This window comes from Marinobacter sp. (genome assembly GCF_041984545.1).
Classification (GTDB): domain Bacteria; phylum Pseudomonadota; class Gammaproteobacteria; order Pseudomonadales; family Oleiphilaceae; genus Marinobacter.
The window spans coordinates 57,486-109,636 of sequence record NZ_JBHIXV010000005.1 but is presented as its reverse complement, the minus strand read 5'-3'; the positions used below and the strand labels follow the sequence as shown (position 1 = coordinate 109,636).

Genomic DNA, 52,151 nt, shown 5'->3' with positions numbered 1-52,151 from the left:
CATCCCGCCTCCACGGTGGTGGTTGCCGGGGTCCGGTTCATGGGCGAAACAGCCAAGATCCTGAACCCGGAAAAGCGGGTGCTGATGCCAACCCTCGAGGCGACCTGTTCCCTCGACGTGGGGTGCCCGGAGGACGAGTTTGCCGCATTCTGCGACCAGCACCCAGATCGCACCGTGGTGGTGTATGCGAATACCTCCGCGGCGGTGAAGGCCCGGGCTGACTGGGTGGTAACCTCCAGCTGCGCCCAGGCGATCGTGGAGCATCTTGATGCCCGTGGTGAGAAGATTCTGTGGGCACCCGACAAACATCTTGGGCATTACGTGCAGAAGACGACCGGTGCCGACATGCTGCTGTGGGACGGCTCCTGCATCGTGCACGAAGAGTTCAAGTACCGTGGGCTTGAGGACCTGAAAGCAGTGTATCCGGAGGCCGCTGTGCTGGTGCACCCGGAGTCGCCGGACGCGGTGGTGGAAATGGCGGACGTGGTCGGCTCAACCTCGCAGCTCATCCACGCGGTGCAGACCCTTCCCAATGAGCAGTTCATCGTGGCAACCGATAACGGCATCTTCTACAAGATGCAGCAGTTGGCCCCCAACAAGACTCTCATTGAGGCGCCAACTGCGGGCAATGGGGCAACCTGTCGCAGCTGTGCCCACTGTCCGTGGATGGCGATGAATGGCCTCGCCAACCTGCTGCACGTGCTGGAGCACGGCAATCAGGAAGTACTGGTGGATGCGGCTTTGCGGGAAAGGGCATTGAAGCCGCTGCACCGTATGCTGGACTTTACCGCCCATATGAACCTGAAGGCCGCCGGTAACGCCTGAGGCGTTAACTGACTGCCTCAGCCGTTGTTTCTGGCATAGAGTCGGCTGGTGATCTCGGCCAGCCGCTCGGTCACTATCTGTCGCTGGGGCGCGCCGGCGGGCAGCTTTTCCTGGGCCTGCCTGAGTTGCCTCTGGGCTGACTCCAGGTCGCCCATGAGCACGTCGTATTCCGCCCGCGCGCGGTGAACGCCGACAATATTCCTTGCCATTCCCTCCGCTTCGGCAAGCTTCAGCCAGAGGTGCTCCTGGCCTGGCAGCCTTCTGGTCAGTTGTTTTAGATGTTCTGCTGCTGCCGCGCCGTTACCGTCGGCTATCTCGGTTTCCGCCAACTGGAAAGTGATCGGATAATTGCCCGGGTTGCGCGCAAGTGCGTCCTGAAGGATCGAACGGGCGTCATCCATCCGTTTCTGGGCCAGGCGTACTTCCGCCAGGGTTACCAGAAAGGTAATTCGACCGGGGTTCCTGGCCAGTAGATCGTTCAGAAGCTCGGCGGCTTTCTCGTGCTGTCGATTGGACAGGTAGGCGACGGCCAAACCGTAGCGAATGGCGTCGTTGCGCTTGGCGTCTTCACGATCCAGATAGGCCTCGAAGGTTTCCACCGCCACATCGGCCGAGGGCGCGTAGTGTACTTGCAGCCGGCTGCGCATCAGGTGGTACTCCTGGCCATCACGGATGCGTTCGTCAGGGTATTGCTCGGCCCGGTTTCGGGTGTCGGCAACACGGTTCTGGGTGAGCGGGTGGGTTGAGAGGTATTCCGGCAGCCGATTCCCCTGCATCCGGTTCTGCCGCATCATGATCTCGAACATCTCGGGCATGCCTCTGGGGTCCATCCCGGCGTTGGCCAATATCTCAAGGCCCACGCGGTCTGCTTCCTGCTCGTGGGCCCGGCTGTACGCCAACATGTTCTGTACCGCCAGTGCCTGGCTGCCTGCGATCGCCGCGATACCGATGTCAGACTGGGTAACCGCTGACAGCACGATACCGGCAATCATGCCGGCCATGGTGAGGGGAGCGCTGGTTTCCTGCTGTTCCATGCGCCGGGCAAAATGCCGCTGGCTGAGGTGTGCAAGTTCGTGGGCGAGTACCGAGGCGAACTGCTGTTCCGTTGCAGCGTTCAGGAACAGGCCGCCATTCACCCCAACAATGCCTCCTGGCACGGCAAAGGCGTTGATCGCCGGACTGTCGATCAGTGCCAGGGTCAGGTCGCGGTCCTGCAGGGGGGCGAAGGGAACCAGGCGATAGGTAATGGCATTCACGTAGTCGTAAACCAGAGGGTCGGTGATCCGTGGCGCCGAACGGCGGATGGATACCATCACCTGTTGGCCAATGTCCGACTCCTGCTGGCCAGCGATCAAACCGCCGCCACTGCCACCGATGCTGGGTAAGCGGCTATCCTGCTGCCCCTGTGCCGGCAGGGCAGTGCCTGCCAGAGCGAGGGCCAGCAGGGCGCTCCTCATCAGTGCGGGAAACGGACGGGTGCGGAAATGTCTTGCCATCATCTGATACAGAATGCCTTTGCCTGGAACTGCCGGTTGGACAGCAGTGCATTGTGAAAAGTTCGGGCCCCCGCTTGCAGAGGACTGTAATGCAGTACATTATCACTCCCGGCACAATGCCCGCTTGTTAAATTCCCTTACAGTTTGTCCGTATGGTGTGTAATCCCGATGGTTGATCGTGTTCTTGATGCGTCCGGGCTTCGCTGCCCGATGCCGTTGCTGAAGACCAAGCTGGAACTCAACAGTATGTCGCCTGGCGAAGAGCTCGAGGTGATCGCCACCGACGCCGGTTCTGCCCGGGATATTCCCGCTTTCCTCGAGTTGTCCGACCATAAGCTCATGAGCAGTTCGGAGTCCGCCGGCCAATACCGGTTTGTGATAAAGTGCGGCGGTTAATGATTCGGAGTTGTCGATGATCAGGACGTTACGGGGTCTTGCCCACAAATATTTCTCGGATGAAGAAGCGGTCATCCTTTTTCTGATACTGGTCACTGGCACTGTCTTTGTGATCTGGTTCGGGGCCATGCTCGCCCCGGCCATTGCCTCTCTGATCGTTGCCTTTATTCTGCAGGGGCTGGTAACCAAGCTCAACCGGCTGGGGGTCCCGGAAACCCTCTCAATCCTGACGGTATTCCTGGTATTTCTCGGGGTGCTGGTCGGCTTTCTGTTCGGGCTACTGCCACTTATCTGGACCCAGCTCAGCAACCTCGCCGGTGAGGCGCCGCGCATCATCCGTGAACTGCAGTCCTACCTGGAGCTGTTACCGGAGCAGTACCCCCATTTGATTTCGGGCCAAGCGGTTGCCCAGGTTTACAGCCAGGTGAGTACCGAAGTGGGGCACCTGACCCAATGGTTGGTGTCGTTTTCCCTGTCAAGTATTCCCGATCTGGTCGCGCTGCTGATCTACATGGTGCTGGTGCCGATCCTGGTGTTCTTCTTCCTGAAGGACCGCGAGGTGCTGCTGGGGTCCATTGCCCGTCTGCTGCCTCCGCAGCGGCCCATGATGCTGCAGATCTGGCACGAGGTGAACCTGCAGTGCGCCAACTATGTTCGCGGCAAGGCGCTGGAGATCCTCATTGTGGGCGGTGCCACCTACATTGCGTTCAAGCTGCTGGGCATGCCGTACGCGGCTCTGCTGGCGCTGCTGGTTGGCCTGAGCGTGGTGATTCCATACATCGGCGCTGCCGTGGTCACCATTCCGGTGGCGGTGATCGCCCTGTTCGCGTTCGGCTGGGGCAGCCACTTTATCTGGGTGATGGTGGTGTACGGTGTCATTCAGGCCCTGGACGGCAATGTTCTGGTGCCCATCCTCTTTTCCGAGGTCAACAACCTTCATCCGGTCGCCATTATCGTGGCGGTGCTGTTCTTCGGCGGTATCTGGGGTCTCTGGGGTGTGTTCTTTGCGATTCCCCTGGCTACCATGCTGAAGGCGGTCTTTGCGGCCTGGCCGGTCAAGGATTCCGCCTCTGCTCCGGTCGAGACCACGCAAGTAAAGTAGCCTTTCCCGACCAGACAGCTAGACGGGCGCTCGTCAGAGCGCCCTGACTGCCTCCAGCACCTCGTCGGCATGGCCCTTCACTTTCACGCCGCGCCACTCGCCCCTGAGAACACCCTCCTTGTCGATCAGGAATGTGCTTCGGTCCACGCCCATGTATTCCTTGCCGTACAGCTTTTTCAGTTTGATGACATCAAACAACTGACAGAGCGCTTCATCCTTGTCGGAAATCAGGTGGAACGGGAATTCGTGCTTGGCGCGGAAGTTCTCGTGGGCCTTCAGACCATCGCGGGATACCCCGAGGATCTCGGTGTCCAGCTCCTCGAACTGCTGCATGCGGTCCCGGAAATCCTGGCCTTCGGTAGTGCACCCCGGCGTGTTGTCTTTGGGGTAGAAGTAGATCACCACATTACGACCCTTCAGATCGTCCAGTCGGATGGTCTGGTTTCCCGTGGCCGGTGCTTCAAAATCCGGCACGGGTTTGTTTAACTCAACGGAGGGCATGACATCTCCTTTAATTCCCTTGTGTCAGTTCGTGCCCAACATTACCATATCGGTTTTATTCGGACGGAGCTTTTATGATTACGGGTAGCCTTGTCGCACTGGTCACGCCCATGCATCCAGACGGTGAAATTCACTGGGAAGATCTGGACAAGCTGGTGGACTTTCACCTGGATAACGGTACTCACGGCATTGTTGCCGTCGGAACCACCGGCGAGTCGGCAACGCTGGATCCGGAAGAGCACTGCCGGGTAATTGGCCACATCATCAAGCGGGTTAACGGTCGTATCCCGGTAATCGCCGGCACCGGGGGCAACAGCACCCGCGAAGCGATCGAGCTGACCACCGAAGCCCACAAACTGGGCGCTGATGCCTGTCTGCTGGTGGTGCCGTACTACAACAAGCCCACCCAGGAAGGCCTGTACCGCCATTTCAAAGCCATTGCCGAAGCCGTCCCGGGCATGAGCCAGATGCTGTACAACGTGCCTGGCCGTACCGCGTGCGACATGCTGAACGAGACCGTTCTGCGCCTGGCTGACATCCCGAATATTGTCGGTATCAAAGACGCCACCGGGAACATCCCCCGGGGTGCCGAGCTCATCCAGGCACTCGAGGGCCGACTTGCCGTGTACTCGGGTGACGACGCCACCGCCGCCGAGCTGATGCTGGCGGGTGCCAAGGGCAACGTGTCGGTGACCGCGAACGTGGCACCCAAAGGCATGTCACAGCTGTGTGAAGCCGCCATTGCCGGCAACCGGGAGGAGACTGAGCGCCTGAACGAGCTGCTTATGCCGCTGAACCGCAAGCTCTTCCTCGAAGCCAACCCGATTCCGGTAAAATGGGCCCTGCATCGGATGGGAATGATCGGCGAGGGCATTCGCCTGCCGCTCACTCCGTTGAGCGAGAAGTTCCACGGAGAAGTGGAAGATGCCCTCAAGGCCTCAGGTGTACTCTGAGATTGTCCAAACGTTTCCAAGCCCGGAGTCACCTGATGCAGGTTCCACAGAGAACCGGTAGTACCCTCATGTCAAAGAAATTGCCCCTGTTCCAGCGTGCTGCGGCCGTGTCCGGCGTTCTGCTGCTTACGTCAGTTGCCGGCTGCAGCCTCGTTGAAGACCGCTCGGAGCGGTATGTGAATGCGCCGGAGGGGCAGCCGCTTGAGCTGCCCGAATCCGCTGACAAATCCCGCTTCAGCCAGACCATGCCGATTCGCGATGTCAAGCCCGCGGACGCCAGCAAGATGTACCCGTCCGACATCCCTCGGCCCCCGGACATGACCTCCGATATCCTCGACGAGAATTACGCGATTGAAGAGCTCGACGGGCGTGTCTGGCTTTTGGTGAACGACGTGCCCGGCCGGCTCTGGCCAGCGGTCAACAGCTACCTGAGCGATCGTGGGCTGGGTGTCAGTTTTGATAGCCCGCAGCTCGGGCTGTTGCAGACCGAACTGGTGAATTTCAGCAAGCGTGCGCGGCAACTGGCGGAGCTACCCGACAATCCGTCTGCCGGTGAACAGAAAGTGCTGGTGCAGGTCCGGATGGCGCCGGGCGTTCGTCGCAAGACCACCGAGATACAGGTTCGCCGGGTGAACGTTGAGGACCAGCCCGATGAACTGATCCCCTGGAGCACCACCGCCGAACCCACAGAAGAGGCACTGGCGTTCCAGAAACGGCTGCTGGCAGACATGGGTGACTTCCTGCGTGCCCAGGAAGAAACCAAGGCATTCTCCCGGGCGGCCTCAGGAATGGTGAGCGATCCCCTGGTGAGGCTGATCTCCGAGAACGACGAAGCCGTGGCCATCCGCATGGAACTGGATTACGGTCGCTCCTGGGCCGAGGTGAACCGGGCCCTGGGCGATTCTGGGATTCCGGTGGTTGACCTGAACCGCAGCGAAGGCTGGTTCCAGGTGGACTTCCGTAACGAGGATGAGCGCGACCCTGGCTGGTTCAGCTGGTTCAGTTCAGAGTCCTCACCAGAGCATACCCACACTGTCATGCTTCGCCAGGAGGCAGAGGCCGTCGTGATCTCGGCGCAGCTACTACCGGGTACCGAGGCCAGCCGATCGCCGGCCGAGTTGCTGGAACAGCTGTTCGATTACCTATACTGATTGAGAAGGTGGCCGCCCGTGGCGGCCGTTTTTCGGAGATTTATAATGGAAAAGCGCGAAGAACTCTACGCCGGCAAGGCAAAATCCGTCTACCGTACCGACGATCCCGAGCGGTTCGTCATGGTGTTCCGGGACGATACCTCGGCCTTCGACGGAGAAAAGAAAGAACAGCTGAACCGCAAGGGCATGGTGAACAACAAGTTCAACGCCTTCATCATGGAAAAGCTGGAAGCCGCCGGCGTGCCGACGCATTTCGAGGGTCTGCTGTCGTCTACCGAATCTCTGGTCAAGAAGCTCGACATGATTCCGGTGGAGTGCGTCGTTCGCAACGTGTCTGCGGGCAGTCTGTGCCGCCGGCTGGGTGTTGAGGAGGGCAAGGCCCTCAATCCGCCCACCTATGAACTGTTTCTCAAGAACGATGCGTTGCACGACCCCATGGTGAATGAGTCACTGGCGGTCAGCTTTGGCTGGGCCACCGAGCAGGAACTCGGCCAGATGAAGACACTCACCTACAAGGTGAATGATGTGCTCAAGGCACTGTTCGATGATGCCGGAATGATGCTGGTCGACTACAAGCTGGAATTTGGTCGCAGCGGTGGCCAGATTGTTCTGGGCGACGAATTCAGCCCGGATGGCTGTCGGATCTGGGACAAGGAGACCCGTAAGAAAATGGACAAGGACCGTTTCCGCCAGGGATTGGGCGAGGTTATTGAAACCTATGAGGAAGTCGGTCGCCGGCTGGGCATCCAGTTCGACTGATTACCACTCACTACAATTCCAAAAGGTGCGTTATGCGTAAACTGATGCTAGCTGTAGGCGGTTCACTGATTCTGGTGGCGCCGATGTCCCAGGCCGATGTGGTTGGGCTGGGTGCCAGCGTAAGTTACTGGGATTCTGATCTTTCCGGTAAGGCTGCTACAAACAACGATGTAGTGGATGTTGAGAACGATCTGAACCTGGACAACGACACCAACGCCAATGCCTCGCTCTACGTTGAGCATCCGGTGCCGGTGTTGCCGAACGTTCGCCTGAACTACACACTGGTCCAGCAAAGTGGCCAGGGTGAGCTGGGTGCGGATTTCGGCGATATCACCACGGTAGGTACCGGTGTGGACGTGCGCTCGGACCTGGATCTGGAACAGCTCGACTTTACCTTCTATTACGAAGTGCTCGACAACTGGGTCAACCTCGACCTGGGCGTGACGGCGCGTGACCTGAGCGGTGAGCTGGTAGTTCAAGAGATCCAAGGTGCTCGTGTAAATCGCACGGAAGTGGATGCCGTGATCCCCATGGGCTATCTCGCCGCGCGCTTTGATCTGCCTTTTACCGGTGTTTCCGTGGGCGCCGAAGGCAACCTGATCAGCTATGACGGCGATTCCCTGCACGATGTCAACGCCTTTGGTCAGTTTGAAATCGCGCTGGTTCAGTTGCGGGCGGGTTACCGCCAGATGTCGATCGATTACGAAGACGGAGACGATCGGCTGGACGTTGAGATTGGCGGGCCGTTCGTTAGTGCGGGCGTAACCTTCTGATCCCGACACAGACTCCAGGGAGAGACACTTGAAGATTCTTGTCACCGGTACTGCCGGCTTTATCGGATCGCACCTTGCCCATCGCCTGCTTGATCGCGGCGATGAGGTGATTGGCGTGGATAACGTCAACGACTACTACGACGTAAACCTAAAGGAGGCCCGGCTGGCGCGTCTGACCGGCAAGAAGGGTTTCCTTGAAGTACGTCAGGATGTCGCCGACCGTGCGTCCATGGCGTCGCTGTTTGCCAAGCACCGGCCCGACCGGGTGGTGCACCTGGCGGCCCAGGCCGGTGTCCGATACTCCCTGGAGAACCCCCACGCTTATGTGGACGCCAATCTGGTGGGGTTCATGAATATTCTGGAGGGCTGTCGCCATAATGGTGTGCAACACCTGGTGTACGCTTCCAGCAGCTCCGTCTACGGTGCCAACGAGACCATGCCGTTCTCGGTGCACGACAATGTGGACCACCCCCTCAGCCTCTACGCCGCCTCCAAGAAGGCCAATGAGCTGATGGCCCACACTTACAGCCATCTGTACAACCTGCCCACCACCGGTTTGCGGTTCTTTACCGTCTACGGCCCCTGGGGCCGGCCGGACATGGCGCTGTTTATCTTCACGAAGAAGATCCTCGCCGGGGAGCCCATCGACGTGTTCAACCACGGCCATCATCGCCGGGACTTCACCTACATCGACGACATCGTTGAGGGTGTCATCCGCACCCTCGATCATGTGGCGGAAGCCAACGATGACTGGAGCGGCGCAACGCCGGATGCTGGCACCAGCAAGGCCCCGTACCGGCTATACAACATCGGCAGCAACAATCCGGTGGAGCTGTCACGCTTCATTGAGATTATCGAGGCGAAGGTCGGCAAGAAGGCTGAGAAAAACCTCCTGCCACTCCAGCCGGGCGATGTGCCGGCCACCTACGCCAATGTCGACGACCTGATAGCGGACGTCGGCTACAAGCCGGCAACGCCCGTGGAAGAGGGCATTGGCCGGTTTGTGGACTGGTATCGGGATTTCTACCAGGTATAACGTTCAGTCAGCAGCCACTGCCTCAAGGCAACGCCGGATGGGCGCAGGAATGCTGACCGAACGGTTCTCTTCGCGATCCACAAACACATGTACCACCTGGCCGACCGCTGAAGCTTCGCTGTCCGATTCCCTGAATATGCCGAGCTCGTAGGTCACCGAACTGTTGCCCAGTTTCAGGACCCGGAGGCCGACCGATAGCGCGTCGGGGTAGGCCACCGGCCGGCGGAACTGGCAGGACGAGCTCACCACAAAGCCCACTACCGGCGCTTTGTGTATATCCAGGCCACCTTCTTCAATCAGATACCGGTTGATGGTTGAGTCGAAATACGAGTAGTAGGTGACATTGTTCACGTGCCCGTAGACATCGTTATCCATCCAGCGGGTGGATACCGGGTAGAACACCCTGAATTCGTCTCGCTGCATTATTTTCGCCCCTTAATACGCGGCCTGGTAGATGGCCAGGGCGTCTGCTTCCGTCACCTCCCTGGGGTTGTTCACAAGCAGTCGGGTCTGCTTCATGGCGTCCGCGGCCAGAACGGGCAGATCCGGTTCGGTAACGCCAACCTCGCGAAGTGTCTGCTCCAGGCCCAGATCCGCACTCAGTGCCTCCATGCGATCGATAAACTCCCGGGTTCGCTGCTCCGCAGGCGCTGAGGCAAGATCCGGAAAGGCGTCGGTTGCCAGGACGGCATAGGATTCGTTACAGAGCTTGGCGTTGAAGCGCATCACATGGGGCAGCACCAGCGCGTTGGACAGGCCATGGGGTACATGGAAAATGCCACCAATCGGATAAGCCAGGGCATGGACAGCGGCGACCGGAGAGTTGGCAAAAGCCTGGCCCGCAAGCATGGCTCCCAACAGCATGTCGGAGCGCGCCCGGACATTCCGGCCGTCCTTCACCGCGGTTTCAATATTCGCGCCCAGCAACCGCAGGGCTTCACGAGCGAGCGCCCGGGAGACGGGATTGTTGTTGGCGGAGGCCGAGGTGTAGCTTTCAATGGCGTGCACCATGGCATCGATGCCGGTGGCGGCGGTGACATGGGCCGGGAGCCCTAGCGTCAGCTCGGCATCCAGCAGGGCGATGTCTGGCAGCAGCTGCGGTGCCACCACGCCTTTCTTCTCGGTGTCGCCGACCGTGATGATCGAGATGGGCGTTACCTCCGAGCCGGTTCCCGCCGTGGTTGGAATCTGGATCAACGGTAAACGCTGCCCCTTGGCCTGGCCAACCCCATACACGTCATCGAGCTTTTCGCCACTGCCAATGAGCAGTGCGATCAGTTTGGCCACATCCATGGAGGAGCCACCGCCAAAGCCGATTACGCCATCGATGCTGGAAGCGCGTGCCTGCGCCAGGGCTGCCTCCACCACCGAGACGGGTGGGTCGGCGACCACGTCTCCGAATAGCTCGTAATGCACGCCGGCCTCGTTCAGGGAGTTGATAGCCGGGTCAATGATGCCTGCCTTCACGAGGCCGGGGTCGGTAACAAGCAATACCCTGGCGCCGATCTGCTCCCTCGCGAGAGTCCCGAGGCGCTTGATGGCACCAGGTTCGCAAATAACGCTTTTGGTGGTGTTGAAGGTGAATGCAGTCACAGGGTCCTCCAAAGTCAGCAAAGCCAGCGTAGTGGAATGTTGGAAGACTAACACGGTTAGGCGTTCGATGGTTTGCTTCGCAGACGGATGGGACAGGAGAAACGGTCAGCCGGGCGGCTAACCAGGGGAGCGTTAGTTTTCCGGGACACAAAGCAGGTATGATGAAGTGGTCTTACCGACCCTGCAGATGTTCACGGATGATTGGATAATGAAAACGATGGTTCTATGCCGGTCAAAGGCTACAGCAGTCAACCGACGGAGTCGCTTCAGAGATTGGCTCCCTGTGTGTCTGTGCGCCGGCATCAGCTGCTTTGCAACGGCAACGTCCGCAGATCCGGGAGGTGCGGTAGTCGAGCAAGACCATCAGGTAGCCTCTATCCATTATCCATCAACAGAGGGCGGCGAGGAGCGTGCTGTGGGTGGCTCTTCACTGCGGCCAACGATTCATCTGACAGCGCCTGAAGATGCCTTCGTGCAAGATGTTTCAATCAGGGTTTTGCGTAAAGCCTACGACAGGTTGGGTTACGAGCTCGTTGTCCACAAACTCCCCAACCTTCGTTCATTGATATCCGCGAACAACGGTACCTACGATGGTGAAGTGTCGCGGGTTGCAAATCTGGGATCGATCTATCCCAATTTGCATACGGTGCCGACAGCCATCAACGCCGTTAATGTGGTGGCAGTTGGACAGCAGGGCACTGCCGAGATCCGGAAAGTTGAGGATATTCGAGACGATCCGCTGTGTGTGAGAGGCGTTGTCATAGTAGAGCACCTGGTCAACGCCCATCGCATCAAGTGCATGTTTGTGGTCAACATCAATCAGGCGCTGGCAATGGTCAGTCTCGGAAGAGCGAAATACACGCTACTGCCCGATATCAACGCACGAATCTCCGTTTTGCATTCGCCCTTCACGAATGTGGAGGTAGTGAGCCCCGTACTTCATTCGGAAGCGTTGTATCATTATTTACACAAGAAAAATCTGAGACTTGTCGAACCACTCGATAAAGTATTGAGTGAGATGCGGTCGACGGGAGAGATAGACGAGATACGCTCGGATTATTTCAACAGCATCCCTGGTCGCAGGGGTACGGGCCTGGAGGACAATGACAGGTTCTAGGCGTCACTAATAGCGACACTCCATCCGGGGCTCACCAGACCATTGATCCGCATTTGCTTCAAGCAAACGTCCTTGTGCGACCTATCAAAAGGAGTGGGGTTACTGGAAACCTTACCAAATTCTTATCGGGGGCCACCCGGGGCTTTGTTCAGCACCAAGAAAACCCCGATTGTCATCACGCCTAAACCAGCCAGTCGCTTCAGGCTCATGGCGAATTTCTGAACGCCCATCAAGCCGAAATGATCAATGAGGCTCATTGCGATGAGCTGCCCCAGCAAAACAAAAGCAATTGAATTGGATATGCCAAAACGAGGAGCTACCCAAGTAATAGTTAGGATGTAGAAAAGGACAAAGAAACCCCCGAAGTAAAAGTGGAGGGGCACGTCGGCGGAGAAAACGGTCTCAGGAAAACCCTCGGTAGTTATTAAATAAGAAAATGCGAGAACCAGGGCAACGAAAAAAAGAATCGTTGCTGCGAGGGCGGGGCTCTGGAGTCTTGCACCGAGTCCACCGTTAAGCGTCGCCATCACGGGTATTCCTATCCCTGCGATCAGCATGAGAAGAGCATAGGTGAGTGAATTGTTCATTCTCTTTCCTTGGCTGTTTTGGAGTATCTCCCGCACAAACCGGAGGAGTGAGGCTTCCAGCCATACGAGGGCAGGTGCCCCGAAATTTGACGCCGGGGCACCGTGATTGTTTAAGGCTTTAGTTCATACCGCCCAGGCAAAGGTATTTAAGTTCCATATACTCGTCCAGACCATAGTGGGAGCCCTCACGACCAAGGCCGCTCTCTTTCACCCCACCAAACGGAGCCACCTCTGTAGAAATAATGCCTTCGTTTATGCCAATCATTCCTGATTCCAGTTCTTCCGCTACGCGCCATACCCGATGTATATCCCGGCTATAGAAATAAGCGGAGAGTCCGAATTCCGAATCATTCGCCATTGCGATTGCCTCGCTGTCCGTTTCAAATCGGAACAACGGTGCAACCGGGCCGAAGGTCTCCTCTCGAGCGATCAGCATTTCCTGTGTGGCATCAGTAAGGATTGTGGGTTCAAAGAAGGTACCGCCGAGTGCATGAGCCCTGCCTCCCAAAGCAATCTTGGCACCCTTCGAGGTAGCGTCCTCGATGTGTCGTTTTACCTTGGCAAGCGCGGCTTCGTTGATGAGCGGGCCCTGCTGGGTTTCGCCCTCCAGTCCGGGGCCCACTACCATTTTGCTGACAGCGGCCTTTAGCTTCTCTGCGAAGGCATCATAAACGCCTGCCTGAACATATACTCTGTTTGCGCAGACGCATGTCTGTCCCGTGTTGCGGTATTTCGAGGCCATGAGGCCTGCAACAGCCGCATCCAGGTCTGCATCATCGAAAACAATGAAGGGGGCATTGCCGCCAAGTTCCAGGCTGACCTTTTTGACGGTGTCGCTCGCTTGTCGCATGAGGAGCTTCCCGACAGGCGTAGAGCCGGTAAAGGACACTTTGCGAACTACAGGGTTGCCGGTCAGCTCGCTACCCACCGAGACTGCATTAGGTTTGGAGCAGGTAATGATGTTGATCAGACCTGCGGGTACACCAGCTTCTTCCGCCAGGGCGGTAATGGCCAGTGCGGAAAGAGGTGTATCCTCCGCAGGCTTTACCACGACAGGGCAGCCTGCCGCCAAAGCGGGCGCGACCTTCCGGGTAATCATCGCTATCGGGAAGTTCCAGGGAGTGATTGCAGCAACAACACCAACGGGCTGCTTGATCACGACGATGCGCTTATCCTTTCCGTGCCCCGGTATGACATCACCATAGGCCCGCTTGGCTTCCTCAGCGAACCACTCTATGAAGCTTGCACCGTAACCGACTTCGCCACGGGATTCTGCCAGAGGCTTTCCCTGCTCTGCCGTCATCAGGCGCGCAAGATCCTCCTGATTGGCGATCAGCAGATTGAACCATTTTCGCAGAATGTTTGCGCGCTCTTTGGCGGGAGTGGAGCGCCATGCTGGCCACGCGGCGGCAGCAGCCTCAATCGCCTCACGAGTGTCGCTGTCATCCATGTCTGGTACTGTTGCCAATTGCTCACCGTTGGCAGGGTTGGTGACGGCAAACGTCTTTCCCGACTTCGCCTGTGTCCATTGGCCGTTGATATAAGCCAGTTCGCGCAGAAGTTCGCGATTCTTCAGTTCAAGAGACATGAGTAACCTCAATCAAATAAGAGAATGGCCAAATTAAAAAGCGGCCTTGTAAATTGCCAGGGCGTCAGCTTCAGTCACTTCCCGGGGATTGTTTACAAGCAGACGGGTTTGCTTCATGGAATCCGACGCCAGGATGGCCAGATCGGCCTCGCCAATTCCGACCTCGCGCAGGGTTTGTTCAAGCCCCAGGTCAGCGCTCAGCGCCTCAAGACGGTCGATGAAGGCCGTGACTCTCTGATCGGCTTGCGTATCAGCGAGGTCAGGAAAAACGTCGGTGGCCAGAACTGAGTATGCTTCGCCGCAGATCTGAGCGTTAAAACGCATCACATGAGGCAGTACCAACGCGTTGGATAGGCCGTGAGGCACGTGGAAAATACCGCCGATTGGATAGGCGAGGGCGTGCACCGCCGCAACCGGAGAGTTGGCAAAAGCCTGGCCTGCGAGCATGGCGCCGAGCAGCATCTCCGAACGAGCTTTTACGTTACTGCCATCCTTTACGGCTGTCTCGATATTGGCTCCGAGCAAACGCAGGGCCTCGCGGGCGAGAGCTTTTGAAACCGGGTTGTTGTTGGCGGAGGCTGAGGTGTAGCTCTCGATTGCATGAACCATGGCATCGATTCCCGTGGCCGCGGTAACATGTGCAGGCAGCCCGAGAGTCAACTCGGCATCGAGCAATGCGATATCGGGAAGCAACTGAGGCGCGACAACGCCTTTCTTCTCCGTTTCGCCGACGGTAATGATTGAGATCGGCGTGACCTCAGAGCCTGTTCCTGCCGTTGTTGGAATCTGAATAAGGGGTAAGCGCTTCCCTTTGGCCTGGCCAACACCGTAAACGTCGTCGAGCTTTTCTCCACCGCCAATGAGAAGTGCGATCAGTTTGGCAACGTCCATGGATGAACCGCCACCAAATCCAACGACACCTTCCACCCCTGCTTGTCGCGCTTTGGCCAACGCCGCCTCTACAACCGAAACCGGCGGATCGGCAATGACGCCATCGAATAGTTTGAACTGGACGCCTGCTTCGTTTAGAGACTTTGTAGCTACCTCGAGTAATCCGGCCTTTATCAGCCCGGAATCTGTAACGAGCAGTACCTTTCTACCCATTTGTTCTTTGACGATTTGCCCGAGACGCTTAATGGCGCCGGGTTCGCAAATAACGCTTTTTGTTGTATTAAACGTAAATGAGGTCATTTATTCCTCCTAGCTCATCGACGCAATTGGTTCGACGCTTCCACGTTCGATCTGAAAGGCTTTGTCGACGAGGTCTGCGGAATGCGATTGGTCGGATTCAGACAGCAACACGGTCAGGCCTTCGTCTTTGAGTGTGCTCAAGACGCTGGCGAGTCGTCTGGAAAGCGCTGGTGCCACTCCCTCGAAGGGTTCGTCCAATAACAGTAAGTTGGTCCCAGTCATCATCGCCCTGGCTAATGCAACCAGCTTTTGTTGACCACCGGATAACTGGAGCGCTCTGCGATCGGAGAAAGCTTCAACCTCTGGCATCATTTCGTAGATCCAGGCGAGCCTGGCTTCTGCGTTGACGAGTTGGCAGGCCCATGCCGGCGCCATGATATTTTCTTCGACCGTCAAATCAGGCACGAGCCGACGATCCTCTGGCATGTAGCCAATCGACATTCCTGCACGCTCAAAAGAACCCTGATTGGTCATGTCCTCGCCATTGATGAGTATCTGGCCTGCTTTCGGCTTAATGAGACCCATGATTGATCGAAGAGAAGTTGTCTTACCGGCTCCATTTCGCCCAATCAGCCCAACCATAGAACCCTTGCTGACCGAAAAGCTGACGTCACGGAGAATCGTGGTGCCGGCTATCTCTGTCGTGACATTTTTAAGTTCTAACATGGGCAGACTCCTTGCTGTTGCTGGCCTGGCTTTCGCTCAGATCGAGGTGATGCCCAACCACCAATTCCTGGACTTTGGCATCTGACAAAACTGTTTGGGTCGGACCGTCTGCGAGTACCCGGCCGTCGTAAAAGGCGAGAACCCGTTCTGCGTACCGCAGAACCACTTCCATGTCGTGTTCAACGAACATCGTCGCAGCACCACTTTTCCGGACGGCGGCCATAACGGTATCCATCAGCACGAACTTGTCTTCGATCGCTACGCCTGAGGTGGGCTCGTCCAGTAGCATCAGCCCGGGCTCGGCGAGCATCGCCATGGCGATGTCCAGCAGCTTGCGAACCCCCTGAGGCAAAGTCGATACAATCTCCTCCGCATAACGCTCAATTTCATATTCGCGAAGTACAGCTCGGGCTTTTTCAACTTTTTCGGTGGATCTGAGAGGCTTCAGAAAGCTCAACTTCCGGTCGACGGAGAAGCCGAACGCGATCAGCATGTTCTCCAGAACCGTCAATTCCTGGAATAGTTGAGGCACCTGAAACGAGCGACCAACCCCAGCTAAAGACACGTCCCTGGGGGACTTTCCGACTATGGATTGGCCACGCACGAGGATGTCGCCGCTGGATGGCTGAATATAGCCGGTAACCATATTGATGAAAGTAGTCTTGCCAGCGCCGTTGGAGCCGATGACGCCAACCACTTCGCCTGAATTCAGTTCGACATTGATGTCGGTCGCTGCAGTTACGGCGCCAAAAGTTCTTTCCAGGTTTACAGTTTTCAGCAAAGCGCTCATCACGTTTTCCTCGCTTTCTTGTTCTGGAATCGTTCGACCAGTGACCACAGACCGGAGGGCATGAAAATTATGATTGCCAACAGCGCAAACCCGAGAATCATCTGCCAGGTGTATGGAGCAACGGCGAACGCATAGGTGCGCAAGGCCTCAAACAGAACGGCTGCAACCAGCGGAGCTGCTACGTGGGCAGTTCCTCCCATGAGAGCAATAAAGACGAACTCCCCGGAGGTGGTCCAATAAGCCATCTCGGGATCAACGTGGCCGCTCACCAAAGCGGTTATGGTTCCGCCGATAGCGGCAAGGGCGGCAGCAATGATGTACTTCACGTAAACGACGCGGAAAACAGACCCGCCCAGATACTCCAGGCGGATTTCATTTTCCCGCACAGCTTCCCCGGCATAGCCAGAGAGAGACTTGAGGTATCGCCATCCCAAAGTTCCGAGAAGCACTACGAGGCACACTGCCACGACCAGAACGAGATCCGACGCAGAATCTGCGTCTGGCGCCCAGCCGAGAAGGCTTGGGTTTGCCACGTTAAAGCCGTCAGTGGAGCCGAGAAACTGGTTACGCACGAGCAGCCCGTAGAGAATCATTGAAAATGCCATCGAGAACATGGCGAAAAAGATTTCTCGATACCGGCACAGGAGCAGGCCAATAACTGCTGCGATACCAACACTTACGGCAACTGAGGCAAGCATAATCACGAGAATGTCTGTGACTCCCATGAACTGAGTTAGCATGCCCGCAACGTAAGCGCCGACGCAGTAGTAAAGGCCTTGTCCGAAGGACACAAGGCCTGCGCGCATGAGTAGTACCAGGCCAAGCACTACGAGGCCTTTTCCCATTGCGATGGTGAAAAGGTAGGACATCCATTGTGGAAGAAGCAGACCGCCAGCTATGACAGCCAAACCGAGAATAAATAAAAGCGCTAGGGATCTTGTTGTCATCAGATTTTCCTCGCGTTGGCAACCGCAAACAGGCCCTGTGGGCGGAATGCCAGCACAAGCCCCATAACTGCATAAATAACGAACAGCTCAACATCGGGGTACAAATGCACGGCTGCCGCTCGGGCCATCCCGACGATAAGAGCGCCTACGAGTGCGCCAGTTATGCTGCCAAGACCGCCTATCACCACTACCGCAAATGCGAGCACAATGACCTCTATCCCCATGCCCGGCACAACCGAGAGGCCCGGAGCGGTCAAAGCACCAGCCAATGAGCCTATGCCGGCACCAATCAGGAAGGTGATTGTAAAAATCCGAGCAACGTTAATGCCGAGGGCGCTGGCGATTTCACGATCGTGGATAACGACTCGCAGCAGCTTGCCGTTGCGGGTGCGGTTGAGGCCATACCAGAGAGCAAGTCCAATAAGGATGCTCACACCAATAAGCATGAAGTCGTAATTCGCAAAGGATAATCCCGCGACTTTTGTGCGTCCGAGCAGGGTATAGGGCTGGTAGGCGAAGTAGGGCTCGACGCCCCAGATCAACTTGATAGCGTCTTCCATAATAAGCAGGACACCGTAGGTGACCAGAATCATCACGACTTCGTCCCTGCCATACATGAAGCGCAAGAGGCCGCGCTCGACCAGCAGCCCGACGGAAATGCCGGCGACAAGGGCTGCAGCGATTAGTGCGACGAAGCTGAACCAGGGAACAGAGCCGGTAGAGAAATACCAGCCAACCATGGCAGCACCAGAGTAAGCACCAAGTGCGTAAAAGCTGCCGTGGGACATGTTGAGGATTCGCATGACCCCATAGATCAGGGTCAGACCGGCAGAAATAATGAACAGCCATGACGCATAGACCGAGCCATCCACCAGTATTGCAAGAAATTGTTTCATTGTAGGACTCCCGATGCTTTGCACAGACCTCGCCTGTTGGCCGGGTTACTGACCGGTTGGGGAGGGGTGAAAGATCGTTGGAAAGCCTCATCGGGACCGGACGGTCCCGATGAGTATGTTGCTAGGTCAGTGGCTTCAGTTGCACTCGGCACCTGGCATGCCGGCCTTGATCCACTCTACAGTCTCTGTACCTTCGGGCGGGTTGACGCAGTCCGCCGGGTAGCGGGTAACGTCGGTAAAGGTGATCTCACCATTAACTCGTTTGAGGCGACCGTAGACCATCTCTGTTGCAGCCTGGTGGCCCTTACCTCGACTCATCTCCACCCGGCCGCCAGGGCCGTCAAATTCCAGGCCCTCAAAGGCTGTGATAACTTCTTCAGTCGAGGCACCAACTCCTGCCTTATCCTGAGCCAGCTTAAGGCCAATCAATGCATGAGCCATGTGGTAGGCAGGGAAGGTTGGAGGGGTGCCGAACCGCTCAGTAAACTCAGTCTGAAACCAGGTGTTCAGTTCGCTTTCCGGGGCAAACGGACCAAAGGGACCGCGGGCACCGATGATGGCGCCGTCTGGCAGGTGCTCGCCAAGGCTGTTGAGTGCCGTTTCGCCCGCCGTGAAGATGACTTGGTTGTCTGCCAGTAGACCTCGAGCCGCCGCCTGGAGTACGAATGCGTCTGTGTCACCGCCCCAGAAAGACGTGTGGATAACATCCGCTGAATTCACTTGCAGAGCAGAAATCTCGGCGCCGTACTGGCCTGCAAACAGTTTGGGGAACTGTTCGGTGGTGATTTCGATATCGCCGTCACGGAGGACCTTGAGAGTCTCTGTGAAGTCGCGCCAGCTGTCGTGGCCCCAGGAGTAGTTCTGGTTAATGCCTGCTACAGACTTCAGATCAGGGATGTTTTCGTGAACGTACCGGGCCGCTGCGATGTTGTCCATGCTCGCGGTGGAGTGGGTGCGGAAAACGTATTTGTAATCAGCTTCTTCGAAAACCCGAGGTGTACCACAGTCGAAGAGTACGGTAAGCATCTTGAGCTCTTCAGCAACCGCCGGGATAGCGAGGCAGTCTCCAGAAGAAATGTAGCCAACGACGGCGTCGACGCCATCCCGCTCGACAAGGTTGCGAAATTCGGAGGTTTGTTTCGTCGCACCGCCAGCTTCGTCAACGTAGATTGGCGTAATCATTCGACCGTCAATTCCCTTCCCTTCAATGGGTGCGGGCAGGGTACCGTCGTTGATGGCATCAATTACGAGGTCTGCAGCGTTCTTGGCGGGAATTCCAAAAGGACCGGAAGCTGCGCCTGAAAGGAAGGTTACGAGGCCGAGTTTGTACTCTTCATTTGCGTGGACGTTGAGGCTGAGCGCGCCAGTGGTCAGGGCGCATGCTACCGTCGCTGCGGTAAACAGGGGACGTTTCATATCAGATCTCCAGACTGTTGTTCTTATGTCGGTTATTTGGACTACCAGTGTGCTTACTCCGGTGTCCTGCTCGACGTTTTGAAGCCGGCCTGTGTCTGTTAGCACGCCCTATGCCAAAATTTCTAGATCCTTAAGGTGCTGTTTTAATGGAATAAATATGGATTGTTGAGATTGGTTTTGAGGGTGATGAGCGAAACCCGCCCATTTCGAGGGAGCGAGAATGAGCGGATTTCGCTCATTCTACTTCGGAGTGGACCTTCTCATAATCAGAAGGGTAGTAAACTCGCCAATTACCGAGCATTACCTTGGCGGGAGGGTATCTCGGGTCGTTTACCGTTTCACCAATCGCCATTACCTGACGGATTTGATGAGTCAATGGATCCATCGAGGATTGGAAGCCTTGGGGGTCCTCGGGCGTCATCAGGCTTAATTGTTCGAAAGCCCGCTCGATCCCTTGGAGATCGCTGTAGTCGCCACCTGCCTGTCGGGCTGCTTCAGCAATCGCGAGTATACCCGTGAACGCGCCTTGCGCCCCGGAAGAGGGATAGTAACCGGCTTGCCGTTTAAATTCTTCAACGAACCAACGATTGAAGTCTGTTTCTGGCCAGTTGTTGTGGTGCCGGGATGCCAATAATAGTCCCAGCGGCATGCGATCCCCCAGGTGAGCGAAAATCTCGTAATCACCACCTTTCTCAAAGTTCGCGAAGCGTGATACCTCAAACAGCCGGGTGTCAGTAGCCTGAGTAACGAAAGCGACAAAATCGCCCCCCCAAAGACTATTTACGACCAGGTCGGGTTTCTGGCGGATCAGTTCATTGATGTAATGGCTGTAGTCTGGCTCACTCAGCCTCGGCCAGAGTGCTCCGACAATTTCGTAATTCACTCCCAATCGATTCAGAGCCTCACGGAAGTCCGCCCAAACCTGGTAACCATACTCGTAATCGGGGCCAAGGTATGAGATTCGCAGGGGCTTTTTCCTCAACTGCTCTCCAAAATAATCTCTGATGAAAAGAGCACCTGCGGTCATCGATTGGCGTGTGTCATTCGTTACACGAAAATAGCGATCATGGAAAAATTCATCTGTGAGTCTTGATGAGGCGTGGTCTGTACCGATAAAAAAGGTATTCGACGAGGCCGCAATTTCGGTAACTTGAATTGCGACTGATGAGTTAACGACTCCACAGAGAAATGTGGCTTGATCCTCCTCGATGAATCGTTTCGCAATTGCTACTGCGGTTGATCGTTTGGATTTTGTGTCCCCCAGCAACACCCTGAGGCGTGGTAGTTTCGAGGTTTCTTGCTGTTCGATGTACTCAAGCGCGAGTCGAATACCCACCACAGAATCCCGACCCAACACACCTGCTCGTCCGGACATGGGATAAAGGCACCCGACGACAATATCCGCTGTATCCTTGCTGGCGCCCAGAGACTCCTGCGCCCAGGACGGCATAGCGAATGTAATGGTAATCAGCCAAAGGATGCCGAGTGAGATAACTCTGGAGCGGTTTGGGCGCGCTGGGATCACAACTCATCTCCTGTGAGTCCCAGCTTTTGCATTCTCCTTTTCAATGCGTGTCTGGAGATTCCAAGGGAATTTGCAGCATCGCCTTTTCGGCCATTGGATTTAGCCAGCGCCTCCAAAATACATTGAGCTTCCCGTTTTGCAATTTCATTCGTCAGGGAACCTTGCATTTCGTTGCGCCAGGGGTCCGTGCCCGACGCAGAGTTTTTCAACTGAGGTGCGGACTCGATGATTTCGGGTGGCAGACGATCGACACCAATGCTCTCACCGGCATGCAAGATGGTCAGTCTCTCGATGGTATTACGGAGCTCGCGGATATTTCCCGGCCAATCGTAACTGCCAAGCACGGAAAGGGTTTCGGGGGGCAGATCGATCGGCTTACAGCCCTCCTGAGCTGCCAGTTCTCTAGCAAAGTTCGATGCCAGGAGAGGAATATCTTCCCTGCGCTCAGCGAGCGAGGGGATTGTCAGTGGCATAACATTGAGGCGATAGAACAGATCCTCACGGAATGTTCCAGCTTGCGCCTCGGTTTGTAGATCTCTGTTGCTGGCGGTTATGACGCGAAGGTCAGCATCGATTTCCTTCTGACCACCGACCGCGCGGAAGCGGTGGGTTTCAAGGAAAGTTAGGAGTTTAGCCTGAAGGGGCAAGGGGAGTTCACCAATCTCGTCCAGGAAAAGCGTGCCTCCGTTGGCTAACTCAACCAAACCGGTTCTGCGTTTATCCGCGCCAGTGTACGCCCCTTTTTCTGCGCCAAACAGCTCAGCCTCCAGGAGGTTCTCAGGAAGCGAAGCGCAATTAACGGATATGAAAGGGGCAGCTCTATCTCTCTTGGCGTGTAACGCCTTGGCAATGAGAGTTTTCCCGCTTCCCGATGGTCCCTGAAGAAGAATCGTGCGCGCTGAGCTCTTTCCGATGCGATCGACTTGATCGAGCAGCTTTTGCATCGTGGCGGAGCGGCCTACAAGGCCGTGGACATCCGCTTCCCGCTCTCTCCGATAAGCCACTTCCTCTTTAAGTTGGCGATGATTGTGATTGCGCTGGATCAGAAGAATCAGTTCGTCAAGGTCAAATGGTTTGGTGATGTAATCCTGAGCACCTCTTTTTACTGCTTCAACAGCTGCACGGGTATCGCCATGAGCCGAAATCATGATCGTGATGGGCGGAGCCGGGAGGGCCTGGATTTGGTCGAGAACTTCAAAGCCAGACTGATCAGGTAACTTCAGATCAAGCAACACAACGTCCGGTGTTTGTTTTTCGATCTCGGCGATTCCGCTTCTTCCGTTATAAGCAGCAAAAACGGTCATCTCCTCTTCTTCGAGCGAAAACATGAGACTGTTAACAAGGTTCTTTTCGTCATCGATGATAAGGACGGTTGGCTTTCGCATTAAACTGATTCCTGATTCTCGTTGTTCAGATAAAGAGGCAGTTTGAGCGTCACTTTCAGGCCCTCACCGGAAACGCTCTGGAAACGAAGGTTGCCTTGATTAGCTTGCGCGAGCTGTCTGCAAATGGCGAGGCCAAGGCCGGTGCCGTTGGTTTTCGTGGTAAAGAACGGCTCTGTCAGGTGGCTCAGATGGTCGGCGCTTACGCCAGGGCCGTTATCGCTTACAGAAACATAGACTGCCAAGCCTTGTTGTTTGGTTCGAATAGTCACCCGCCCGCCAATGCCCTCCATAGCCTGAATTGCGTTCATAACCAGATTCATAACTATCTGGCGGACCTGAGAGGCATCTGCCCATGCGTAGACTGACTCGTGCTCTACCTGCACCAGCTCAATTCCGTGGCGGTGAGCCACTGCATCAGCCAGAATTTTTACTGTTTCAACCACCTCGATAATATTGACCTTGCTTGCCTTGGCTTCCCTCGGACGAGCGTAATCCAGCAGCAGTTGCACAACGTCGTTAACCCGGTCGATTTCATGATCAACCGATTCCATTAATTTCTGGCGTTTGGGGTCGGATTCCTTGCGCGATAGGGCCTGAATTGTCGTCTTTATGGTCGCGAGAGGATTCCTAATCTCATGTGCCACCCCTGCAGAGAATTGCCCAAGTATGGCGCGGCGTTCAACGTCCACCATGCTCTTCACAAGACGGCGTAGACGTAGGCGCATGCGTTCGAGGGCAAAGGCCAGATAGCCTATTTCCGCCGTCCCCTCTGTGTGTAGCGGCGTGTCAAAATCGCCTCCGGCAACCCTGTCTGCTCCCTCAATTAAGGGCGTCACCTGCTTTTCCAATCTTTTGGAAAGATGCCTGGACAACATAATAACGGCCAAAGCAGCTCCTGATGCCAGAAGGATTAACCCGAATCTCGCTGACTCCAGGGGGCCCAGGAGAGGGTCACCCAGCCATTGAAGTCTTATATGCCAGCCCTCGATGAAATCGTTAGAGTTGATGTCTTTGGTCGATTGGGATGAGTTTTGGGGAATGTTTCCTACGGCTGTTACCGGAACATTTTGTGGCGTTACCACAAGAGGGTTTTGTAAGCCGGTGAGGCTTAGGTCCTTTACCTGATCGGTAAGGCTCGCCAGTCGGATAACCAGGCCGACCCAGGCATCCGGAGCCGGATTGAGTCCAGTCGGACTGAGCCTGAGAATAAACCATCCGGGCCGGCTATCGGTGGGTAGTGCCGGGCCGATTATTTCTCCATTGTTAAAGGGTGTGACGGGCAGTTTGTCTAACTCGACTTGGTCCAGTAACGTCTGAGTCAGGTACCAAAGGGGCTCTTCAAATTTTGACGGTTTGACCACTACTCCATAGAGGTGAGGACTATCGAGAGCCTGGCGAAGCTGTGCCATTACCACGGGACCAGGCTCCTCACTCGGGCTGGCCGTGGTTAACCACTCAAATACCTCAGGTATGTCCGCAAGAGCCTCAAGCTCATAAACTCTTTCCTGGAGAAACGTTCTCAAGAGGTTTTCCGCACCAGCAAGTCGAGCGTTCGTCCGACTCTCTGTCACTTTCTCAAGGGCTTTCACGTATTGAGTGTCGTACATGAAGGCCAGAACGATGAGTGGCACCAGGGCAATGAGAAGTGCGCTGAATAGATAGCGACGGGCGAGTCCGTTTCGACGAAGGACCTTCATTCGAGGCGGAGATGAGGCATCGTGTTTTATTATGCTTTTCATGCGGAGATCATATCGAGAGTTTTGGGGGGTTGGAATGTTCCGCTGATGTGTTCGAACCTTTACCAGTGGAAAAGCCTCTAATTTGGATGAGAGTCAGTTCTTTCTACTGGGGGCGAGCAGTCTGAAGCTGTTCAAGCAAAGGGGAGGATTTTCAGGCATAAAAAAAGCCACAAGGTTCGAACCATGTGACTCTCTTGACTGCAGGATTGGTAGGACCACGCGGATTCGAACCGCGGACCTCTACCATGTCAAGGTGAAGCCGGAAGGCGTGTAAGCCCCAGTTTTATATGGAAAACGCGGGATTGTAGTGGCGAACAAAACGAACATAGCGAAACCAACGAAAACAACGACTTAAAACACTGTATTTTGCCAGCCCTCTACTATGGCCTTTCAGCGCATAGACCGGCTATTGGACTCTGCTCTCCAGCATGAATTAAACCATTACACCGGGCCTCGATCACCATCAAACTACCCGTGGTGAACATCGCCCCGATCAACCAAGCGCAAGCTGCAATTGCAAGCATGGCGATGAACCCATTCCAATACTTTTTCATCCGAAAATCTCACTAACATCCAATTCGGCTTTCACACGAACCCACTCCTGTTCATGCCCCTTTTGGTATTCATCCGTCATTTTCTCATCAGCATGGGCCATCAACGGCCGCACGTAGTTTTTCTTGTCGAAGCCCTGTTTCTTGTAGAGCCATGACCCCAGCGCACGAACCTCGTGGAAGGTTGGCCGCTCTTCCCGAGGCATATCGTCAAAAAGTCCAGTCTCGTCCCGCACCAGCCGGAACTCGGCGCTGAAATGGTTCGCTGTCAGCTGTGACCAGTGCTGGCGGCCCTTGGCCTTGTTCCGGCGCTCTGGAACTCGATGCACGATGAAAGGGCTCACTATACCTGATCGCCTGGCCCGGGAAATAATAGAAGCGAGCCGGGGGCTTTCGATTATCAGGTATGCATGCTCATGCTTCTGCACCTTCTGGCGGACCACTTTCAGAGCTCCAGCCTTTTCGTCAAATTCCGAAAACTGCATATTGATCACTTCCGTGCGGCCTTGCAGCGTCACCAAGGCCAGCTGCATGGCAATCTGCAGCCATTCCGGTGCAGCGGCATAGATCGCTTTGAATCCATCCAGCGTTAGCCTCTGGCGTTGCTTCTCGTAGCCTGCTTTCGGATAGGTGGCCGCTGCCGGGTTAGGCAAGTCGGCAGGGTAGAGGCCCTTCATCTGAGCGAACCTGAACAGATCAACCAACGTGGTCCGGTGCTTGATATAGCTGTCGCGCTGGAAGTTGTCGTCCAGGTATTCGGCGCAGGCTTTCACGTCGAACGATTCCACAACCTGCTCACCTAGGTCTTTCTCAAAGCGGTTCAGACGATAACCGATCAGCTGAACAGTGCTGTCAGCAAGCCCCTGCCCCGGCAGAAACTCTTTCCGGTAGCGGCCAATCAAGTGGCTCATGGTCTGCTCGGCAGTGCCCATCACCCGGCCAACTCGATCTGCGGGTTTCATCAGGATGGCGTTGAGCTGGCGGGCATCAGCGATTGCCGCACCCTTTACCGTGCCCAGGCTGTGGAATGTGCCAGTATCCGGGCGCCGGTATCGATAATAAGTTACCGCTCCGACCTTGTTGGAGTAAAGGTTCGGCGGCAGGTCTACGTTTCTGCGCAGTCTTTTCCGTGGAGCCATCAGCTTGCCAGCACCTTAGCCACCCGTGAGTTTCCGGCGGCCTGTTTCTCAGTTGCTTCATCAACAAACCATAGACCACCGATCTTTTGGGCGCCGGCAATGTGGCCCTGCTTTGCCCAATTCTGACAGGCTCGCAGAGTGGGGCGGTTGCCTCCGAACGTCTTTTCACGCCATTCGTTCAGTGTGATTTTGCTCATGCCACTACCTCACTGGTAAAACTCAACCGGGCTCCACAGACTGTGCAGACTGTAAAGCAACCCACAGCACGAGCACGCGCATTCAACCCGGTCAACAAACTCGCGGGGTTGGTATTGCGAGGTGCCCGGCAATACCGCATTGGTCGCGCCGTCGATGGTTGTCACGAGCACAACCTTTACTCCTCCGCATTGGCAGATATCGTTTTTGTTCATAGCTTTATCACCTCATCTGGTAACGGCCATGCTTCAATGAACTGTTCCATCATTTCCTTGGTGGCAAAACCGATCCAGGTCCAGCCCATGACGGTAGCGCCGCCTGAGTGCCACTGGCCGGGCTTTCCGTGAATCGGCCACGCCTCCGGCCCGAAGTTGTCGTGGCACCACTCCATAATTTCAAAGTGCCTTTCGTCTTCATGACTGCCGGTGTAAGCGTCGATCATCCACGGCGTTCCGTCCCACACCTTGTGCATAAGTTCGTCGCCGCACTCGGCGATCTGGCGCTGGTAAAGGTCTGATCCGCTCATCCCTCACCCCCAATAAACCCCTTCGCCCTCGCAAGATGAGGATTGCCTGGGTCATTGCATTCGGCGTATTCCACCAGTTCGGTGATGATCTGGCGGGCTTGGTCAAGCTGCCTGCACTTCTCATGAATCTGCTCAACCCTGATTTCCATCTCTGCCCGCAGGTCTGTTATTTCCTTGTCTGCCCATTCAATGAACTCGGAATTTGCCGCCGCAACTTCGGCTTGAGTCATGCAGCGACCAGTGCGGAGCGCTGTCTGAATAACCTGGCTCTTAAATTCACTCATTCTCACTCTCCGCTGCCTGCTGTCGAAGGCGCTGGGCTTCAGCAAGAGCCTCGTTTACTTCCGGCCAGCCGTTCTCCGGATAATAGTCACCACACCACCGATGCTTCCTCAGCGCAGTTTTTGATTTCGCTATCACATCTTCCAGCTCCCCACACCGCCCCCGCAGCCTTTCTACCTCGGACTGGAGGCGGGCATTCTCATCCTTCAGGAACACCGGGCAATCCTCATTATGGCGATCTGGGTTCCATTTGCAGGTGCATTTTGTTTCACTCATTGCTCACTGCTCCTGTGGTGGAACGGCTTCAGTCAGGCCTGCCCGCTTGATCCCTGCCTGAACAGCTTTAATTATTCTGCACAGGTACTGATAGTCAGGATTCGGCTTGCTAGGGATGGAGTGCCACCACTCATCGCCGAAAACTTCCCGCATTAGATTGCGGTCAAGCTGATCCAGGTTTTCGGCTTCCTCTAGCCTGTAGCACTGGTCAAACAAATCCCGTGCCTCGCATTTGTTCAGTTCGCCGTCACGGCGAAGGCAAACAACCTCTTCCCTGGCCAGGATGCCCAGGGCTTCATAGTCAGCAATGTCGCCGGAAATTCCGCTCAACTTGCTGGCAATGTAGTGCTCGTCACACCGGCAAAAGAAAGTGGCAACGCTTTTCGCGCCCATGCCTCCCCAAAATGCACTCCACGACTGGCCGTAACATTCAATGATGATCTTGCCTTTGCCCGGCTCGTAGTCCTCCAGGATCACGGACACTGGATCAAGTTTATGGGGCTCACTCATCAGGTCAGTCAGGCTTAGTTTTCGGACGGTTGAAAGCTCCACTTGCATCATTCGCCCTCCTGCGCTGTTGGTGGGGCTGGAAGTTCTCGCCACTGATCTCGCTCAAAATCCACGGGCGGGTTGTTGTCTTGAATCTCGAAATCCCAGAACAGGCCGTCATCATCCTGATCAAAAACGGGCATGTGGTGCTGAATAACGCCTTGCGAAAATAGCTGAACGCGCTGGCCCAGCTTTGGCAACCGATCCTCACACTTCACCCACTCCGCTTCGGGTGTGGTGGCAGGTGTGGGGGTGGCCGGCGCCTCCGGGGCGTTTACCAGAAACGACTGATATATAGTATCTGCCTCCTCAATATTCAGCGCATGGTTGTGCCACGCAGCAGTTAGCTGTCCAGCAGTTATTTGCAGGGGAACCAACTTCCACCCCTCCGGCACCTTCGCGGGTGGGTGGGCAAGGGCAAGCCGAGCCATTCTTTTGTAGATTTTTTTGCAGATATCCCACGGCACCGTCACTGCCTGCTGGTGGGTCAGCTCGCCCCCGCAAACTTCGCAGTCCTCGTCTCCCCCTTCGACCAAGCATTCGCCGCATGGCACATCAAGCATGAAGGAAAACTTACCAATACACTCGGCTTTCATTTCATTGGTTATTACCGGCTCCACCTCCCCACTTGCGGGCGCTTGGGCGGCTTCAGCCGACACTCCCCGGCGATACAGAGGCTCGGTATACCCATTGGTCTTCGCCCCAGAGATGAACACCAGGCCACCGCTGAGCAGGTCGTATTCTGTCTGCGGGTTGTAGTAGCCAATCGGTTCTGGCTCACCGGCGTCTTCAAGAGCTTTCCTCTCCTGTTCTTTCAAGTTGCTCACAGCAATCTCTCCTGTATTGCGGTTCTGGGCTCTGGCCGGTTGGTCACATCCACCAAGTGGACGAAAGGCTCCGGCTCGTGGCTGTTGCAGATTTCAGTGGCGAACACCTCGGCTCCGTGCAGGCCACACCGGCCATAGGGCGTGCGCGTTGGTTTTGGTGCGCTGGCGGACGAGCGGCTGAACGGGCAGTGCTTGTCCTGGTCGTAACCCTCATGGCGGTAGTGGTGACAGCTGATGCAGGAACGAGGCATCTGCAGCTGTGGCTCTGGCATACCCATTACGCTGCCTCCTGCTGGCGGTCTGCCAGGTAGAAGCGATGTTGGTAGCCGCGGTAGTTTCCTTCCCGGGGTGAGCGGCTTCCGTAATACACCGGCTCAGACTCAATCAGCCCCACGTCCCGCATCAGGTCGAGGTGACGTGATAGCGTGGCAGAATCCACAGGCCAGCCCACCTTGGCGATTTCCAGCCAGTGCATAGGGCCCTGGCGCAACTGATCGATCACCAGGTCCATCAGCCACAGCAGCACGGGGGAGCGGAAGCGGCGCATGCCATGCTCGTCTGCATAGGTGGCCGGTACCTGCCGGCCCCGGTAGATATGCTTCCCGGTCGGGGCATAGCCACCAGACTCTGGCGCTGGAGAAGTGACTGGATCCTCGATGAGCTCGATCTGGTTCATGCGGCCTTCCTCCGCTCCTGGCTATGCATCTCCGCCCGGACTTTGTAGATATGCCGGAAGATGCTCATCACTGAGATCTCGTAGCGCTCGGCCAGAGTCTCCAGCCGGTACTCCTGCATGCGCTCATTGGTGAGCTGCCAGATCTGCCGCCGGCGCTTGGCCTCGTCCGCCTGTGCCTGGGTAAATCCGCAGTCCGGTGACCAGCGGAACGTGCCCCGTTCGATCTTGGCCATGGTCCCCTCATCGATCCCCAGCTCCAGTTCGAGTACCGGCCTGGTGTGCTCCGCCATGATGTGCTGGAGTTCGAATCGCTGCTTCAGGTCGGCGTGTAGATCTGCCACCTGGTCGTCTGAAAGGTAGCGCTGGCTTTTCATGCTCCACCTCCGTTGCGTTTGTTGACCCGCAGAACTCTGCAGAGCACCCACTCGTTGGCAGGAATGACCCGGCCGGTGGTTGTGACACAGCCACCCCGGCCGCACAGGTTCGCCACTTCAAAATGCTCACCGTCCGGGTGCAGGTAGACCTTGGCCTGTTCCAGATCGAAAGCCGCCTCGTCGTCGGCCAGTTGCCCGGCCTCGAACTGCTCCCGGATTTTGTGAGGATCGGTGACCACCAGCTTCTGGTAAGCGCGGCCAAACTCTGAGGGATCGTTGAAGTTCATGCTGAGGCCTCCTGCTCTACAGGGATGATTTTGCTAAGCTCGTCTTCCATAAGAGCTCCCTTTGGCATGAATCGGCCGAGCTCGTCCCACGTGAAGCGCCCCGCTTCCACTGAATCAGAGGTGTAACCAGAGAAACTGGATCGGTGATAGCAGCGGTGCTGTTTGTGCCAGACCAAGTACAGGCGCTCAGGTTGGGGAAACAGAATGTCCTTGATCACCTGGGCCCGATGGAAGTCCATTGATTTCACTGCTTTGGAAAGTTCAGATTCAAGGCGATCCCGGCGGAGTCTGCCGTTACGCTTGTGCCTGGGGTTTTCCGGACATTGAATGTAGAGGTTAGAGGCGGCTTCATTCCTCACGTCATACTTCCCGGTCACCACCCACCACATGTTGTTGATGTTGTAGTAGGCGATGCCGGTGCAAACCCGCCCCTTGCGATCTGCGAACCAAACACGCTGGCCGTGGTTTAGCATGGCGCCATCGGCCGATTCTCGGTTGTAATCAGCTATGGTGTATTTGCTGGTATCACCCTTGAAATGCCAGCTGCTCTCGTAGCAGCCGTCCAGCCATTCAAGCGCAGCCATGTGGCCGGGGCCAAGCTTATTCATCCGACCGTCACGGCGGTCAGTCCGGAATTCGTAGCCCGAGAAAACGTTGCATAGATAGGACCCAAGCCGGCGGCGGGTACGCTCCATTTCCAGCCACAGCAGGTAGGGCATCCGCTGCTCTTTATCGAAGTCATAACGGCCACCATTCGGGTTCTCGCCGTTCGCAACGTCTTGCCACATTTCGAACTTAATGCAACGGCCACTCAGATCCAGAAAGCCCTGAAGGTCACCTTTCCTGCAGTAACGATGGTTTTCAGCAAAACTGCGGCTGTATTGTTCGATCATGTCTTTCGGGACCTCAACGCTCCATCCGAGGCGGTTCAGCTGTTGAACGATCCGCTTGAAAACCTGGCGCTTGAAGTTCCGCTCATATTGCTGCCACTGCTCCCAGCTGGTGCGGGCGGGGTTCTCCCAAACCGTCAAGCTGGCATCCCCAAGGCGAACCTCTCCGCTTCTGTTAATCTGGCTCATGCTGCCTCCTCGCCGACGAACATATCGGCCTGCTTGAGATCCTGAAGGTTCAACGGCTCGGGTGCGGGCAGGGCGGCTTCATCGGCTCTTGAGCCCATGGCATAGCCCCGAGCCAGCTTGCTATCCCACAACCCCATGATGTGTGCCGGCGTGTACCAGGCCTCCCTCATCTCCATGGAGAGGGTGTTCCCGATAATCACAACGGCTGGAACGTGCAGCAGTGACAGCTGGATAAACGCCATGTGGGCTGCCGTGCTGTCGATATCCACGCAGGTAGCGTGCAGGTGCTGCTGGTAATTGATCTTGCGGGCCTGCATGGCGTAGGCCAGGCCGAGCACCATGCCTGCCGCGCCGCATGCCGGATCGCTCACGGTGACAAACCCGCGTTCCTCGATGACGGCCTCTGCCGTTTCACCGATGGTGATTTCTCCCATGGCCTTGGTAAGTGCGATCGGCGTGAAGAACTGCCCGTGCCAGTGGCTGCTAAGCTCCAGTGACATGAACATCTCCCCGAGGAAGTCAGTGTCGTAGCCTTCCAGCGCCATGGTGGTGATGCCCAGCAGCTGGGTGATGCTGTTCAGCTCGTCCCGGTCGTAGCGCTTCGCCAGTTCCAGGTACCGGGCTTCACGCTTGTCCCGGGCTGGGCCAAAGGTGACGGCGTTGGCCAGAGAGATCGCGGCCATTTCGCAGAAGTCTGAGAACACCTGCCAGGTGTGGTGCCGGCGGCTGGCGGCCCGGATGGTCTTTTCGAATTCGCGGTGGTAGTTCATGCGGCCTCCCTCACAGCGGTGATGATCTGATTCACCGGCTCAGGGCAGACAGCATTACCCATCAGATGAACGGCCAGCTTGTGGTTGTCTGGGAGCTGGTAGCTGTTTGGGAAGCTCATAGCATCCCGGCACTCAAAGCGGGTGAACATCCGCATCCGGTCACCGTCAACGATGGCCCAACGATCCCGGGTGGTAATGGTGCCAACGGGACGATCGAGACTCCGCCCGGTCTTCCCGGAGCCATTGCCGTAGTAAGGCATGATGAAGCGATCACCAAACTTGCGCCGCCCGGCCTCAACTCGCTCGATTGTGGCTTTGCTGCGACCAGGCTTTTTGACCGGGCTCCATTTGCCGACTTCGAAGTCGATAAAGTCTCTGGCCGGCATGTGCTGACCTTTCGGGATCTGCAGGTGCAGAGGGTGTTCTGACTGAGCAAGGATCAGGAATAGCCGGACCCGGTGCTGAGGGGCTCCATAATCTGCGGCGTCAATGATGTGCGGCGCAACCGAATAGCCGAGAGCATGCATGGCCAACTCCCATGGGCGGTAGAGCTGCCAGTTCACGAACTCGGGGACATTCTCGACCACAATAATCTCGGGCCGGTGGTACTCCGCTGCGGATACAACCGCCCATGCGGTTGATCGGCTGGCGTCGTGCTGTGCGTTACCGTGCTCTTTTCCCCGAGCCTTGCTGTGACCCTGACAGCAGGGAGAGGCCAGCATCATGTCGTGCCTGGGTACCTGAGACCAGTCGGCCTGATGCAGATCCTGGCAAAGATGCTGGACGCCCGGATGGTTACGCCGGTGCCACTCCACCGCATCCGGCCAGTGGTTCGCAGCCCAGACAACTTCGCAGCCTGCCATGGTTGCGCCAGTGCTGAATCCTCCGGCGCCAGCGAACAAGTCGATCGCCTTCATGATTCAGCTACCTCCGCCTCTGCCTCCCTCATCTGCTCAGCAAGCGCCGCCAGACGATCGGCCGCATCCTGGCAGTCCAGAGAAGAGCCGAAGAATATAGTCAGCGTGCCGGTTCGTTCCTGCTGCTCAGCAAAGTGGGCGTAGCCGATGGTGTTGCTGTCTGCTTTCTGCACGGATACACCGCACAGGCAGGCTTCGTGCATTGAGACGTTCATGCGTCTGCCTCCCTCGGAGCTCGCATGCCCAAGATGATTCCAATGCCGTCTGCACACCTGAATGCCAGGCCGGGAGAGTTGCTTACATTAATCGCGGCAATCTCAATATTGGGAACATGAGCTATGCGAGACATAAGCCCTGGGTTCATGTCGCAGGGAATGCCATCAACTTTCATTCGATCAGCTTCTGCCCACCGCTTTCCGCTCCCGCCGCAGAGTTCGCAATCCTTGCCGGCATTGTCACAATCGACCTTTCCCTCTCCGCTGCACGTCCGGCATTCAACTTCGTAGGTGTTGTAGTCGGTCTCCGCTTCTGCGGTGCCGAACCCGCGGCACTCAGGGCAGTCCTTGAGTGAGTGCTTGCCAGATCCTCCGCACCGGAAGCAGTCAGTCATATCTGGAAACTCCAGCTTTGGCATCGGCCGAAACTCGGCGGCGGACGCAATATCCAGAAAGTCCTCAAATCTTTGGATGTGGGTTGTTTCAGGGTCTGGCAGGTCGCACTCAAGGTTCGACCAGAAAATTGACTTCCCGTCTGTGGCGGCCAGTCGCCCTGCAATTTGGATGGGCTCCTGCATCCATACTCGAATGTCGTTCTTTCCAACAAAGTCCTGGATACTTATTGATTTGCTCATGCCGCCACCTTCTTGATCCGGGCTTCCTCGTTCTCCAGAAGCGTTTCCATTTGCTGGCGGATTACCCAAAGCTTCAGGTGTGACTCGGGCTGATCGATGAAGCAGTGCAGGTAATCAACCGGCGCATGCGACCCTTTCGGATAGATGAAAGCACAGAAGTGCGCCGACTCACCGCCGAAGTTCACAACCACCTGGTGCCCGCCCAGGGCGTTGACCATAAGTGCGAGGTTCACGATCTGAAGGATTTCAGTTTGAGTGTTCATGCTGCCGCTCCTTGAATGTGCGCCCGAACACGATCTGCATAAGCAGCCGCCCTGCAGCGGTTGTCGAAGTCCTGGCGGTGGATCTGTTTCCGCAGGTAGGCCGGCATGTCGTAGAAGTCAGCCTCCCCAGTGCTGGCGGTATCAAAAAGAGCGGCGACTACTTTCTGCCGCTTACCACCAAACGCTTTCCGCGTCTTGAGCCGGGCCTGCACCCGGTGAAACTGTTGCGTCAGGAAAGAAAGGGCGACTACGGACTCCCCCGAAACGGCCTCGCTGTTGGCCTGGCCTCCCTGGCTGCGCATGCAATCGGTTGTCTGGTTCATCAGATAGCTCCCTGTTGGTAGGTCGAGAGTTCACGCTGGCGGAGACGGCTATGAGGAAGGCGGTTGCCTCTCAACCCAATATCCCCGAAGACCGCCGGCATCATCAGCGCGGCCAGGAGGACGGCGGCAACGTGGACGACGATCTTGTGAAGGATTGCCTCGCGCACCAGGGCGCACCGGCAGTCAACGCCGAACAGGCAGAAAAGGATCTTGATGTGGGTTTTCACTGTCTCAGGGCTGCGATCAATCGCCTTGGCGATCATCTTGTCCGACAGCCCCATGCAGACCATGAGAAGAATAATTCGCTGTTGCCCGCTGAGTGATTCAGCATCGGCGCCCAGCTCGATTCTTGTGGTTTTGAATTTTTGGTTCATGGCGCTTTCTCCTACTTTGTACTTTCAGTTTAGACCCGAAGTACAAACCGCGCAAGAGGGGAAAGCAAAAAAAGATACCAATGGTACAAATCTGATGTGAGCTGGCTTGAAGCCGCTATTTTTTATGCTGATTTAGTTGCAGAGAACACTAATTGGCTGGCGAGAATGGTGAGCACGTCATTTGGAAGGCAGTCCACTGCCTCTGGTGTGTGGAACACCTGTAAAGGAGAAAGAATGAGCGCTTCACCCTCGCTGCTGAGGAAGGTGAAGTGGTTTGTAAAAAGGCAAATGCTTAGAAGTGTCATCCTTAACTCCGCGAATATCTGTACGTCCATACAGTAGTGCAAAGATTGAGCGCTGGCAACGTAGGCCTGGCCCTAAAAATTGATGACAGTATGTTCAGCTTTGGTGCACAAGGGGAAGCGGGGAGTGTAAAAGTTTGTAAATTTCTGGAGAGCTATCGCGTTAGCGGTTGTTGGGCAATGGAGATCATAGTACCGGCGATGACTGGATCGGGCCCCAGGTTGATGGGCGGGAACGCTGGGTTTGGTGGAATGATCGTGTAGTTGCCTCTCTTGACCAGGCTGCCGGCTATGAACGAGCCCTCAAAGTAAACCACCCCCAGATCGTCCGGGCCCGGTGACCGCTTATAGTCCACCACCACGTACATGCCTTTCAGCACACGATCAGACAAGGAGTTGTCTTCAACTTTGATGGCGTAGGCGACCTGGGGTTTTGGTCCGGTCGTTAAGACGGTTTCCAGCGACTCGAGCGGAACATCGCCATTCACAAAATCTTGAAAAAGCTCAGGGGTAATGACTGGGATGCTGTGGATTTCCACCTTGCGGGCGTTGCCCTGAGAGTCTACGCCCTCCACTTCGCGCATCGGTCCCTTGCCAGAACGCAGCCACTCCGAACGAACGCCGTAGTAATTTGCCAGGTCGTCGATTTTCTCGTGGGGGATGGACTCTCCCAGGAACCACTTTTGTACCGCTCTCGGTGTAACCCCAAAGTGCCGGCCGACCGCAGTATACATGCCGTAATAATGCATGTTCGCGGCTTTTGCGGCCTCTTCCAGGCGTTTCCCGAACGCTTGTTTTTTCATGTCGTTGTTGAATTCCATGCGGCGAACTTTAAACCATCCCTGAAAGTAAATCAGACCAAAGCTGATCTAAAATAACGGTTGCGCAGATTGTACCGAGAATCTAAACTCCGAGTATGACCAGTCTACAGCAAGCTCAGAAGATCCTCGGATACGGTTGCTTCAGCATCATCGCTAGAGCATGCCGCAAGACGCCCCGCGCGGTTCAGAAATGGTTTCAAACCGGGGTTCTTCCCGAGTCTGAGATTACGGAGGTTTTTGGGCAGCGAAAAACCGCTTACGGATTGGAGATCGAAAGGCTGACCGGCGGGCAGGTAACGGATGCCCAGCTGCGCCAGGAAAACTTCGAATATCGCCAATCGAGAAAGTCCGCCGCATGACTCTTTCCTCCACCTGTTCATCGCAGGTTACCGGAAAGATGAGGTTTGCAACTTCCCCCTGATAGGGGAAGCCCCTGAGAAGGGGCGCATCCGGGAGGGCTCTGTCCCTCTGACCAAGGTGGCCCTGGCAACTGCGCCAGCGTCAGCAGAGCCTTCCACGGATGCGGTGAAGCGCTTCGGCGTGAAGTGTTAATCGAGGGTGAAGGCGACACCCTGCGTAGCAAAACAAACGTTCGCCGGGTTTGAGCAGCCTGGCCACCGCATCAAACGCAATGACAGCAGTGAACTTGTAGCAGTAGGCCGAGCCCAGGCCGTGCGGAGGGGGCAGCCGGGGTAATACCCGTAAGCGGACTCCGCACAACCAATCAATTTCAACGGAGGCCGTCATGGCTGGACTACTCAGATTCGGATCACCGGAATACTTCCAGGCTCTCGACCAACAAGTGACCGCCATTCTCGCCCCGCAGCTGGCTTCCGGAGCGATGAAGCAGGAGCAGGCGAACGAGATTCGGGCGACCGCTCAACGCAGAGCACACAAAAAGGTAAGCAGATTTTACGGCTTGAACAACAAGTATGACGGGCAGGGCCGCCTGAAAGCTTAACTGCTCTTCGGAGTACGAAGCCGGAAAGGGCTTCCGAGCGAGGCCCTTTCTACGGGTTCGGAAAGAACCAAGCTTGGAACTCAAGAGGGAATTCAGATGATCAAGAGCATCGAGCAAGCGAAGAGAATTCAGGATCGGCGCTATCGCTCTGGCCGCCGCGGCCATTCGAAGTCCGTTAGGAGCTTCATTAAGTCGAATTTCCCCGAGGACTACCAGCGGATCAAAAGAAATTTGCCCGCCAACTGGTAGGCAATAAAAAACCCCGGCGCTTGGTAGGCACAACCGGGGTTTCACATCACAAGGTGATAGGAGAATTACAGCATGAACCTCAAAAGATTGCAATCAGCTGCGGAACTGCTCCGCCTTCGCCTGAGGGTGGGGCTCACGTGGCTGATCGTTGAGTTGGAGCCTGCTGGAAGCACAGAGCGCCGCTCACTCATGGCCGACTACAAAACCGCCAATCACCAGTACAACCAGGCGCTGCTGAGGCAGCGAGAGGCCCGCATGAATCGGAGGGCTTTCTGATGGCACGTTCCCGAAACATCAAGCCCGGCTTTTTCCGCAACGAGCACCTGGTTGAGCTGCCCTTCGAAACCCGCCTGCTGTTCATAGGCTTGTGGACGCTGGCGGACAAAGAGGGGCGCCTCGAATTCCGGCCCAAGAAAATCAAGCTGGAACTGTTCCCTGCAGACGACATTGATGTGAGCCGTGAAATTTCACGGCTTTTCACGGCTGGCCTTGTAACGGTTTACCAGGTTGAAGGAAGTCAGCTCATTGAGGTGGTGAACTTCAAAAAGCACCAAAACCCTCACCCGAAGGAAGCGGCGAGCGAAATCCCGGGGCCGGACGATGAGCGAGCGCAACCCGTTGATTTTATGGAGGCCGCGAAAAGTAACGGAAAGCCATGTAATTTCGCGGCTAGCAATGCTGATTCCCTCTTATTGATTCCTGATTCCTGTTTCCCTTCTAATGGCACATCCGAGTCGGATGCGCCGTGTGAGGCGAAGCCGCCGGCAAAGTCAAAAGCGAAGACCGCAACCTACCCAGAATCGTTCGAAGAGTTCTGGGCCACCATGCCCAAACGCCCGGGCAGCAACCCAAAACGTGATGCCTTCGGGTGCTATCAGGCCCGCCTCAAAGAAAACCACTCTGCTGACGAGATCCTTGCCGGTGCCAAGCGCTACCACGTGTACCTCGAGGCCATCGGCAACCTGAATACCCCGTACGTCATGCAGGCCAAGCGCTTCCTCGGACCAGCACTGGAGTTCACCAACGACTGGACGCCTCCGCCTTCGGTTCGCCCCCTTGGCTCGATGAGTCGTGAAGCCGCCCTCGAGGAGCGTTCCGACCAGACCGCTGAGGAATGGGCCAGAGGGGAGGACTGGGCATGAACGATCAGGACAAGATGGAATTTGCCAAGGTCTGGGGCGCTGCCTACCAGATGTATTCCAAGGAGGCCACCAAGCCCGTTTTGTCGATGGCCTTCAACGCCCTGCGGAATTATTCGATCGAGGATATTCGCCGCGGTCTGTCTGCCCATATGCGCAACCCAGATACCGGCCAATACGCGCCGAAGCCAGCCGATGTGATCAAGCACATCAGCGGCAACAGCCAGTCAGCCGCCGGCGAAGCCTGGGCAAAGGTGGATTACGCGGTGCGGTGCATCGGCCCCTGGCGCTCGGTGGTTTTTGATGACCCGAAGATCCATGCCGCGCTGGAGCGACTGGGTGGCTGGCAGAAGGTTGCGAACACTGACGGCAAAGAATATCCCCACCTCCAGAACCACTTCCTGAAGCTGTACCAGGGCTTCACGGTGCAGCCACCGGCCACGTTCCCGCGGAAGCTGATCGGCACCTCGGAGCACGAGAACAGCCTGAGCGATGGATTTCTGCGCGGCGCCCGTAAAGAGGAACCCGCGCTCATTGGCGATCCGGAAAGGGCCCGTTTGGTGTACCAAGGCGGCTCAGAGCAGGGCGTGGCTCAAATCACCCAGGCCGGCACCCAGCAGTATCTGGAGACAGCCGTTGACGGCCAGGTGAAACGCCTGTCTGGGGGTGCCGCATGAAGCGAAGCCGCCTCTGTGAAACAACCCAGGCCCGGCTGGCCGCCGAGAAGTACGTTTCCGGTGTGCCTATCCGGCAACAGCAGCAACAGCTCACGGACCAAAGCCTCGCCGCGAAGTTCGAGTGCTCAGCCCATACCATCAAGCGCGTGAAAGCCAATGGCCATGTAACCCGCCTGTCGGAATCTGACCAGCAGCTGGTGCGCCAGTGCTGCCGAGAGCACGACCGGCTAGAAGCCCAGGCCATCTTCTTCACGAAGACCTACCTCTCGAAGCACTACGGCGTTCCGATCTGCGCCATTGATCGGGAGCTGGAGCGCATGGGTTTCAAGAATCCGCTGAATCGAAAAGACAAGCAGGGGAGGGCTGAGGCATGAGACAGCTACCAGGTAAAACCACAGTGGCCGGGGCCGTGCTTCGCCTCATGATCGATGGCCGTGCCCGCACCAAGCTGCAGATCACCGAGGAGTTGGGCCTGCACCCAGCCAAGGAAGTGACCGCCCGCCTGCGTGATTTCCGAAAGCCTGAGAAAGACGGCGGCTTCGGGATGCACGTGACCTGCGTTTCTCACCACGAGAATGGCCAGCGCCTGGACGTTTACCGGGTTGCCTGGTGCCCCGCGTGGATCCGCAAGGCTATTCGGGATGAGTCCCGGGCAGACGAGGAGGCCGTGGCATGAACGAGCAATCCGAGCTGCAGGACTTCGTGATTGAGTGGGGCTCGCTCTTCCGGGTCCGCGAGACGGTCCAGTCAACCTCAGAGTCTGCCCTCGAGAAACACTTGATGGCCATCCGCCCCGAGATTTTCCCGGTGCAGATCCAGCGTGTGCTGACCTGGAACGAAATGGGCGTGGATATCAACGGGGTGGCGGCATGAGGTGGACAGTACAGCATGATGCCTGGCTCCGGGACCTGTACCCGGACACCCCAAACAAGACCATTGCCAAGATCATGGGGCGCTCCGAAGCGGCGGTTGATAACCGGGCCGTGAAGCTCGGCCTGGTGAAATCGCCCGAGTACCTGGCAACCAAACCCGGCTGCTTCAAGCCAGGCCTGAAGCCATGGAACAAGGGCAAGCCCTTCAACCCGGGCGGACGCAGCGCCGAAACCCGGTTCAAGAAGGGGCATAACCCACACAACTGGTGCCCGATCGGCCACGAGCGCGTGAGCAAGGACGGCATTCTGGAGCGCAAGGTCACCGATACCGGTGTCACCAAGGCGGACTTCGTGCCCGTGCACGTACTGGTCTGGGAGGCAGAGCACGGCCCGGTGCCCGAGGGTCACATCGTGATCTTCAAAGACGGCGACCGCCGCAACTTCGATCCATCAAACCTCGAGTGCATCAGCCGGGCAGAAAACATGCGCCGGAACACGGTGCACCGTCTGCCCAAGGAGGTGGCGCTGACCTGCCAACTCCTGGGTGCACTGAATCGTCAGATCAACAAGAGGGCTGGGGCATGAAGAACAAGATTGAGGATCTGCGGGACCACCTGTTCGAGACCATCGAGAAGGTGAAAGACGGTGATATGGACCTCGACCGGGCCCGCGCCATTTCCGGCGTGGCCCAAACCATCATCAATTCCGCGAAGGTGGAGAACGACTACTTGAAGATTACCGGCCAGGCCAAGGGCACAGACTTCATTCCGCCCGCGACCGGCCGTCCAGCCCTCCCGATGGCTCGGGGGAAGGGGGAATGACCGTGCGTAGCCTGACAAAGCTTCAAGCGTTCGACGCCAAGGTTGTGATGTTTCTGGATGGCCAGGAGCCTCAGACGGTATGCAACGTGGCCATCGGCCTGGGTGTGCCGGCACAGGATGCCCGGGCTTCCCTGCACCGCCTGACGGAATCGGGCCAGGTGCTGAAGGTGGTGGTGAACGGAGGCCCGGAGACCTTTCGGTTGAGCGCTGGCGGATTCCCGCCAGATCCGAAGGGGGCAGCTTAATGGATCTGCTTAGGGTGTTCGGCGGAGTTATGGGCGGATGCGCGGGTTTCTTGTTCTGGGCGTTCGTGTTCTGGACATTCAACTTTGGCGGGCTGGGGCCGGGAACCAGAGCGCTGCTCGGCCTGACAATCTTGCTTGCGTCCGGCGTTGGGGTAGCCGTCGCGGACCAGTGGATAAAGGGAGCGAAATGAGCCAGACAAACCGCCACCACATTTCAGTTTCTGGTGACAGTTTTTCTGGATCCCGGTTCGCCCGCCGGACGGTGATCTTTCCGAAGAGCATCGGCACCGCGGTTGGCTTCCTGAATCCCGGCGACAAGCCGAAAACCCGGGGCGCCATGCTGAACGGCAAGTTCCAGGTGTACTGGGTGAGCAGCCACCGCAGCCCATCGGGCGTGAAGTACAACCGGCTGCTGCGTTTACGTAGGCGCTTGTTCATGAGTAATGAACAGGCCTCTCAGGTGAACGGAGGACATTGATTGAAGCGTTCCGGCCCATCGTTCCAGCAGGAGCAGGTAAAGCTGAAGCGTTGTGGCGAGTGCCACGGCCGAGGCGTGGTGAAGCCGATGTTCTACGAGATGCCCTGTACCGGCTGCAACGCTGGCGGAATGGTGAATGCAGAAACAGGGGAGGCTCTGAGCCTTGAGGATCTGGTTCTGCAGCTGAGGTTGGAGGCGAACAGGCTGGAGGAAGACAACCAACGCCTTCGCCGGGACTTGATGGAATGCAGCGGCCCAGAGCGCGGCTACGGCCCACTAGGAGCCCGATACACAGGCGACTGACCCACAGGAGGACGCCATGAAAAAGCGAATCACCCCGATCGAAGCTCTCTGGTACGGCCTGGCTTTCGTTGTGTTGATCGCGATCGTGGCGCCCAGCGCCAACGCCAAGATCGGCCAGCCGGATGAGTGCGCCCTGACGGCCATCGCAGCGCTGAAGGTTGCCCAGATGGGGAAGGCCAAGGCCTCCAACTACATCGAGGTCTATTTCATCAAGCTCAGTGGCTACCTCTGGTATCACGCCCGGGGCGATGAGGGCCGGTTCCTTGGCTGGTACCGCGAGGCCTGCGAGATGAGAAGGGCGCCCCGGTTCATCCGCGTACACGGCGATCGGGTTGTGAAGGGGCAAGGGGCATGAAACGGACACCTCTCAAGCGTAAGACACCTTTGAAGGCTAAGGCGCCGATGAAGAAAAGATCCACCAGGAAGAAGCGTTCGGGAGACTGTAGGCGCTACTTGGATTGGGTAAAAGCTCAACCGTGTGTTGTTTGTGGGCTCCCGGCAGATGATCCCCACCACATCATTGGCGTTGGCTTTGGCGGCATGGGCATGACAGCCCCCGACATTTTATCGATGCCGATGTGCCGCCAGCATCACCAGCAGCTCCACGAATCTCCCGAAATGTGGCCACAGCAGTTTGAGTGGGTTGTTAAGACAATCGACAAGGCAGTGAGAGCAGGGGCTTTGAGCTATGAATGAGCGCTCACGAGTAAAGCGCACAGAAGTGATGCCAGTTTACAAAGTTTGGTCATCCATTATTCAGCGGTGCACCAACCCGAGAAATGCGAAATACCAGGATTACGGCGGCCGCGGAATAACTGTCTGTGAACGATGGCGGGACTTTGATCATTTCTACAAAGACGTTGGCCCCAAACCATTCCAGGGCGCCCAAATTGACAGGATCGACAACGATAAAGGTTATTTGCCCGGGAATGTTAGGTGGGCAACTCGCCAGGAAAACCAGAGGAACCGCCGGGCAAACCACACGCTGACCTGTAAAGGAGTAACCAGGTGTATACAGGAATGGTCAGAGGTCACCGGCATAAAGCCCAACACGATCCTGACCAGGATACGGCGCGGGTGGCGCCCAGAGCAGGCTCTAGAGATTGAGCGAAGGGAGCCGCTGAATCGGCTATCCGAAGCAGAGAAAAAACGGAGAACCCGGGCGTGCCAAGAGTGCGGGTCAGATTTTATCCCCCGCCCGACTCAAGTCCGAGAAGGCGGTGGTAAGTATTGCTCCAACAAGTGTTCTCTAAAAGCTGGGCTTCGAGCTCGCTGGGCCCGGGTGAAGGCATGAACGTGGTTTTCGATCTGCCCTGGCCGCCCTCGGTGAACACCTACTGGCGCCACACGATCGTAAACCGCCGCCCTCGAGTCTTGATCAGCAAGAAGGGCCGGGACTACCGGAAGGCGGTGCTTCGTAGCATCGGCATTCGACACCAGAAGATCCACGGCCGGGTATCCGTGTGGATTGGGGCCCAGGCTCCAGACCGCCGGGCCCGTGACCTGGACAACCTGCCAAAAGCAATACTGGATGCACTGACACACGCTGGGGTGTGGGGAGACGACGAACAGATTGACCAGTTAACGATAGTCCGCCAGCCGGTAGTGGAGGGTGGGGCCATTCGGGTGGTCATTTCTGACGAGATCGAACCGGAGAGGACCACAGCATGAAGCACACCCTGGATAAATCGCTGCTCGAGCACGGCACGGAGCGACAGAGAGAGGTCTACAAGGTCTATTGTCAGTATGGCTACAAGGAAGCAGGCGAGCGCCTGGGCATTGCGCCCCGGAACGTGCTGATGGCCGTTGAGCGCCTGAGGCGGGCCGCTGCCGAGGCAGGGGTTACTTCCCCGGTCAGGAAGGAGGAGCTGGACGCGGTTGAAGAGCACCGGCTTCGGAAGGAAGTCGCCGAGAAAAACCGCAAGATTAAGGAGCTGGCGGAACAGCAGGTGGTTGACGAGCGGTTCCAGCGGTTCGTCGGCAAGCTGATGACCTGCACCGTGGAGCCACCGAAGTGGCTGCACAGCAAGAAGCGGGGAACGGACCGGGCGATCGCCACGGCCATGCTCTCCGACACTCACTTCGATGAGGTCGTCCAGCCCCGGCACATCAACGGCGTGAACGCCTACAACCGGGCCATCGCCACCCTTCGCCTGCAGAAGTTCTTCGAGAATCTGCTCACCCTCTGCAAACACCACTGCGGCGGTATCGATATTGAAGGCCTGGTTCTCGCCCTGGGCGGGGACATGGTGAGCGGCAACATCCACGAGGAGCTGGCGGAGACCAACGAAGCCCCGATCATGGACACCGTGCTCTATTGGTCTGGCCAGATCATCGCGGGCATTGAGCTGCTGCTGACCCACTTCGACCGGATGTACGTTCCCTGTGTCACTGGCAATCACGGCCGCAACCACAAGAAGCCGAAGGCCAAGACCCGGGCCAAGGATTCGTTCGACTGGCTGATCTACAAGCTGGTGGAGCGCCACTTCGAGGGCCGCCCGGAAGTGGTGTTCAACGTGCCTCTGGAAACCGATGCCCGGTGGAACGTCTACAAGACCCGGTACCACATGACCCACGGCGACCAGTTCAAGGGCGGCAACGGCATTGCCGGCATCTTCTCCCCGATCATGCGCGGTCACCACAAGAAGATGACCCGGGAACAGAGCGTGGAGACGCCCTACGACATTCTACTGATGGGGCACTTCCACCAGCTGATCGACATGGGCAGCGTTATCGTCAACGGCTCCCTCAAGGGATACGACGAGTGGACCGCCAGCATGAACTTCAACTTCGAGCTTCCGAAACAGGCGTTCTGGCTCACCGATCCGAAGTGGGGCAAGACCATCACCGCCCCGATCCGAGTGCAGAGCGACCAGGAAGACTGGGATTTCGATGATGCAGACAACGAGGCCAGCTGGCTGAAGGGGGCCGCATGAAGCAAACCGAAATCTCATCCACCAGCGGGCCCATTACTATGTCCTCGGCACCCGTAATGGCGGGCCGCGACCGTTACGCCGCAGGCCCATACAAGGCAACGGACCCAGTCGTCTCCATCTGGTCCGATGGGCGGTGGGTCAAGGTGCCCGTTCAGTGCGGAGGGCCGGCCAAGTGACCATATCAATATCATGGTGGGCAATGCCTGTATTCGTGGTCATCTACTGCCTGTTTTTGACCAGGCGACTCATGCTGTCCGACCTGTTCGCCATTATGGTGGCTGGCGCATTTTCCGCTGGCATGGGATTGGTGGCCGCGCTTCTGACTGTACTTGTATGGGGAATTACTCGATGAGTGGAGAAAATACTTTCCATATCGGCGATCAATGTCCGCATTGCAAAGAATTTCCGCCATCGCACAAATTGGACTGCGTTCTGTCCGCTATCGCTCAGGGTGCGCCATACAACGAAATTGCCGAAAGCTTCAGAAGGGAATACGAGAGTGCCGGCCATCGCCTAATGGACAGGTTACGAAAAGAGCCGGGAATCCCATACCACGAACTGATATGCGGCCACCCAGAGCCCGAGAAGAAGCAGGGCATGAAACTGGTCTACGTGGCCGGCCCATACCGGGCAGAAACCCGTGAAGGCGTTGCCCAGAACGTGGCAGCGGCCCGGCACGTTGGCCAGCTGTGCGTCCGGAAAGGCTGGTTCCCGGTCCTACCCACCGTCAACACCGCCCACTTCGACCACGACTTCCCAGGGCTGGCGGATGACCAGTATTGGCTGGATGGAACCATGGAGCTGATGCGCCGGTGTGATGCCGTTGTTCTGGTGGATGGCTGGCAGTACAGCTCGGGTGCGCTGGCGGAGATCGAGGAGGCCCGGAAGCTGGGCTTGAAGGTTTACCTGAGCAGCAATCTGCTGCCTCAACTGCAGAAGGTGAGCGCATGAAGATGAAACGGACTCACAAGGGGCTGATGTATGGCGTCGTGCCGGTGTACCTGGACTTCACAAACCGGGAGTGCCCGGGGGTCGAGGGGCGGTTCTTCGGTTGTGAGGCGCTTCTCACACTTTGCGATCTCGTCTTTGAGGTTACCTGCTACCTGGTAACTCTGGCCCGCCCTGATTTTGAGCCGATGTTTCCTATCAAGGTTACGGGTGTTCTGGACTGGGATGGCGAAGTCATTGGAGGTGCCGAGAGATGAGACTGATTGGAATCGCCGGGAAAGCCCGAAGCGGTAAGGACACGGCAGCCGCCCGCCTGATCGAGAAGCACGGCCTGGTGAAGTACAGCTTTGCTGATCCGCTGAAGGCCGGGATCAAGACCATGTTCGGCCTCACCGAGGAGCATGTGAACGGCAGCCTGAAGGAGACCGTTATCCCATGGCTCGGAACCTCTCCCCGGAAGTTGATGCAGACCCTGGGCACTGAATGGGGCCGGGAGATTATCCGGCCTGATCTGTGGGTCCTCATGGCCCAGCGTCAATGGGACCAGGTGAGCGTAGCTACCTGTGACACCTTCCATGGCGGGATGATTGTTCCCGACATTCGGTTCGAGGAAGAGGCCGGGTTCATTCGCCGCAATGGTGGGCTGGTTATTCACCTGATTCGCGACGAGCTGGAGCTGGTCGAGACCCACAAGTCAGAGGCCGGCGTCCGTTTTATGGATGGCGACTGGCTCATTGAGAACAACGGGACCATTGAGGATCTGCACCGGGAGCTGGATCGGGAGTTCCTCAGCCGCGTTCGGCAGGTGGCGTGAGTGAGGCCAGAACACATAGAGGCCAACAAGCTGGTGGATCTGGCCTACACCGAAGATCGGGAGGCCTACAAGGCAGCGCTGATCGATCTCTCCAAGCGGTATCCACCAGCGCTCTACGACACCATCAAACGTAACGCGGCCAGGCAGTACAGAAGCGAGACCAAAGACCACCGGTTTACCGGCTGGCGGGCTGATTGGATTAACGAGGGGCGAGGAGGTAGTGATGCAGCTGACACCGAGAGAGCTGGCGGAGAAACTGGTTGATGTGTATCTGGCTTGGCTGCAATCGGCAGACCGGGATGCAGGGTGGCATGGGCAGCACATCATTGGACGGTTGATCGACTTCAAAGGCGATCTGCCAGGGACCAGTGGTTACATGCCTGACGATGGAATGATCCGAGAGGTTCGTTTCCTGAGAACGCCCCATGCACTGCTGAACGAGGCCAAGGCGCTGATCGGTGAGATGGACCGCCGGCAGCGCGATGCTGTCCTCCTGTCGGTGCTCTGCAAACGCCGGGTGCGGATCGTCAAGGACGTTGAGGTGCCTATGAGCCTGTTCCACATTGCTGATGCCGCCGGGGTCAATCCGAACACCTTCCGGACCAGAATCAAGCGTGGTTGGGAGTGGCTGGAAAAGGAGCTGGAAAACAGCCACTTGCTGGCGGCCTGATTGGATATACAGCACATATGCTGTTACAAAGCTGTCCTACACCCACTATATGTTGACCGGGTGAAACGCCAGAGGTACGATTTTTCTATGTTGGGGCGTTGCGCCTCAAACCGAATCCAGGACCCGCAGCCTCTCAGGTTTGCGGGTTTTTTTATGCCTACTCCGCGCCCCAGCGCGTTCCCTCCCGTCCCGGAGGGCTTTTTATTCCCGGAGGCCTTCATGGCATTCAAGCTCAGCTCTCGATCATTGGGGAAGCTGGCGGGTGTACATGATGACCTCTTCTCCGTCGTAGAGCGTGCCATCCAGATCACTGAGGTTGATTTTACGGTTCTGGAGGGTTTGCGCAGCAAGTCCCGGCAGAAGGAACTCTTCGAATCGGGCGCATCGAGCACGATGAACTCTCGGCACCTGACCGGCCATGCCGTCGATCTGGGCGCCTGGGTGACTGGCGGTGTCCGCTGGGACTGGCCGCTGTACTACAAGATCGCTGATGCCATGAAGGAAGCTGCACGGGAGCTTGGTGTTCCCATTGAGTGGGGCGGCGACTGGCAAACTTTCAAGGACGGCCCGCACTTCCAGCTGCCCTGGAAAGACTATCCAGCCTGATCGTGAACGTTAAACGCTATGGACAAAAAGATGCCTGAGAAAACCATCGCCATTCTACTGGCCAAGATCGCGGAATATTGGGACGCCATCCTGGCAGTATTTGTCGGGATTTTTGGCGGTGGGCTTGCTTACCTGGGAGAGGTCAACAACGGCTCCCGCAAATGGAATCTGACCGCTTTCCTTCTGTCCGTTACGTCGGCCGGCTTTTTCGCCTTTGTCACCTACATGGTCTGCATTGAAATGTTCGGCTGGACGCCTGGGCTCTCGGTGGCCTGCTCCGGCATGGTGGCTCACTTGGGCGCTGAGAAGGTCAAGCAGCTGCTCACCGAATTCTTCACCAAGAAACTGAGATGAGCGGGATTACGATCGGTGCCATTGCCGTCCTGGTGATCCTGCTGGGCATTGCCGGCTACACCCTGAAGAACCTCTATGAGGAGGTCGGGGAGCTCGAGCAGGCCAACGCCCAGCTTGAGCAATCGCTGAGTGAGGAGGTGGACGAGAACGCCGAGCTGCAAACCGAGATCCAGCGCCGGGATAACGCGGTGCTCGCCGCCAAGCGTGCCCGGGAACGGGCGGAATCCGAAGCCGACTCTATCCGTAGCGACCGCGACAAGGCCCTGAAAGATGACCCGTGGACTCGTAAGCCTGTGCCTGCTGCTGTTGTTAACAGCCTGCAAGCCGGCGCTCGTGCAGACCAAGACTGAGTACCGCTACCCGCCAGCCTACCTACTGGAGCCGTGCCCGATTCCCTGGCCTGGAGACTCCATGGAGAACCTGGACTTGGCCGACTACGCCAGCGAGCTGCAGACGATGCTGAGGATCTGCAACTCCGACAAGGCCGAGATTCGAAATTGGCGTGATGATCACCAATCACCCAAGTAGTTTCAGCCTCCGCCTGATCCCGATAGCGGCCAGGCCCAGGGCCAGCAGGGATAGGGTGGCGGGTTCTGGAACCTTTGCATATCTGAACTGAAGTCGGTCGATCGTTGTTGGTTCGCTCCAACCTCCGACAGCGAGATAACCGATATCCGGCGAAGAAAATTCATAGTTGAAGTAGGCGAACGGGTTGTTTTGATACTCGTCAACCCCGGGCAAGTGGATTCTACTTGATTCTGTCTGTCGGCTTATGAGATTGCCGTCAGAGGAGAAAGCCCAGAGCAGTATCGGGTCATGGCCACCGCCGTAGCCTGCGTCACCAAATAGTTCCATCGTTAAAAGACTGACAAACTCCACGGGGTTTTCGAACTCCACCAAGAAGGTGTAGATCGGTAGATAGCTTGTCAGCTGTTCGATATTCAAAAGCGTCGGCATTTCCAGCCGTGGCAATATCCACTCTATGTTTTGCGTTGGAGAGCTGGAAAAAACCCGCTCGCCGATTGGACCGCTGTCCACAAAGCCAGTGGGAGTGACCTGCCCATCTCCAATCAATGGTGCTGCGTAAACGCTGCTGCCGTCGATGACCCTTATATCGAGACCTTCGAGATTGCCGGTGATCAAACTTCCCGGCTCGAAATCATCCGCATCGACGGTGATGAGAGATGCATGGGAGCTCAGCGCGATAGCTGAAAGCATCCCTGCAATTATTAGCTTGGCCATCATTGGCAAACCCTCGTTGTTGTGCTCGTTTTGAAGCAGGCAATAAGCATGCCCAGCCCAGAATTCAAACGGTTGCCCGCATCTGGGTCACCCATCTGTAAGAAATCCTGACATGAACTCAGCTATTCCGACTCGGAAAGAGGTTGCAGTCGATGCCGAATAACCAGGCACATGATCCCAGAGTGGCAACTGCGGGTGAGCGCGTGGCGCAACCCGTGGGGCTGTCTGTGGCGGCTGTGGCCAGTGGTGCGGCAGGAGTCACCGGCACTTGGCTGGAAGGACAAACGCTGACCATCTCATCTGATGGCGTAAATGGCTTCGGCTCTGGCGCTTATCGCGAAGAATTGTTTGACGATTTTGCTGGCAAAACACCCGGTGCTACACAGCAAACCACTGACAAGACCGGAGGTCTTGGTTCTTACAAGGACGGCGGCGGTCTGTTCAGTGATGCCTACTCACACAGTAAGGGTGTCAGCCTGAAGCAGTTCGATGACGCCACCAGCTTCTTCAACATCACGCGATTGGTGTTGAGCCAGTCCACGCAGGTCTTTTGTACTAGTTACTGGGTTTTCGTGCCGACAGGTAAAGCCCTGCCAGGCATGAGCGTGGATTCGTACACCCCGGGCGGCAGCAACTGGAAACTGTCCTGGGCGTTTGCAGCGGAGCCTGATACGGCGGGGTCGCCCGATATTTGCTTGCCTAGCAACAATGGTACTGACGCCCTGACGCTGGACGGCAACGAAAGCAGCATGGCCGACTTCGGCAACCACGCCAACCTTTCGACCGTCCATACCTATGGCGAATGGATGTGGGTTTACGTCCTCGTTGATGGGGTAAACGGCGAGTTTCGGGTTAAGTACCTCTCGCAATCGAAAGGCCTGTTTCAGTATTCAAAGTCCTTTGCTGATCTCTGGGGCACAACGTCTCCGCAGTATTTCGCGGAATGGCAATATCCCGGGTTTGTGCAGAACGCAGCAAATTGTGAGATGTACTATGACGACGTAAGTGTTCATGCCGGGCCAGCCGCTGGCGGGCTTGTCTTGATTGGCAATGCTTCTACTCTGGCAGCCTGTACAGAGCTTTCCATTCAGCGGATCAGCTCTCGCTCTGACTCTTCCATCGCCATCTCAGCCCAGCTCGGGCCGTTTGCAAGTTTCGCCGGGACATACCTGTTCGTCCTTGACCAATTGGGCAGTCCGGTGGCCTACGAAGGCGCCGAGGGGAGGTTGATCGCATGACCACGGTTAACCTGGCCTTTCAGGCAAACACGACCACCACCCTCCCAGCGGGGTGGAACCGTGTGCTGGATGCGGCTGTCACAGGCCAGAAGATCGCTGACCTCGTTGACTCCACGGGTGCCTCTACAGGGCTCTCGCTGTGGGTGACTACAGCATTTACGGGCAACTTGGCATCTGGTGGTTTGGCAACGGCGGACGCGCATGGAATACCAGAAGAAGCTCTTGAGCAATACTGGTACTCTTCCGCCGCCTCCAAGATAGAGATTCGTGGGTTTGCAGCCGGTCAGACAGGCACAATTAGCGCTTTGGGTGACGGAGGCAATGGAGACAGAAATACTGATTATATCGTTAATGGCGGCTCGCCAGTTCGATACGATGCCAACGGCGGTGAGCCGTTTACTGCCCCGGTATCCATAGCCTTCACGGCCAATGGATCTGGTGTTGTTGAGATTTCCGGCGCTGTAGTCAGTACTTTCTGGTACCTCAATGCGGCCATTTTCGATTACACGGTTTCATCCGGCCCCACCATCACCAACATCGACACCGACAACGCGGTTAATCAGTACCAGCAGGCCGTGGTCAATGTCTCTGATTTCACCGAGACCATCACCTCGGTCACCCTGGGTGGCGTAGCCTGCACGGTCCCTGAGAACGATCCGACTGACAACCAGATCACGGTTGGTGTCCCGGGCAGCCTGATCACTGGCACATATGACCTGGTGATTTCGGGTGCCACCGAGACCGATACGCTCACCGGCGTAAGCTACACCCAGACCCACGCCCGCCCGGCCTTCGATGGCCTGGTGGACAGCAACTCCATCCTGAATGGCCAGAGCTACACGCCGGATACCTACTTCCGTTTTGTGACCAGCTTCAGCAATGGCACGCTGGATCTGGCGGCTGGTGATGCGGCGGAGTGGGCCGGGGACATTGCGGACTACTACACGCCCAATGCCGGGTTCACCGGTGACGACACGGCCAGCATCGAGTTCCTGTACTCCGATGGGACCACTTCGGCGGCTGTCCCGGTCACGATTACCGTGCCGGACACCCTGAGCCCGGCAATTGATTCCGTGACGGTGCCTACTGCCGGCACCTACATCGCAGGCCAAGCACTGCAGTTCACGGTGAACTGGAATGAAGTGGTCAATGTCACTGGCACGCCAGCCCTGAACCTTCAAGTTGGTGGCTCGCCTCGGCAAGCCAACTATGTCTCTGGAACCGGTACTGCAGCCCTGGTCTTCAGTTACACGGTGCAGTCTGGCGACGAAGACGCGGATGGCATCGTTGTCTCAAGCCTGACGCTTGATGGCGGGACGATTCAGGATGCAGCGACCAATCCCGCATACCTGACGCTGAACAGCGTTGGCGACACTTCTGGCGTGTTGGTTGACGGCGTTTCACCGGTAATCTCCATCAACCCGCTGACAACCCTCGACACCTCCCCGATCGTCTCCGGTAGTGCAGGGGATGCGACCAGCCTGACCCTGGTGGTCACCGGTGTCGGAACCTACAACCCTGTTCCATCCGGCGGCTCGTGGAGTCAGCAGTTGCCAACTCTGGCGCTGGGTGATTACCCGATGACGCTGAACGGGCAGGACTCGGCAGGCAACCCGGCCACTGAGGCCAGTGCAACTCTGAGTATTGTTGAAGAGATCGTCAGCGTGGACGGAGGTTTGTTCAGACCATTGTTCCGGTCCCAGGGCCGCGGACTATTCAGAAATCTATTCAGGTGATGAGCCATGCCAGTAAACACTCTTTCCCCCGACACTTCGGACCAGCTCT

74 protein-coding genes (2 of these 74 cut by a window edge) are annotated in these 52,151 nt (G+C 56.9%); 37 read left to right on the top strand and 37 right to left on the bottom strand.

From position 1 onward, the window contains the following. Positions 1-825, top strand: partial view of a quinolinate synthase NadA gene (nadA, locus tag ACFC20_RS03990; RefSeq protein ID WP_375191879.1) — the 3' portion only. The gene continues 237 nt to the left of window position 1, outside the view; only the last 825 of its 1,062 coding nucleotides appear in the window; its start codon lies beyond the left edge, outside the window; it ends in the stop codon at positions 823-825. A gap of 17 nt (positions 826-842) precedes the next feature. On the opposite strand, the gene ACFC20_RS03985 is transcribed toward nadA, so the two are convergent. Next, positions 843-2,321, bottom strand: coding sequence for a M48 family metalloprotease (locus ACFC20_RS03985; protein ID WP_375191915.1), 1,479 nt, complete (start codon positions 2,319-2,321; stop codon positions 843-845). Between the two features lie 168 nt (positions 2,322-2,489). Here ACFC20_RS03985 and ACFC20_RS03980 point away from each other — a divergent pair, with 168 nt between their 5' ends. Both ACFC20_RS03980 and ACFC20_RS03975 read left to right on the top strand, forming a co-directional pair. Continuing rightward, on the top strand, positions 2,490-2,717 hold the full coding sequence (locus ACFC20_RS03980) for a sulfurtransferase TusA family protein (protein WP_375191878.1): 228 nt from the start codon (positions 2,490-2,492) through the stop codon (positions 2,715-2,717). A 16-nt stretch (positions 2,718-2,733) separates the two neighbouring features. After that, positions 2,734-3,819, top strand: a complete 1,086-nt coding sequence (locus ACFC20_RS03975) for an AI-2E family transporter (RefSeq protein ID WP_375191877.1) — start codon at positions 2,734-2,736, stop codon at positions 3,817-3,819. A 33-nt stretch (positions 3,820-3,852) separates the two neighbouring features. Here ACFC20_RS03975 and ACFC20_RS03970 read toward each other — a convergent pair whose 3' ends face one another. Continuing rightward, positions 3,853-4,320: a peroxiredoxin gene (locus ACFC20_RS03970; RefSeq protein ID WP_375191876.1), complete on the bottom strand. Its 468-nt coding sequence runs from the start codon at positions 4,318-4,320 to the stop codon at positions 3,853-3,855. A 74-nt stretch (positions 4,321-4,394) separates the two neighbouring features. On the opposite strand from ACFC20_RS03970, the gene dapA reads away from it, so the two are divergent. From dapA to ACFC20_RS03945, 5 genes are all read left to right on the top strand, one after another. Next, entirely contained in the window at positions 4,395-5,273 is an 879-nt protein-coding gene (gene dapA, locus ACFC20_RS03965) for a 4-hydroxy-tetrahydrodipicolinate synthase (protein ID WP_091985791.1), read from the top strand. A gap of 68 nt (positions 5,274-5,341) precedes the next feature. Beyond that, positions 5,342-6,424 carry an outer membrane protein assembly factor BamC gene (bamC, locus tag ACFC20_RS03960; protein WP_375191875.1) on the top strand — a complete coding sequence of 361 codons (1,083 nt, stop codon included), beginning with the start codon at positions 5,342-5,344 and terminating at the stop codon, positions 6,422-6,424. 45 nt (positions 6,425-6,469) lie between these two features. Next, positions 6,470-7,183: a phosphoribosylaminoimidazolesuccinocarboxamide synthase gene (gene purC / locus ACFC20_RS03955; RefSeq protein WP_375191874.1), complete on the top strand. Its 714-nt coding sequence runs from the start codon at positions 6,470-6,472 to the stop codon at positions 7,181-7,183. A 32-nt stretch (positions 7,184-7,215) separates the two neighbouring features. Further along, the gene (locus tag ACFC20_RS03950; protein ID WP_375191873.1) at positions 7,216-7,956 is read left to right on the top strand and encodes a TIGR04219 family outer membrane beta-barrel protein; all 741 of its coding nucleotides are present in this window, start codon (positions 7,216-7,218) and stop codon (positions 7,954-7,956) included. Positions 7,957-7,984: 28 nt separating this feature from the next. Next, a complete protein-coding gene (locus ACFC20_RS03945; protein WP_375191872.1) occupies positions 7,985-8,992 on the top strand; it encodes an NAD-dependent epimerase in 1,008 nt (335 codons plus the stop codon). A gap of 3 nt (positions 8,993-8,995) precedes the next feature. On the opposite strand, the gene ACFC20_RS03940 is transcribed toward ACFC20_RS03945, so the two are convergent. Continuing rightward, positions 8,996-9,415, bottom strand: a complete 420-nt coding sequence (locus tag ACFC20_RS03940) for an acyl-CoA thioesterase (protein WP_375191871.1) — start codon at positions 9,413-9,415, stop codon at positions 8,996-8,998. Positions 9,416-9,427: 12 nt separating this feature from the next. After that, entirely contained in the window at positions 9,428-10,585 is a 1,158-nt protein-coding gene (locus ACFC20_RS03935; RefSeq protein ID WP_375191870.1) for an iron-containing alcohol dehydrogenase, read from the bottom strand. A 208-nt stretch (positions 10,586-10,793) separates the two neighbouring features. Here ACFC20_RS03935 and ACFC20_RS03930 point away from each other — a divergent pair, with 208 nt between their 5' ends. Next, a complete protein-coding gene (locus ACFC20_RS03930; protein WP_375191869.1) occupies positions 10,794-11,702 on the top strand; it encodes a substrate-binding periplasmic protein in 909 nt (302 codons plus the stop codon). Between the two features lie 122 nt (positions 11,703-11,824). On the opposite strand, the gene ACFC20_RS03925 is transcribed toward ACFC20_RS03930, so the two are convergent. The 32 genes from ACFC20_RS03925 to ACFC20_RS03770 all read right to left on the bottom strand — a co-directional run bounded on the left by ACFC20_RS03925 (position 11,825) and on the right by ACFC20_RS03770 (position 35,813). Continuing rightward, positions 11,825-12,289, bottom strand: a complete 465-nt coding sequence (locus tag ACFC20_RS03925; RefSeq protein ID WP_375191868.1) for a DMT family transporter — start codon at positions 12,287-12,289, stop codon at positions 11,825-11,827. Between the two features lie 118 nt (positions 12,290-12,407). Beyond that, the gene (locus tag ACFC20_RS03920; protein WP_375191867.1) at positions 12,408-13,877 is read right to left on the bottom strand and encodes an NAD-dependent succinate-semialdehyde dehydrogenase; all 1,470 of its coding nucleotides are present in this window, start codon (positions 13,875-13,877) and stop codon (positions 12,408-12,410) included. 33 nt (positions 13,878-13,910) lie between these two features. Beyond that, positions 13,911-15,068, bottom strand: coding sequence for an iron-containing alcohol dehydrogenase (locus ACFC20_RS03915; protein WP_375191866.1), 1,158 nt, complete (start codon positions 15,066-15,068; stop codon positions 13,911-13,913). Positions 15,069-15,077: 9 nt separating this feature from the next. After that, on the bottom strand, positions 15,078-15,734 hold the full coding sequence (locus ACFC20_RS03910; protein ID WP_375191865.1) for an ATP-binding cassette domain-containing protein: 657 nt from the start codon (positions 15,732-15,734) through the stop codon (positions 15,078-15,080). Then, entirely contained in the window at positions 15,721-16,524 is an 804-nt protein-coding gene (locus ACFC20_RS03905; protein ID WP_375191864.1) for an ABC transporter ATP-binding protein, read from the bottom strand. Before ACFC20_RS03905 ends, ACFC20_RS03910 begins: the two co-directional genes overlap by 14 nt. After that, positions 16,524-17,471, bottom strand: coding sequence for a branched-chain amino acid ABC transporter permease (locus ACFC20_RS03900; RefSeq protein WP_375191863.1), 948 nt, complete (start codon positions 17,469-17,471; stop codon positions 16,524-16,526). Before ACFC20_RS03900 ends, ACFC20_RS03905 begins: the two co-directional genes overlap by 1 nt. Continuing rightward, entirely contained in the window at positions 17,471-18,367 is an 897-nt protein-coding gene (locus tag ACFC20_RS03895; protein ID WP_375191862.1) for a branched-chain amino acid ABC transporter permease, read from the bottom strand. Before ACFC20_RS03895 ends, ACFC20_RS03900 begins: the two co-directional genes overlap by 1 nt. Positions 18,368-18,502: 135 nt before the next feature. Beyond that, positions 18,503-19,783 carry an ABC transporter substrate-binding protein gene (locus tag ACFC20_RS03890; RefSeq protein WP_375191861.1) on the bottom strand — a complete coding sequence of 427 codons (1,281 nt, stop codon included), beginning with the start codon at positions 19,781-19,783 and terminating at the stop codon, positions 18,503-18,505. A gap of 235 nt (positions 19,784-20,018) precedes the next feature. Further along, complete coding sequence (locus tag ACFC20_RS03885) at positions 20,019-21,308, bottom strand: ABC transporter substrate-binding protein (protein WP_375191860.1); 1,290 nt, start codon at positions 21,306-21,308, stop codon at positions 20,019-20,021. Next, positions 21,305-22,693 carry a sigma-54-dependent transcriptional regulator gene (locus tag ACFC20_RS03880; RefSeq protein WP_375191859.1) on the bottom strand — a complete coding sequence of 463 codons (1,389 nt, stop codon included), beginning with the start codon at positions 22,691-22,693 and terminating at the stop codon, positions 21,305-21,307. Before ACFC20_RS03880 ends, ACFC20_RS03885 begins: the two co-directional genes overlap by 4 nt. Then, positions 22,693-24,432 (bottom strand): ATP-binding protein, encoded by a 1,740-nt coding sequence (locus ACFC20_RS03875; RefSeq protein WP_375191858.1) that lies wholly within the window; start codon positions 24,430-24,432, stop codon positions 22,693-22,695. Before ACFC20_RS03875 ends, ACFC20_RS03880 begins: the two co-directional genes overlap by 1 nt. Before the next feature lie 550 nt (positions 24,433-24,982). Continuing rightward, positions 24,983-26,122 (bottom strand): phage integrase Arm DNA-binding domain-containing protein, encoded by a 1,140-nt coding sequence (locus ACFC20_RS03870; RefSeq protein WP_375191857.1) that lies wholly within the window; start codon positions 26,120-26,122, stop codon positions 24,983-24,985. Continuing rightward, positions 26,122-26,319 carry a DNA-binding protein gene (locus tag ACFC20_RS03865; RefSeq protein ID WP_375191856.1) on the bottom strand — a complete coding sequence of 66 codons (198 nt, stop codon included), beginning with the start codon at positions 26,317-26,319 and terminating at the stop codon, positions 26,122-26,124. The genes ACFC20_RS03870 and ACFC20_RS03865 overlap by 1 nt, the downstream gene beginning before the upstream one ends. Before the next feature lie 209 nt (positions 26,320-26,528). Beyond that, entirely contained in the window at positions 26,529-26,843 is a 315-nt protein-coding gene (locus tag ACFC20_RS03860; RefSeq protein WP_375191855.1) for a hypothetical protein, read from the bottom strand. After that, a complete protein-coding gene (locus ACFC20_RS03855; protein ID WP_375191854.1) occupies positions 26,840-27,127 on the bottom strand; it encodes a hypothetical protein in 288 nt (95 codons plus the stop codon). Before ACFC20_RS03855 ends, ACFC20_RS03860 begins: the two co-directional genes overlap by 4 nt. Beyond that, entirely contained in the window at positions 27,120-27,401 is a 282-nt protein-coding gene (locus ACFC20_RS03850) for a hypothetical protein (RefSeq protein ID WP_375191853.1), read from the bottom strand. Before ACFC20_RS03850 ends, ACFC20_RS03855 begins: the two co-directional genes overlap by 8 nt. Positions 27,402-27,404: 3 nt before the next feature. Then, the gene (locus ACFC20_RS03845; protein WP_375191852.1) at positions 27,405-27,962 is read right to left on the bottom strand and encodes a hypothetical protein; all 558 of its coding nucleotides are present in this window, start codon (positions 27,960-27,962) and stop codon (positions 27,405-27,407) included. Then, positions 27,959-28,777: a DUF551 domain-containing protein gene (locus tag ACFC20_RS03840; protein WP_375191851.1), complete on the bottom strand. Its 819-nt coding sequence runs from the start codon at positions 28,775-28,777 to the stop codon at positions 27,959-27,961. The genes ACFC20_RS03845 and ACFC20_RS03840 overlap by 4 nt, the downstream gene beginning before the upstream one ends. Continuing rightward, positions 28,774-29,055 carry a hypothetical protein gene (locus ACFC20_RS03835; protein WP_375191850.1) on the bottom strand — a complete coding sequence of 94 codons (282 nt, stop codon included), beginning with the start codon at positions 29,053-29,055 and terminating at the stop codon, positions 28,774-28,776. Before ACFC20_RS03835 ends, ACFC20_RS03840 begins: the two co-directional genes overlap by 4 nt. Next, positions 29,055-29,453 (bottom strand): winged helix-turn-helix domain-containing protein, encoded by a 399-nt coding sequence (locus tag ACFC20_RS03830; protein WP_375191849.1) that lies wholly within the window; start codon positions 29,451-29,453, stop codon positions 29,055-29,057. The genes ACFC20_RS03835 and ACFC20_RS03830 overlap by 1 nt, the downstream gene beginning before the upstream one ends. Beyond that, positions 29,450-29,827, bottom strand: a complete 378-nt coding sequence (locus tag ACFC20_RS03825) for a hypothetical protein (RefSeq protein ID WP_375191848.1) — start codon at positions 29,825-29,827, stop codon at positions 29,450-29,452. Before ACFC20_RS03825 ends, ACFC20_RS03830 begins: the two co-directional genes overlap by 4 nt. Continuing rightward, positions 29,824-30,114 carry a hypothetical protein gene (locus tag ACFC20_RS03820; protein ID WP_375191847.1) on the bottom strand — a complete coding sequence of 97 codons (291 nt, stop codon included), beginning with the start codon at positions 30,112-30,114 and terminating at the stop codon, positions 29,824-29,826. The genes ACFC20_RS03825 and ACFC20_RS03820 overlap by 4 nt, the downstream gene beginning before the upstream one ends. Then, complete coding sequence (locus tag ACFC20_RS03815) at positions 30,111-31,193, bottom strand: hypothetical protein (protein ID WP_375191846.1); 1,083 nt, start codon at positions 31,191-31,193, stop codon at positions 30,111-30,113. The genes ACFC20_RS03820 and ACFC20_RS03815 overlap by 4 nt, the downstream gene beginning before the upstream one ends. Then, a complete protein-coding gene (locus ACFC20_RS03810) occupies positions 31,190-31,963 on the bottom strand; it encodes an N-6 DNA methylase (protein WP_375191845.1) in 774 nt (257 codons plus the stop codon). The genes ACFC20_RS03815 and ACFC20_RS03810 overlap by 4 nt, the downstream gene beginning before the upstream one ends. Next, positions 31,960-32,880 carry a DNA cytosine methyltransferase gene (locus tag ACFC20_RS03805; RefSeq protein WP_375191844.1) on the bottom strand — a complete coding sequence of 307 codons (921 nt, stop codon included), beginning with the start codon at positions 32,878-32,880 and terminating at the stop codon, positions 31,960-31,962. The genes ACFC20_RS03810 and ACFC20_RS03805 overlap by 4 nt, the downstream gene beginning before the upstream one ends. After that, on the bottom strand, positions 32,877-33,095 hold the full coding sequence (locus ACFC20_RS03800) for a hypothetical protein (protein ID WP_375191843.1): 219 nt from the start codon (positions 33,093-33,095) through the stop codon (positions 32,877-32,879). Before ACFC20_RS03800 ends, ACFC20_RS03805 begins: the two co-directional genes overlap by 4 nt. Beyond that, entirely contained in the window at positions 33,092-33,730 is a 639-nt protein-coding gene (locus ACFC20_RS03795; RefSeq protein ID WP_375191842.1) for a hypothetical protein, read from the bottom strand. Before ACFC20_RS03795 ends, ACFC20_RS03800 begins: the two co-directional genes overlap by 4 nt. Further along, entirely contained in the window at positions 33,727-33,993 is a 267-nt protein-coding gene (locus tag ACFC20_RS03790; protein WP_375191841.1) for a hypothetical protein, read from the bottom strand. The genes ACFC20_RS03795 and ACFC20_RS03790 overlap by 4 nt, the downstream gene beginning before the upstream one ends. Then, complete coding sequence (locus ACFC20_RS03785) at positions 33,990-34,316, bottom strand: hypothetical protein (protein WP_375191840.1); 327 nt, start codon at positions 34,314-34,316, stop codon at positions 33,990-33,992. Before ACFC20_RS03785 ends, ACFC20_RS03790 begins: the two co-directional genes overlap by 4 nt. Next, positions 34,316-34,690 carry a response regulator transcription factor gene (locus ACFC20_RS03780; RefSeq protein WP_375191839.1) on the bottom strand — a complete coding sequence of 125 codons (375 nt, stop codon included), beginning with the start codon at positions 34,688-34,690 and terminating at the stop codon, positions 34,316-34,318. The genes ACFC20_RS03785 and ACFC20_RS03780 overlap by 1 nt, the downstream gene beginning before the upstream one ends. Before the next feature lie 122 nt (positions 34,691-34,812). After that, positions 34,813-34,995: a hypothetical protein gene (locus tag ACFC20_RS03775; protein ID WP_375191838.1), complete on the bottom strand. Its 183-nt coding sequence runs from the start codon at positions 34,993-34,995 to the stop codon at positions 34,813-34,815. A 152-nt stretch (positions 34,996-35,147) separates the two neighbouring features. Further along, entirely contained in the window at positions 35,148-35,813 is a 666-nt protein-coding gene (locus ACFC20_RS03770; protein ID WP_375191837.1) for a LexA family protein, read from the bottom strand. 95 nt (positions 35,814-35,908) lie between these two features. Here ACFC20_RS03770 and ACFC20_RS03765 point away from each other — a divergent pair, with 95 nt between their 5' ends. The 25 genes from ACFC20_RS03765 (at position 35,909) to ACFC20_RS03645 (ending at position 48,236) form a co-directional block, all read left to right on the top strand. After that, positions 35,909-36,172, top strand: coding sequence for a hypothetical protein (locus ACFC20_RS03765; RefSeq protein WP_375191836.1), 264 nt, complete (start codon positions 35,909-35,911; stop codon positions 36,170-36,172). 386 nt (positions 36,173-36,558) lie between these two features. Beyond that, positions 36,559-36,774, top strand: a complete 216-nt coding sequence (locus ACFC20_RS03760; RefSeq protein ID WP_375191835.1) for a hypothetical protein — start codon at positions 36,559-36,561, stop codon at positions 36,772-36,774. Between the two features lie 321 nt (positions 36,775-37,095). Then, positions 37,096-37,299 carry a hypothetical protein gene (locus ACFC20_RS03755; protein ID WP_375191834.1) on the top strand — a complete coding sequence of 68 codons (204 nt, stop codon included), beginning with the start codon at positions 37,096-37,098 and terminating at the stop codon, positions 37,297-37,299. Continuing rightward, complete coding sequence (locus ACFC20_RS03750; protein WP_375191833.1) at positions 37,299-38,165, top strand: hypothetical protein; 867 nt, start codon at positions 37,299-37,301, stop codon at positions 38,163-38,165. The genes ACFC20_RS03755 and ACFC20_RS03750 overlap by 1 nt, the downstream gene beginning before the upstream one ends. Beyond that, positions 38,162-38,839, top strand: a complete 678-nt coding sequence (locus ACFC20_RS03745; RefSeq protein ID WP_375191832.1) for a DUF6475 domain-containing protein — start codon at positions 38,162-38,164, stop codon at positions 38,837-38,839. Before ACFC20_RS03750 ends, ACFC20_RS03745 begins: the two co-directional genes overlap by 4 nt. Then, positions 38,836-39,213: a hypothetical protein gene (locus tag ACFC20_RS03740; RefSeq protein WP_375191831.1), complete on the top strand. Its 378-nt coding sequence runs from the start codon at positions 38,836-38,838 to the stop codon at positions 39,211-39,213. The genes ACFC20_RS03745 and ACFC20_RS03740 overlap by 4 nt, the downstream gene beginning before the upstream one ends. Further along, positions 39,210-39,515, top strand: a complete 306-nt coding sequence (locus tag ACFC20_RS03735) for a hypothetical protein (protein ID WP_375191830.1) — start codon at positions 39,210-39,212, stop codon at positions 39,513-39,515. Before ACFC20_RS03740 ends, ACFC20_RS03735 begins: the two co-directional genes overlap by 4 nt. Continuing rightward, complete coding sequence (locus ACFC20_RS03730; protein WP_375191829.1) at positions 39,512-39,712, top strand: hypothetical protein; 201 nt, start codon at positions 39,512-39,514, stop codon at positions 39,710-39,712. Before ACFC20_RS03735 ends, ACFC20_RS03730 begins: the two co-directional genes overlap by 4 nt. After that, positions 39,709-40,296 carry an HNH endonuclease signature motif containing protein gene (locus ACFC20_RS03725; RefSeq protein WP_375191828.1) on the top strand — a complete coding sequence of 196 codons (588 nt, stop codon included), beginning with the start codon at positions 39,709-39,711 and terminating at the stop codon, positions 40,294-40,296. The genes ACFC20_RS03730 and ACFC20_RS03725 overlap by 4 nt, the downstream gene beginning before the upstream one ends. After that, positions 40,293-40,532: a hypothetical protein gene (locus ACFC20_RS03720; RefSeq protein WP_375191827.1), complete on the top strand. Its 240-nt coding sequence runs from the start codon at positions 40,293-40,295 to the stop codon at positions 40,530-40,532. The genes ACFC20_RS03725 and ACFC20_RS03720 overlap by 4 nt, the downstream gene beginning before the upstream one ends. Positions 40,533-40,534: 2 nt before the next feature. Continuing rightward, on the top strand, positions 40,535-40,777 hold the full coding sequence (locus tag ACFC20_RS03715) for a hypothetical protein (protein WP_375191826.1): 243 nt from the start codon (positions 40,535-40,537) through the stop codon (positions 40,775-40,777). A 187-nt stretch (positions 40,778-40,964) separates the two neighbouring features. Then, positions 40,965-41,255, top strand: coding sequence for a hypothetical protein (locus ACFC20_RS03710; protein WP_375191825.1), 291 nt, complete (start codon positions 40,965-40,967; stop codon positions 41,253-41,255). Further along, positions 41,256-41,558, top strand: coding sequence for a hypothetical protein (locus ACFC20_RS03705; protein WP_375191824.1), 303 nt, complete (start codon positions 41,256-41,258; stop codon positions 41,556-41,558). Positions 41,559-41,574: 16 nt separating this feature from the next. Next, a complete protein-coding gene (locus tag ACFC20_RS03700) occupies positions 41,575-41,913 on the top strand; it encodes a hypothetical protein (RefSeq protein ID WP_375191823.1) in 339 nt (112 codons plus the stop codon). Then, on the top strand, positions 41,910-42,254 hold the full coding sequence (locus ACFC20_RS03695) for a DUF968 domain-containing protein (RefSeq protein ID WP_375191822.1): 345 nt from the start codon (positions 41,910-41,912) through the stop codon (positions 42,252-42,254). Before ACFC20_RS03700 ends, ACFC20_RS03695 begins: the two co-directional genes overlap by 4 nt. 594 nt (positions 42,255-42,848) lie before the next feature. Next, positions 42,849-43,229, top strand: a complete 381-nt coding sequence (locus ACFC20_RS03690) for a RusA family crossover junction endodeoxyribonuclease (protein WP_375191821.1) — start codon at positions 42,849-42,851, stop codon at positions 43,227-43,229. Then, positions 43,226-44,494 carry a hypothetical protein gene (locus tag ACFC20_RS03685; RefSeq protein WP_375191820.1) on the top strand — a complete coding sequence of 423 codons (1,269 nt, stop codon included), beginning with the start codon at positions 43,226-43,228 and terminating at the stop codon, positions 44,492-44,494. Before ACFC20_RS03690 ends, ACFC20_RS03685 begins: the two co-directional genes overlap by 4 nt. 597 nt (positions 44,495-45,091) lie before the next feature. Then, a complete protein-coding gene (locus ACFC20_RS03680) occupies positions 45,092-45,445 on the top strand; it encodes a DUF1937 family protein (RefSeq protein ID WP_375191819.1) in 354 nt (117 codons plus the stop codon). After that, the gene (locus ACFC20_RS03675) at positions 45,442-45,699 is read left to right on the top strand and encodes a hypothetical protein (protein ID WP_375191818.1); all 258 of its coding nucleotides are present in this window, start codon (positions 45,442-45,444) and stop codon (positions 45,697-45,699) included. The genes ACFC20_RS03680 and ACFC20_RS03675 overlap by 4 nt, the downstream gene beginning before the upstream one ends. Further along, entirely contained in the window at positions 45,696-46,256 is a 561-nt protein-coding gene (locus ACFC20_RS03670; RefSeq protein ID WP_375191817.1) for a deoxynucleotide monophosphate kinase, read from the top strand. The genes ACFC20_RS03675 and ACFC20_RS03670 overlap by 4 nt, the downstream gene beginning before the upstream one ends. Further along, the gene (locus ACFC20_RS03665) at positions 46,257-46,520 is read left to right on the top strand and encodes a hypothetical protein (RefSeq protein WP_375191816.1); all 264 of its coding nucleotides are present in this window, start codon (positions 46,257-46,259) and stop codon (positions 46,518-46,520) included. Then, positions 46,480-46,926: a hypothetical protein gene (locus ACFC20_RS03660; RefSeq protein ID WP_375191815.1), complete on the top strand. Its 447-nt coding sequence runs from the start codon at positions 46,480-46,482 to the stop codon at positions 46,924-46,926. Before ACFC20_RS03665 ends, ACFC20_RS03660 begins: the two co-directional genes overlap by 41 nt. Positions 46,927-47,145: 219 nt before the next feature. Continuing rightward, positions 47,146-47,532, top strand: a complete 387-nt coding sequence (locus ACFC20_RS03655) for a M15 family metallopeptidase (protein ID WP_375191814.1) — start codon at positions 47,146-47,148, stop codon at positions 47,530-47,532. Between the two features lie 30 nt (positions 47,533-47,562). Then, the gene (locus ACFC20_RS03650) at positions 47,563-47,886 is read left to right on the top strand and encodes a phage holin family protein (protein ID WP_375191813.1); all 324 of its coding nucleotides are present in this window, start codon (positions 47,563-47,565) and stop codon (positions 47,884-47,886) included. Then, positions 47,883-48,236 (top strand): hypothetical protein, encoded by a 354-nt coding sequence (locus tag ACFC20_RS03645; protein WP_375191812.1) that lies wholly within the window; start codon positions 47,883-47,885, stop codon positions 48,234-48,236. The genes ACFC20_RS03650 and ACFC20_RS03645 overlap by 4 nt, the downstream gene beginning before the upstream one ends. A 166-nt stretch (positions 48,237-48,402) precedes the next feature. Here the strand turns inward: ACFC20_RS03645 and ACFC20_RS03640 are convergent, their stop codons facing one another. After that, the gene (locus tag ACFC20_RS03640; RefSeq protein WP_375191811.1) at positions 48,403-49,131 is read right to left on the bottom strand and encodes a PEP-CTERM sorting domain-containing protein; all 729 of its coding nucleotides are present in this window, start codon (positions 49,129-49,131) and stop codon (positions 48,403-48,405) included. 149 nt (positions 49,132-49,280) lie between these two features. Between ACFC20_RS03640 and ACFC20_RS03635 the strand changes: the two genes are divergently transcribed. The 3 genes in view from ACFC20_RS03635 to ACFC20_RS03625 are tightly spaced (at most 6 nt apart) and all read left to right on the top strand, a layout consistent with a single transcriptional unit that may run on beyond the window. Continuing rightward, a complete protein-coding gene (locus ACFC20_RS03635; RefSeq protein ID WP_375191810.1) occupies positions 49,281-50,366 on the top strand; it encodes a hypothetical protein in 1,086 nt (361 codons plus the stop codon). Next, positions 50,363-52,102, top strand: a complete 1,740-nt coding sequence (locus ACFC20_RS03630) for a hypothetical protein (RefSeq protein WP_375191809.1) — start codon at positions 50,363-50,365, stop codon at positions 52,100-52,102. Before ACFC20_RS03635 ends, ACFC20_RS03630 begins: the two co-directional genes overlap by 4 nt. A gap of 6 nt (positions 52,103-52,108) precedes the next feature. Then, positions 52,109-52,151 carry the start of a hypothetical protein gene (locus ACFC20_RS03625; protein ID WP_375191808.1) on the top strand. It continues 302 nt past the right edge of the window, so only the first 43 of its 345 coding nucleotides appear in the window; the start codon lies at positions 52,109-52,111; its stop codon lies off the right edge, out of view.

Bases quoted from the DNA above. Each gene is read 5' to 3' on its own strand.
- ACFC20_RS03695 (WP_375191822.1), top strand. From the start codon at position 41,910: ATGAAACGGACACCTCTCAAGCGTAAGACACCTTTGAAGGCTAAGGCG.
- ACFC20_RS03645 (WP_375191812.1), top strand. From the start codon at position 47,883: ATGAGCGGGATTACGATCGGTGCCATTGCCGTCCTGGTGATCCTGCTG.
- ACFC20_RS03780 (WP_375191839.1), bottom strand. From the start codon at position 34,690: ATGAACCAAAAATTCAAAACCACAAGAATCGAGCTGGGCGCCGATGCT.
- ACFC20_RS03745 (WP_375191832.1), top strand. From the start codon at position 38,162: ATGAACGATCAGGACAAGATGGAATTTGCCAAGGTCTGGGGCGCTGCC.
- ACFC20_RS03775 (WP_375191838.1), bottom strand. From the start codon at position 34,995: ATGACACTTCTAAGCATTTGCCTTTTTACAAACCACTTCACCTTCCTC.
- ACFC20_RS03805 (WP_375191844.1), bottom strand. From the start codon at position 32,880: ATGAAGGCGATCGACTTGTTCGCTGGCGCCGGAGGATTCAGCACTGGC.
- ACFC20_RS03880 (WP_375191859.1), bottom strand. From the start codon at position 22,693: ATGCGAAAGCCAACCGTCCTTATCATCGATGACGAAAAGAACCTTGTT.
- ACFC20_RS03865 (WP_375191856.1), bottom strand. From the start codon at position 26,319: ATGAGCAAAATCACACTGAACGAATGGCGTGAAAAGACGTTCGGAGGC.
- ACFC20_RS03830 (WP_375191849.1), bottom strand. From the start codon at position 29,453: ATGAACCAGATCGAGCTCATCGAGGATCCAGTCACTTCTCCAGCGCCA.
- ACFC20_RS03930 (WP_375191869.1), top strand. From the start codon at position 10,794: ATGAAAACGATGGTTCTATGCCGGTCAAAGGCTACAGCAGTCAACCGA.
- ACFC20_RS03980 (WP_375191878.1), top strand. From the start codon at position 2,490: ATGGTTGATCGTGTTCTTGATGCGTCCGGGCTTCGCTGCCCGATGCCG.
- ACFC20_RS03650 (WP_375191813.1), top strand. From the start codon at position 47,563: ATGCCTGAGAAAACCATCGCCATTCTACTGGCCAAGATCGCGGAATAT.
- ACFC20_RS03655 (WP_375191814.1), top strand. From the start codon at position 47,146: ATGGCATTCAAGCTCAGCTCTCGATCATTGGGGAAGCTGGCGGGTGTA.
- ACFC20_RS03835 (WP_375191850.1), bottom strand. From the start codon at position 29,055: ATGGGTATGCCAGAGCCACAGCTGCAGATGCCTCGTTCCTGCATCAGC.
- ACFC20_RS03750 (WP_375191833.1), top strand. From the start codon at position 37,299: ATGGCACGTTCCCGAAACATCAAGCCCGGCTTTTTCCGCAACGAGCAC.
- ACFC20_RS03710 (WP_375191825.1), top strand. From the start codon at position 40,965: ATGAGCCAGACAAACCGCCACCACATTTCAGTTTCTGGTGACAGTTTT.
- ACFC20_RS03815 (WP_375191846.1), bottom strand. From the start codon at position 31,193: ATGAGCCAGATTAACAGAAGCGGAGAGGTTCGCCTTGGGGATGCCAGC.
- ACFC20_RS03870 (WP_375191857.1), bottom strand. From the start codon at position 26,122: ATGGCTCCACGGAAAAGACTGCGCAGAAACGTAGACCTGCCGCCGAAC.
- ACFC20_RS03630 (WP_375191809.1), top strand. From the start codon at position 50,363: ATGACCACGGTTAACCTGGCCTTTCAGGCAAACACGACCACCACCCTC.
- ACFC20_RS03950 (WP_375191873.1), top strand. From the start codon at position 7,216: ATGCGTAAACTGATGCTAGCTGTAGGCGGTTCACTGATTCTGGTGGCG.
- ACFC20_RS03810 (WP_375191845.1), bottom strand. From the start codon at position 31,963: ATGAACTACCACCGCGAATTCGAAAAGACCATCCGGGCCGCCAGCCGC.
- ACFC20_RS03755 (WP_375191834.1), top strand. From the start codon at position 37,096: ATGAACCTCAAAAGATTGCAATCAGCTGCGGAACTGCTCCGCCTTCGC.
- ACFC20_RS03860 (WP_375191855.1), bottom strand. From the start codon at position 26,843: ATGAGCGGATCAGACCTTTACCAGCGCCAGATCGCCGAGTGCGGCGAC.
- ACFC20_RS03785 (WP_375191840.1), bottom strand. From the start codon at position 34,316: ATGAACCAGACAACCGATTGCATGCGCAGCCAGGGAGGCCAGGCCAAC.
- ACFC20_RS03975 (WP_375191877.1), top strand. From the start codon at position 2,734: ATGATCAGGACGTTACGGGGTCTTGCCCACAAATATTTCTCGGATGAA.
- ACFC20_RS03910 (WP_375191865.1), bottom strand. From the start codon at position 15,734: ATGTTAGAACTTAAAAATGTCACGACAGAGATAGCCGGCACCACGATT.
- ACFC20_RS03765 (WP_375191836.1), top strand. From the start codon at position 35,909: ATGACCAGTCTACAGCAAGCTCAGAAGATCCTCGGATACGGTTGCTTC.
- ACFC20_RS03905 (WP_375191864.1), bottom strand. From the start codon at position 16,524: ATGAGCGCTTTGCTGAAAACTGTAAACCTGGAAAGAACTTTTGGCGCC.
- ACFC20_RS03850 (WP_375191853.1), bottom strand. From the start codon at position 27,401: ATGAGTGAAACAAAATGCACCTGCAAATGGAACCCAGATCGCCATAAT.
- ACFC20_RS03925 (WP_375191868.1), bottom strand. From the start codon at position 12,289: ATGAACAATTCACTCACCTATGCTCTTCTCATGCTGATCGCAGGGATA.
- ACFC20_RS03680 (WP_375191819.1), top strand. From the start codon at position 45,092: ATGAAACTGGTCTACGTGGCCGGCCCATACCGGGCAGAAACCCGTGAA.
- ACFC20_RS03825 (WP_375191848.1), bottom strand. From the start codon at position 29,827: ATGAAAAGCCAGCGCTACCTTTCAGACGACCAGGTGGCAGATCTACAC.
- ACFC20_RS03635 (WP_375191810.1), top strand. From the start codon at position 49,281: ATGCCGAATAACCAGGCACATGATCCCAGAGTGGCAACTGCGGGTGAG.
- purC (WP_375191874.1), top strand. From the start codon at position 6,470: ATGGAAAAGCGCGAAGAACTCTACGCCGGCAAGGCAAAATCCGTCTAC.
- ACFC20_RS03690 (WP_375191821.1), top strand. From the start codon at position 42,849: ATGAACGTGGTTTTCGATCTGCCCTGGCCGCCCTCGGTGAACACCTAC.
- ACFC20_RS03640 (WP_375191811.1), bottom strand. From the start codon at position 49,131: ATGATGGCCAAGCTAATAATTGCAGGGATGCTTTCAGCTATCGCGCTG.
- ACFC20_RS03800 (WP_375191843.1), bottom strand. From the start codon at position 33,095: ATGAACGTCTCAATGCACGAAGCCTGCCTGTGCGGTGTATCCGTGCAG.
- ACFC20_RS03985 (WP_375191915.1), bottom strand. From the start codon at position 2,321: ATGGCAAGACATTTCCGCACCCGTCCGTTTCCCGCACTGATGAGGAGC.
- ACFC20_RS03720 (WP_375191827.1), top strand. From the start codon at position 40,293: ATGAAGAACAAGATTGAGGATCTGCGGGACCACCTGTTCGAGACCATC.
- ACFC20_RS03915 (WP_375191866.1), bottom strand. From the start codon at position 15,068: ATGACCTCATTTACGTTTAATACAACAAAAAGCGTTATTTGCGAACCC.
- ACFC20_RS03685 (WP_375191820.1), top strand. From the start codon at position 43,226: ATGAAGCACACCCTGGATAAATCGCTGCTCGAGCACGGCACGGAGCGA.
- dapA (WP_091985791.1), top strand. From the start codon at position 4,395: ATGATTACGGGTAGCCTTGTCGCACTGGTCACGCCCATGCATCCAGAC.
- ACFC20_RS03660 (WP_375191815.1), top strand. From the start codon at position 46,480: ATGCAGCTGACACCGAGAGAGCTGGCGGAGAAACTGGTTGATGTGTAT.
- ACFC20_RS03760 (WP_375191835.1), top strand. From the start codon at position 36,559: ATGGCTGGACTACTCAGATTCGGATCACCGGAATACTTCCAGGCTCTC.
- ACFC20_RS03920 (WP_375191867.1), bottom strand. From the start codon at position 13,877: ATGTCTCTTGAACTGAAGAATCGCGAACTTCTGCGCGAACTGGCTTAT.
- ACFC20_RS03795 (WP_375191842.1), bottom strand. From the start codon at position 33,730: ATGAGCAAATCAATAAGTATCCAGGACTTTGTTGGAAAGAACGACATT.
- ACFC20_RS03730 (WP_375191829.1), top strand. From the start codon at position 39,512: ATGAACGAGCAATCCGAGCTGCAGGACTTCGTGATTGAGTGGGGCTCG.
- ACFC20_RS03790 (WP_375191841.1), bottom strand. From the start codon at position 33,993: ATGAACACTCAAACTGAAATCCTTCAGATCGTGAACCTCGCACTTATG.
- ACFC20_RS03735 (WP_375191830.1), top strand. From the start codon at position 39,210: ATGAGACAGCTACCAGGTAAAACCACAGTGGCCGGGGCCGTGCTTCGC.
- bamC (WP_375191875.1), top strand. From the start codon at position 5,342: ATGTCAAAGAAATTGCCCCTGTTCCAGCGTGCTGCGGCCGTGTCCGGC.
- ACFC20_RS03970 (WP_375191876.1), bottom strand. From the start codon at position 4,320: ATGCCCTCCGTTGAGTTAAACAAACCCGTGCCGGATTTTGAAGCACCG.
- ACFC20_RS03670 (WP_375191817.1), top strand. From the start codon at position 45,696: ATGAGACTGATTGGAATCGCCGGGAAAGCCCGAAGCGGTAAGGACACG.
- ACFC20_RS03895 (WP_375191862.1), bottom strand. From the start codon at position 18,367: ATGAAACAATTTCTTGCAATACTGGTGGATGGCTCGGTCTATGCGTCA.
- ACFC20_RS03900 (WP_375191863.1), bottom strand. From the start codon at position 17,471: ATGACAACAAGATCCCTAGCGCTTTTATTTATTCTCGGTTTGGCTGTC.
- ACFC20_RS03875 (WP_375191858.1), bottom strand. From the start codon at position 24,432: ATGAAAAGCATAATAAAACACGATGCCTCATCTCCGCCTCGAATGAAG.
- ACFC20_RS03770 (WP_375191837.1), bottom strand. From the start codon at position 35,813: ATGGAATTCAACAACGACATGAAAAAACAAGCGTTCGGGAAACGCCTG.
- ACFC20_RS03740 (WP_375191831.1), top strand. From the start codon at position 38,836: ATGAAGCGAAGCCGCCTCTGTGAAACAACCCAGGCCCGGCTGGCCGCC.
- ACFC20_RS03700 (WP_375191823.1), top strand. From the start codon at position 41,575: ATGAAAAAGCGAATCACCCCGATCGAAGCTCTCTGGTACGGCCTGGCT.
- ACFC20_RS03940 (WP_375191871.1), bottom strand. From the start codon at position 9,415: ATGCAGCGAGACGAATTCAGGGTGTTCTACCCGGTATCCACCCGCTGG.
- ACFC20_RS03845 (WP_375191852.1), bottom strand. From the start codon at position 27,962: ATGATGCAAGTGGAGCTTTCAACCGTCCGAAAACTAAGCCTGACTGAC.
- ACFC20_RS03855 (WP_375191854.1), bottom strand. From the start codon at position 27,127: ATGAGTGAATTTAAGAGCCAGGTTATTCAGACAGCGCTCCGCACTGGT.
- ACFC20_RS03820 (WP_375191847.1), bottom strand. From the start codon at position 30,114: ATGAACTTCAACGATCCCTCAGAGTTTGGCCGCGCTTACCAGAAGCTG.
- ACFC20_RS03890 (WP_375191861.1), bottom strand. From the start codon at position 19,783: ATGAAACGTCCCCTGTTTACCGCAGCGACGGTAGCATGCGCCCTGACC.
- ACFC20_RS03675 (WP_375191818.1), top strand. From the start codon at position 45,442: ATGAAGATGAAACGGACTCACAAGGGGCTGATGTATGGCGTCGTGCCG.
- ACFC20_RS03725 (WP_375191828.1), top strand. From the start codon at position 39,709: ATGAGGTGGACAGTACAGCATGATGCCTGGCTCCGGGACCTGTACCCG.